At 34.9% G+C, this 57,671-nt stretch carries 49 protein-coding genes, 2 tRNA genes, 1 pseudogene and 1 riboswitch (2 of these 53 running past the window's edge); of the genes and pseudogenes, 6 read left to right on the forward strand and 46 right to left on the reverse strand.

Features of this window, described 5'->3' with window-relative positions:
- A protein-coding gene (locus F5ESL0225_RS06635; RefSeq protein ID WP_122048113.1) for a C69 family dipeptidase crosses the window boundary here: on the forward strand, positions 1-738 show its 3' portion. It extends 678 nt beyond the left edge of the window; 738 of the gene's 1,416 nt are visible here — the last part of the coding sequence; its start codon lies beyond the left edge, outside the window; the stop codon is at positions 736-738.
- A 186-nt stretch (positions 739-924) separates the two neighbouring features.
- Here the strand turns inward: F5ESL0225_RS06635 and tkt are convergent, their stop codons facing one another.
- The 9 genes and pseudogenes from tkt to F5ESL0225_RS06680 all read right to left on the reverse strand — a co-directional run bounded on the left by tkt (position 925) and on the right by F5ESL0225_RS06680 (position 12,103).
- Positions 925-2,910, reverse strand: coding sequence for a transketolase (gene tkt / locus F5ESL0225_RS06640; RefSeq protein WP_122048114.1), 1,986 nt, complete (start codon positions 2,908-2,910; stop codon positions 925-927).
- Positions 2,911-2,927: 17 nt separating this feature from the next.
- Positions 2,928-4,295 carry a PTS ascorbate transporter subunit IIC gene (locus F5ESL0225_RS06645; protein ID WP_122048115.1) on the reverse strand — a complete coding sequence of 456 codons (1,368 nt, stop codon included), beginning with the start codon at positions 4,293-4,295 and terminating at the stop codon, positions 2,928-2,930.
- Complete coding sequence (locus F5ESL0225_RS06650) at positions 4,295-4,600, reverse strand: PTS sugar transporter subunit IIB (RefSeq protein ID WP_090092419.1); 306 nt, start codon at positions 4,598-4,600, stop codon at positions 4,295-4,297. The genes F5ESL0225_RS06645 and F5ESL0225_RS06650 overlap by 1 nt, the downstream gene beginning before the upstream one ends.
- Positions 4,597-6,633: a BglG family transcription antiterminator gene (locus F5ESL0225_RS06655; protein ID WP_122048116.1), complete on the reverse strand. Its 2,037-nt coding sequence runs from the start codon at positions 6,631-6,633 to the stop codon at positions 4,597-4,599. Before F5ESL0225_RS06655 ends, F5ESL0225_RS06650 begins: the two co-directional genes overlap by 4 nt.
- Before the next feature lie 220 nt (positions 6,634-6,853).
- A pseudogene (locus F5ESL0225_RS06660) lies at positions 6,854-7,435 on the reverse strand (ROK family protein).
- Between the two features lie 528 nt (positions 7,436-7,963).
- On the reverse strand, positions 7,964-9,238 hold the full coding sequence (locus tag F5ESL0225_RS06665; RefSeq protein WP_122022179.1) for a UDP-N-acetylglucosamine 1-carboxyvinyltransferase: 1,275 nt from the start codon (positions 9,236-9,238) through the stop codon (positions 7,964-7,966).
- A gap of 110 nt (positions 9,239-9,348) precedes the next feature.
- Positions 9,349-10,968: a CTP synthase gene (locus F5ESL0225_RS06670; protein ID WP_122022180.1), complete on the reverse strand. Its 1,620-nt coding sequence runs from the start codon at positions 10,966-10,968 to the stop codon at positions 9,349-9,351.
- 127 nt (positions 10,969-11,095) lie between these two features.
- Positions 11,096-11,653 (reverse strand): DNA-directed RNA polymerase subunit delta, encoded by a 558-nt coding sequence (gene rpoE / locus F5ESL0225_RS06675; RefSeq protein ID WP_118907028.1) that lies wholly within the window; start codon positions 11,651-11,653, stop codon positions 11,096-11,098.
- 45 nt (positions 11,654-11,698) lie between these two features.
- Positions 11,699-12,103, reverse strand: a complete 405-nt coding sequence (locus F5ESL0225_RS06680) for a DUF1934 domain-containing protein (protein ID WP_122022181.1) — start codon at positions 12,101-12,103, stop codon at positions 11,699-11,701.
- 268 nt (positions 12,104-12,371) lie between these two features.
- Between F5ESL0225_RS06680 and F5ESL0225_RS06685 the strand changes: the two genes are divergently transcribed.
- Complete coding sequence (locus F5ESL0225_RS06685) at positions 12,372-13,730, forward strand: HD domain-containing protein (RefSeq protein ID WP_118897737.1); 1,359 nt, start codon at positions 12,372-12,374, stop codon at positions 13,728-13,730.
- 92 nt (positions 13,731-13,822) lie between these two features.
- Here the strand turns inward: F5ESL0225_RS06685 and F5ESL0225_RS06690 are convergent, their stop codons facing one another.
- The 19 genes from F5ESL0225_RS06690 to trpS form a co-directional block, all read right to left on the reverse strand.
- Positions 13,823-14,599 (reverse strand): ABC transporter permease, encoded by a 777-nt coding sequence (locus tag F5ESL0225_RS06690; protein WP_122022182.1) that lies wholly within the window; start codon positions 14,597-14,599, stop codon positions 13,823-13,825.
- 2 nt (positions 14,600-14,601) lie between these two features.
- Complete coding sequence (locus F5ESL0225_RS06695) at positions 14,602-15,372, reverse strand: ABC-2 family transporter protein (RefSeq protein WP_122048117.1); 771 nt, start codon at positions 15,370-15,372, stop codon at positions 14,602-14,604.
- On the reverse strand, positions 15,372-16,316 hold the full coding sequence (locus tag F5ESL0225_RS06700) for an ATP-binding cassette domain-containing protein (protein WP_122048118.1): 945 nt from the start codon (positions 16,314-16,316) through the stop codon (positions 15,372-15,374). Before F5ESL0225_RS06700 ends, F5ESL0225_RS06695 begins: the two co-directional genes overlap by 1 nt.
- Positions 16,317-16,618: 302 nt before the next feature.
- Positions 16,619-17,590: a ribose-phosphate diphosphokinase gene (locus tag F5ESL0225_RS06705; protein ID WP_090092432.1), complete on the reverse strand. Its 972-nt coding sequence runs from the start codon at positions 17,588-17,590 to the stop codon at positions 16,619-16,621.
- Between the two features lie 239 nt (positions 17,591-17,829).
- Positions 17,830-18,936 (reverse strand): DUF871 domain-containing protein, encoded by a 1,107-nt coding sequence (locus tag F5ESL0225_RS06710; RefSeq protein WP_122048119.1) that lies wholly within the window; start codon positions 18,934-18,936, stop codon positions 17,830-17,832.
- Positions 18,937-18,951: 15 nt separating this feature from the next.
- On the reverse strand, positions 18,952-20,310 hold the full coding sequence (locus F5ESL0225_RS06715) for a PTS sugar transporter subunit IIC (protein ID WP_090092436.1): 1,359 nt from the start codon (positions 20,308-20,310) through the stop codon (positions 18,952-18,954).
- Between the two features lie 303 nt (positions 20,311-20,613).
- Complete coding sequence (locus tag F5ESL0225_RS06720) at positions 20,614-22,251, reverse strand: SLAP domain-containing protein (RefSeq protein ID WP_122048120.1); 1,638 nt, start codon at positions 22,249-22,251, stop codon at positions 20,614-20,616.
- A gap of 141 nt (positions 22,252-22,392) precedes the next feature.
- Positions 22,393-23,742, reverse strand: coding sequence for an MFS transporter (locus tag F5ESL0225_RS06725; RefSeq protein WP_122048121.1), 1,350 nt, complete (start codon positions 23,740-23,742; stop codon positions 22,393-22,395).
- 103 nt (positions 23,743-23,845) lie between these two features.
- On the reverse strand, positions 23,846-25,231 hold the full coding sequence (glmU, locus tag F5ESL0225_RS06730) for a bifunctional UDP-N-acetylglucosamine diphosphorylase/glucosamine-1-phosphate N-acetyltransferase GlmU (protein ID WP_122048122.1): 1,386 nt from the start codon (positions 25,229-25,231) through the stop codon (positions 23,846-23,848).
- A 61-nt stretch (positions 25,232-25,292) separates the two neighbouring features.
- Complete coding sequence (gene purR / locus F5ESL0225_RS06735; RefSeq protein WP_122048123.1) at positions 25,293-26,123, reverse strand: pur operon repressor; 831 nt, start codon at positions 26,121-26,123, stop codon at positions 25,293-25,295.
- Between the two features lie 111 nt (positions 26,124-26,234).
- Positions 26,235-26,480, reverse strand: coding sequence for a Veg family protein (locus F5ESL0225_RS06740; protein ID WP_090092443.1), 246 nt, complete (start codon positions 26,478-26,480; stop codon positions 26,235-26,237).
- An 82-nt stretch (positions 26,481-26,562) separates the two neighbouring features.
- Complete coding sequence (rsmA, locus tag F5ESL0225_RS06745) at positions 26,563-27,450, reverse strand: 16S rRNA (adenine(1518)-N(6)/adenine(1519)-N(6))-dimethyltransferase RsmA (RefSeq protein ID WP_122048124.1); 888 nt, start codon at positions 27,448-27,450, stop codon at positions 26,563-26,565.
- Positions 27,443-28,009 carry a ribonuclease M5 gene (gene rnmV / locus F5ESL0225_RS06750; RefSeq protein WP_122048125.1) on the reverse strand — a complete coding sequence of 189 codons (567 nt, stop codon included), beginning with the start codon at positions 28,007-28,009 and terminating at the stop codon, positions 27,443-27,445. Before rnmV ends, rsmA begins: the two co-directional genes overlap by 8 nt.
- Positions 27,996-28,763 (reverse strand): TatD family hydrolase, encoded by a 768-nt coding sequence (locus F5ESL0225_RS06755; RefSeq protein ID WP_122048126.1) that lies wholly within the window; start codon positions 28,761-28,763, stop codon positions 27,996-27,998. Before F5ESL0225_RS06755 ends, rnmV begins: the two co-directional genes overlap by 14 nt.
- A complete protein-coding gene (metG, locus tag F5ESL0225_RS06760; RefSeq protein ID WP_122048127.1) occupies positions 28,763-30,736 on the reverse strand; it encodes a methionine--tRNA ligase in 1,974 nt (657 codons plus the stop codon). Before metG ends, F5ESL0225_RS06755 begins: the two co-directional genes overlap by 1 nt.
- A gap of 109 nt (positions 30,737-30,845) precedes the next feature.
- Positions 30,846-33,536 carry a magnesium-translocating P-type ATPase gene (mgtA, locus tag F5ESL0225_RS06765; protein ID WP_122048128.1) on the reverse strand — a complete coding sequence of 897 codons (2,691 nt, stop codon included), beginning with the start codon at positions 33,534-33,536 and terminating at the stop codon, positions 30,846-30,848.
- Between the two features lie 96 nt (positions 33,537-33,632).
- Positions 33,633-33,797, reverse strand: a riboswitch (M-box (ykoK) riboswitch).
- A gap of 55 nt (positions 33,798-33,852) precedes the next feature.
- Positions 33,853-34,455 carry a TPM domain-containing protein gene (locus F5ESL0225_RS06770; RefSeq protein WP_122024939.1) on the reverse strand — a complete coding sequence of 201 codons (603 nt, stop codon included), beginning with the start codon at positions 34,453-34,455 and terminating at the stop codon, positions 33,853-33,855.
- Complete coding sequence (locus F5ESL0225_RS06775; protein ID WP_122022195.1) at positions 34,442-34,921, reverse strand: deaminase; 480 nt, start codon at positions 34,919-34,921, stop codon at positions 34,442-34,444. Before F5ESL0225_RS06775 ends, F5ESL0225_RS06770 begins: the two co-directional genes overlap by 14 nt.
- Before the next feature lie 3 nt (positions 34,922-34,924).
- Complete coding sequence (trpS, locus tag F5ESL0225_RS06780; RefSeq protein ID WP_122022196.1) at positions 34,925-35,944, reverse strand: tryptophan--tRNA ligase; 1,020 nt, start codon at positions 35,942-35,944, stop codon at positions 34,925-34,927.
- 107 nt (positions 35,945-36,051) lie between these two features.
- Here trpS and F5ESL0225_RS06785 point away from each other — a divergent pair, with 107 nt between their 5' ends.
- Together F5ESL0225_RS06785 and F5ESL0225_RS06790 are read left to right on the forward strand one after the other, a co-directional pair.
- Complete coding sequence (locus tag F5ESL0225_RS06785; protein ID WP_122022197.1) at positions 36,052-36,648, forward strand: SOS response-associated peptidase family protein; 597 nt, start codon at positions 36,052-36,054, stop codon at positions 36,646-36,648.
- Between the two features lie 59 nt (positions 36,649-36,707).
- Positions 36,708-36,778: transfer RNA gene (locus tag F5ESL0225_RS06790), tRNA-Gly, on the forward strand.
- Positions 36,779-36,908: 130 nt separating this feature from the next.
- Here the strand turns inward: F5ESL0225_RS06790 and F5ESL0225_RS06795 are convergent.
- The gene (locus F5ESL0225_RS06795; protein WP_122022198.1) at positions 36,909-37,571 is read right to left on the reverse strand and encodes a CPBP family intramembrane glutamic endopeptidase; all 663 of its coding nucleotides are present in this window, start codon (positions 37,569-37,571) and stop codon (positions 36,909-36,911) included.
- A gap of 236 nt (positions 37,572-37,807) precedes the next feature.
- Complete coding sequence (gene greA, locus F5ESL0225_RS06800) at positions 37,808-38,269, reverse strand: transcription elongation factor GreA (protein WP_122022199.1); 462 nt, start codon at positions 38,267-38,269, stop codon at positions 37,808-37,810.
- 199 nt (positions 38,270-38,468) lie between these two features.
- On the opposite strand from greA, the gene F5ESL0225_RS06805 reads away from it, so the two are divergent.
- The gene (locus F5ESL0225_RS06805) at positions 38,469-38,891 is read left to right on the forward strand and encodes an Hsp20/alpha crystallin family protein (RefSeq protein WP_122022200.1); all 423 of its coding nucleotides are present in this window, start codon (positions 38,469-38,471) and stop codon (positions 38,889-38,891) included.
- 130 nt (positions 38,892-39,021) lie between these two features.
- Complete coding sequence (locus tag F5ESL0225_RS06810; RefSeq protein ID WP_122048129.1) at positions 39,022-40,338, forward strand: C1 family peptidase; 1,317 nt, start codon at positions 39,022-39,024, stop codon at positions 40,336-40,338.
- Between the two features lie 279 nt (positions 40,339-40,617).
- Here F5ESL0225_RS06810 and F5ESL0225_RS06815 read toward each other — a convergent pair whose 3' ends face one another.
- The 16 genes from F5ESL0225_RS06815 to F5ESL0225_RS06885 all read right to left on the reverse strand — a co-directional run.
- A complete protein-coding gene (locus F5ESL0225_RS06815; protein WP_122022202.1) occupies positions 40,618-41,556 on the reverse strand; it encodes a nucleoside hydrolase in 939 nt (312 codons plus the stop codon).
- A gap of 10 nt (positions 41,557-41,566) precedes the next feature.
- A complete protein-coding gene (locus F5ESL0225_RS06820; protein ID WP_122022203.1) occupies positions 41,567-42,523 on the reverse strand; it encodes an ABC transporter permease in 957 nt (318 codons plus the stop codon).
- Complete coding sequence (locus tag F5ESL0225_RS06825; protein WP_122022204.1) at positions 42,523-43,626, reverse strand: ABC transporter permease; 1,104 nt, start codon at positions 43,624-43,626, stop codon at positions 42,523-42,525. The genes F5ESL0225_RS06820 and F5ESL0225_RS06825 overlap by 1 nt, the downstream gene beginning before the upstream one ends.
- Positions 43,619-45,154 carry an ABC transporter ATP-binding protein gene (locus F5ESL0225_RS06830; protein WP_122048130.1) on the reverse strand — a complete coding sequence of 512 codons (1,536 nt, stop codon included), beginning with the start codon at positions 45,152-45,154 and terminating at the stop codon, positions 43,619-43,621. Before F5ESL0225_RS06830 ends, F5ESL0225_RS06825 begins: the two co-directional genes overlap by 8 nt.
- Positions 45,155-45,226: 72 nt before the next feature.
- Complete coding sequence (locus F5ESL0225_RS08525) at positions 45,227-45,349, reverse strand: hypothetical protein (protein ID WP_255409284.1); 123 nt, start codon at positions 45,347-45,349, stop codon at positions 45,227-45,229.
- 83 nt (positions 45,350-45,432) lie between these two features.
- On the reverse strand, positions 45,433-46,233 hold the full coding sequence (locus F5ESL0225_RS06835) for a BMP family protein (protein WP_158592406.1): 801 nt from the start codon (positions 46,231-46,233) through the stop codon (positions 45,433-45,435).
- A gap of 158 nt (positions 46,234-46,391) precedes the next feature.
- Positions 46,392-47,477, reverse strand: coding sequence for a BMP family protein (locus tag F5ESL0225_RS06840; RefSeq protein WP_122022207.1), 1,086 nt, complete (start codon positions 47,475-47,477; stop codon positions 46,392-46,394).
- Positions 47,478-47,713: 236 nt separating this feature from the next.
- The gene (locus F5ESL0225_RS06845) at positions 47,714-48,367 is read right to left on the reverse strand and encodes an HD domain-containing protein (protein ID WP_122022208.1); all 654 of its coding nucleotides are present in this window, start codon (positions 48,365-48,367) and stop codon (positions 47,714-47,716) included.
- Between the two features lie 22 nt (positions 48,368-48,389).
- A tRNA-Thr gene (locus F5ESL0225_RS06850) sits at positions 48,390-48,463 on the reverse strand.
- A 56-nt stretch (positions 48,464-48,519) separates the two neighbouring features.
- The gene (locus tag F5ESL0225_RS06855) at positions 48,520-48,858 is read right to left on the reverse strand and encodes a heavy metal-binding domain-containing protein (RefSeq protein WP_199688777.1); all 339 of its coding nucleotides are present in this window, start codon (positions 48,856-48,858) and stop codon (positions 48,520-48,522) included.
- Positions 48,859-48,958: 100 nt separating this feature from the next.
- Positions 48,959-49,354, reverse strand: coding sequence for an NUDIX domain-containing protein (locus F5ESL0225_RS06860; RefSeq protein WP_122022209.1), 396 nt, complete (start codon positions 49,352-49,354; stop codon positions 48,959-48,961).
- A 54-nt stretch (positions 49,355-49,408) separates the two neighbouring features.
- Positions 49,409-50,674 carry a tyrosine--tRNA ligase gene (gene tyrS, locus F5ESL0225_RS06865; RefSeq protein ID WP_122022210.1) on the reverse strand — a complete coding sequence of 422 codons (1,266 nt, stop codon included), beginning with the start codon at positions 50,672-50,674 and terminating at the stop codon, positions 49,409-49,411.
- Positions 50,675-50,944: 270 nt separating this feature from the next.
- Positions 50,945-53,917 carry an alkaline phosphatase family protein gene (locus F5ESL0225_RS06870; RefSeq protein ID WP_122022211.1) on the reverse strand — a complete coding sequence of 991 codons (2,973 nt, stop codon included), beginning with the start codon at positions 53,915-53,917 and terminating at the stop codon, positions 50,945-50,947.
- A 270-nt stretch (positions 53,918-54,187) separates the two neighbouring features.
- The gene (locus F5ESL0225_RS06875) at positions 54,188-55,297 is read right to left on the reverse strand and encodes an LCP family protein (RefSeq protein WP_122022212.1); all 1,110 of its coding nucleotides are present in this window, start codon (positions 55,295-55,297) and stop codon (positions 54,188-54,190) included.
- Positions 55,298-55,401: 104 nt separating this feature from the next.
- Entirely contained in the window at positions 55,402-55,968 is a 567-nt protein-coding gene (locus F5ESL0225_RS06880; protein WP_122022213.1) for an aldose epimerase, read from the reverse strand.
- A 471-nt stretch (positions 55,969-56,439) separates the two neighbouring features.
- Positions 56,440-57,671: the 3' portion of an MFS transporter gene (locus F5ESL0225_RS06885; protein WP_122022214.1), read on the reverse strand. Its footprint extends 199 nt past the window's final position; only the last 1,232 of its 1,431 coding nucleotides appear in the window; its start codon lies beyond the right edge, outside the window — the gene reads right to left on this strand; it ends in the stop codon at positions 56,440-56,442.

Below are 57,671 nucleotides of genomic sequence, written 5' to 3' on the forward strand. Positions count from 1 at the left end.
GGTTACAATATGCGCCATATCTTTGGTAGTTCAACTATTAAAGATGCTCATTATAATAATCCACGGGCTTGGTATGTCCATAATTATTTTGATCCAGAATTTGGTGGCAAGCCAAGCGATCAAGATCAACCATTCATTTGTCATGCTAACCGCAAGATTAGTATCGAGGACATTTGCTTTGTTGAAAGTTCACACTACCAAGATACCCCATTTGATCCATACGGCGATCAAGGTACGCCTGAACAAAAGAAAGCTTTTCGGCCAATTGCTTTGAACCGTAACTTTGAAACACATATTTTACAAGTTAGAAACGATGTACCAGAAGAAATCGCTGGTGTTCAATGGCTTTGCTTTGGTCCAAATACCTTTAACAGTTTTGTCCCATTCTACACCAACGTTAATGACACACCAGCTAGCTTCCAAACCGGTCCTAAGTTTGACTTGAACAAGATTTTCTGGCTAAACAAGCTAACTGCTCAACTTGGTGACACTAACTTTAAAGTTTACGGTGAATTAGAAAATGATTTTGAGCAAAAATCGTTAGCTGAGTGCCACTTCATTCAACATGAAACTGATAAAAAAGTCGCTGGACTTTCAGGTAAAGCAGTTGAAGATGCCCTAACAGAAGCTAATCAAAAGATGGCCGACCAAGTTTACAATAATACAATTGAGTTGCTCGGCAACATGGTTAACGAAGGACACAACTTAGCCACATTGAAGTTCGATTTATTAGATTAAACTTCTTAACGTCTACTAAATGTACGCCTTAAAAGCTGCTAACATTAAATAGTTGTTAGCAGCTTTTTAATTTTTCAGAATAAATATTTGATAATTCTTACGCAAAAAAGTGTTGAGATTTCTCCCAACACTTTTTTATTATTCACTTATATCATAATTTAAAACAAGAACTATTGCCTTATTTCATTACTGGCAAATAGCTAAGTATGTTTTGACAATATTATCAACCGTAAAGCCAGATTTCTTTATCAGTTCGTCACCATCACCACTTTCACCAAAGTGATTAATGCCAATAGCTGCTCCATCTAATCCTACAAATTGTCCCCAGTCATAAGTAGATGCCATTTCAATTGATACTCGGTGCTTAATTGATTTAGGTAGAACTTTTTCTTGGTATTCTGGACCCTGCTTTAAAAATAGTTCAAAACTTGGCATTGATACCACGCGGACATTTTTGCCACTTTGTGCCAATTCTTTTTGCGCTGCTAAAGCCAAACTTACCTCAGAACCAGTAGCCATTAAAATACCTTCCGGTTCACCATTTTCTGCTTCTGCCAGGATATAACCACCCTTTGAAACACCAGACTTAACGCTGTCTTGATAATTCAAGAGAGTTGGCAAATTCTGACGACCCAATATAAATGCTACTGGGTAATCTTTTTGATTAATAGCGTATTGCCAAGAATAAATCGTTTCCAAATAATCAGCTGGACGAAATACAATTAAGTTAGGGATTGCCCTTATTCCTGCTAATTGTTCGATTGGTTGATGAGTAGGACCATCGGGGCCTAAAGAAATAGAATCATGACCAAAAATAAAGATTGACGGAATCTGCATTAAGGCAGACATCCTGATTGCATTTTTCATATAGTCTGAAAAGATAAAGAATGTGTTAGCAAATACTCTAGAGCCACCGTATAAAGTGATGCCGTTAATTGCTGCACCTTCAGCAAACTCACGAATACCAAAGTACAAGTTGTTTTTATCGTATGAATTGGGTTGAAAACCTTCATCACCATCAAAGTAGGTTTTGTCAGAACTGCCTAAATCTGAAGAACCGCCCCAAATATTTAATTCTGACTTGCTAGTTTGCTGTAAAACTTGATGAATAGAATCTCTTGTTGAAAGAGCATCTGGTATTTCTAACTTATTTTCAGCAAAATTAAGTTTGATATTATTGTTAATATTCTTAATTAGTTGACCGCCAAGTTCAGGATTATTTTCAATGTAGTCTTGCAAGAGTTCTGACCATTTCTGGTGGGCTTTTTGACCTTCTGCTTTAACACCCTCAAATGCAGCATAAGCTTCTTGAGGAACCTCAAATGGACCATATTCATAGCCAAGTTGCTTTTTAGTGGCAACAACTTGTTCTGCATCCAAAACCGCTCCATGAGCTAAATGGCTATCTGCAAATGGAGACGCATAGCCTAAAACAGTGTTTACTTCAATTAAGGTCGGTCTTTTCTTTTCACCTTGAGCAATCTTAATTGCCGCATCAATATCATTTAGATTATTGCCATCAGCAACTTTAAGGTACTTCCAGCCGTATGCTTCAAATCTTTGTGCAACATTGTCATCGCATTCTTGTGCCATACTTGCATCCATGGTATTGCGGTTTGAATCATATAACACAATCAAATTATTCAGTTGCAGATGCCCAGCTAAACTAGCAGATTCATGGCTGATACCTTCCATTAAGTCCCCATCGCCAAGAATCACATAAACCTTATTATCAATAATTTGGTAATTAGGCTTGTTGTAGAGCGAACTAAGGTGTTTTTCTGCCATAGCCATACCGACAGCCATACCGAATCCTTGTCCTAACGGACCAGTAGCAACGTCAACACCCGAAGTAGTAATTTCTGGGTGACCAGGAGTTTTACTACCTAAAGTTCTAAATTTTTTCAAATCAGTGATTGAAATATCAAAACCAAGCAAATGTAAAGTAGCGTATAACATTGCTGACCCGTGACCTCCTGAAAGAACAAAACGGTCACGATTAAACCAGTGCGGATCAGTCACGTCAAATTTCATATTTTGATAGATAGTATATATTAACGGAGCAGCACTTAAAGTAATACCACTATGTCCTGAGTTGGCTTTGTGAATTTCATCAATACTTAGAGCTCTAATTGCATTCACTGCTAAGTTATCTTTTGCCGTATATTTCATTTTTAACTCCTTAAATTTTATTTGGTTAATCTAACTACGTTCTTTTGCTTCTTATCTAAGGTAATTGATACGATAAAGAAAATTACCAATGCAGCTACCAGTGCAGCAATGATTAATGAACGACCACCAAGTAAACCACTATAGCCAACATAGGAGCCTACAATACCAAAGTCAGCATCTGCATAACTAGCTGTACCTAAGCCCAAGTGTCCTAATACTGGGATTAAAATAATTGGTACAAAAGAAATCAATAAGCCGTGAATAAATGATCCAATGACACAACCACGACGACCACCAACTGTGTTACCAATAACACCAGCGGCCCCACCACACATGAAGTGAGCTACAACGCCGGGAATGACAATGGTTATGTGACATAAAACCATTAGTAATGTGGCAACCAAGCCGCCTACAAAACTGGAAAAAAAACCAATAATTACGGCATTAGGTGCAAATGTAAACAGGATTGGAATATCCAAGCCTGCTTTAGCATTAGGAACTAATTTAGTTGAAATACCTTTGAAGGCAGGGATTAATTCGTTTAAGATCATTCTTACTCCAGCTAGCATAATGTAAACACCAGCAGAAAATGAACCAGATTCAATTAAGGCATAGATTATGTAGTTAATTCCACCGCTTAATTTTTCAACATAAACGGGACCTGCAAATAACGCAATAATCAGATAAGCCGCTGCCATCGTAATTGTCACGGCAATCGTATTATCTCTTAAAAACGATACTTTCTTAGAAACATGGAGATCTTCTGTTGATTTGGATGGATCACCAACAAGCTTTGCAACTAATCCAGCTATTAAATACCCAAAGTCACCCGTATGCGCAATCGCAATTTCATCGCTCTTAGTAACCTTTTTAACAAAGGGCTGAACTAAAGCTGGCATAATCGTATCAAATAGACCTAAAAAAGTACCACCAACAATAATTGAAGGTATTTCTGTAAAGCCTGCTACTGCAAGCAGTACTGCCAACATACAAGACATATTGATCATGACATGTCCTGAAAGATAAATATATTTAAAGTGCGATACTCTGGCTAAAGTGATATTTACTATCATTGCAATCAGCAATATCATCGCAGTAGCACTACCGTATTTTGTTAATGCAGTAGCGGTAAAAGCTTCATTGTTAGGGACAACGCCTTGAACATGAAAAGCCTGCATAAACATTTTGCCAAAAGGTGTTAAGGCATCTGTAATTACTCCCGAACCACCAGTTAAGACTAGGAATCCGACAAAAGTTTTCAAACCACCTGAAATTACTTCTGTTGAATCCTTTTTCTGCAGAATTAAACCTAAGACTGCTACCAATCCAACTAAGATTGAAGGAGTTCTAGCAATACTTAAGAAGAAGTTTAAAATTTCATTCATCAGTTATCACCCTCACTTTTTTGATCAAAACTATTCAGATAAGCTTGAATTTTTTCCTTTAATTCCTCCTTATCAATGATGCTGCTTAATTCTGTCACGTTATCATTACCAACAACATTTGCTACAGCGTCATACATATCGCGTCCTACAAAAAAATGATCAGCCACACTTGGATTGAGTCCAGAAAGATCAATGTGAGTAGTTTCTACATCCGATCTTCCTATTTCTTTAAGTACATCTTGCATATTCATGTCTACCATGAAAGATGAGCCTACTCCTGTACTACAACATGCTCCTAATTTCATTTTTCACCTTTCTTAATCAAATCCTCTATTTCAATTGCATTTTTAGCATTCATTATTTTGCTTACATCTTCTTTGTTACCTAAAATTTTGGCTAACTCTGAAAGAGCCCTTAAATGTGATGTTGAATCTTGAGCTGCAAGCACAATAATCAATTTAATTTTGTGTTCTTTATCTACCAAATCAATGTCATGATCTAATAACAATAAAGACATTCCTAATCTATTAACCCCTTGACTAGGTCTTGCATGCGCCAAAGCAATTTCAGTACCAATATTAATATATGGGCCGTTATCTTTAACGTTGTTAATCATCGCAGTTATATAAGATTGCGTAATGTTGCCTGCTGTTAATAATGGTTGAGAGCATAATTCGATTGCCTGTTCCCAATTTAAGGTTTTATCATGACTAAATTTAATTTTGTCTTCTGTTAATACTTCACTTAGCAATGGTCCAATCCTTTTTTTCTTTTTCTCATGTTTCTTCTTATCTACTAATATTTGCTTAATTCCTTTTTCCAAAGCCTTGCCATGAATAACGTTCGTATTATCATAAATAGTTTCCATTATTGCTTTAAATTCAGTCTGAAGGTTCTCTGAATTAGTAATACCGTTAAGCTGGAAAAAATTATCAATATTCTCAAAATCTTTACTAGTTAAGACCGAATTTACCTTTAACCAAGGCAATTTTGTGCCAGTCAAAGAAATATTAGTAATAATTGCCCTTTCTTCAATTGGTCTATTTGTTAATTCGGATGGAGCTATTGGCAAACTAAAACTGACATTAGGGTATTGTTCTACCATCTGAGTCATAAGAAATCCAGCAGAGCCATTGCTACCTGAACTCACTAAAAGTACTTTTGAATCATTTTCATTTTTACGTGAGATTTCTGAAGCAAAATAAATCGAAACTAAACCAACTTCATAATTATTTAAACTGGCACCAATAAATCGTTCAAAAGGATGAATGCTCATTTTGGTATAAATATATATATCTGGATAATTTTCTTTGATTGAATCAAAATCACTATTTTGATATTGTTGCCGGTATTTAACACGAAAAAAAGTAGTCGCCAGATGAACAACTAAATCTTGATGCAGTTTACTTTCATCTTTAAACGCACAATCTGCTAAATTCTTGAAACTATTAATAATGACATAAACAATATTACTTATTTCTGTGTTAATACTATCTTTAGGAAGTTTGCGTTTTTGACCTCCTAAAAGAACAAAAGTCAAATAATTATTCTCAAAATCACTGCATCTATCCCCTAAGAGGATAGATAAAAATGAAGAAGAAAATTTATATTCAGGTGTTTCCTGCAACTTTGCACTAATCGTACACTTCTTACCTTTAAGTACAGCATTATTAAAAATTCTTTTTAAAATCAATGCATAAAAATTAGCGAAAATATAAATGAATTCATCAGAATATATGATGTTGTTAGCATTTTCAAATGAGCTTAACCATTGACTAATTAATACCTTTAATTCTTTTATTTCCCGCGTTTCGTAAATACCCGCTAATTCATGATCAGAATAAAGCCATGAAAAAAGGAACTGTCTAATTTTTATTTCTTGTCCCTGTAAAAAATGTCCCCAATAGTTCGAAACTATCGTTATTTCAAAACTTTTCATTTTCTGTTTAAGACTTTGAATGTCTTTTAAAATTGTTTGTTTACTGACACCACATCCCTGTGCTATTTTTTGAACACTGAATCTACTGTCAATCAGCAGATTAATAAAAACTATGTACTGCCTTTCTAAAGAACTGTATTTATTTGAACTTTCATTGGCTAAGTACTTCTGTATCTGTTGTTTGCTTTTTTCGCTCAAATAATAGCCTTGACCATAAACATTGCGTGTTCCTTCAATGTTCAGTGTCTTTAATTTCTTATTAAGTGAACTTAGATTTTTATAAACACTCCTTTCTGACACTTTAACTTTTTCAGACATATCACCAACCGTCATGAAATATTTAACTTTTACAAGGAGATCTATAATTTTAAGTTGACTCTGGTTAAACTGTACTTTCATTTACAATGCCTCCTTGTTATTTTTATTATGAATAAATCGCTTCCAAGAAAAAAGTTAACAAAGTTCAGTACAAAAACTGAACTCATAAAAAAGCATGAAGATTTTTATCTTCATGCAATTAATTAATTATCTTATTACTTTCTATTTATGCAAAGTCATTTTTAAAATACGCACGTAAAACTACTAAGTAGTATTTTCTAGATCTTTACGAAAAAACTATTTACTCTCTTAACAATCTTTTAGCTAAAGCAAAATTACCTACTATTGCAGGCCCATTATCAATTATTTCAAACATTGTGATGTATTGTTCTAAAGGAGGAAAGTGAACATAATCATTTAATAAAACCTTAAAGGTACACCACACTTTTACTAGAAATTTTTCGCTGGTAACTCCGCCCTATATCAGTACCAATTATGTAATAAACTATAGAATCAACGTCTTCATGTGCAAGTTGCGACATGACATATTCACCATAAATAGAGTCATTAACAACGGTAGTAAAAAACCGAAACTTTAATTGTCTCAGTTAAAAGCCAAATAAAGTCCGTATTATTCCAATCTTTTTTGGAAGTATCCATAACATAACCATAATTAGGTGTTGCTTTTCTGACTTCAATCGGTCCAAAAGATACAATTCCAATTGCATCGACAGCAAACTGCTTAAAATATTCGACAGTTTTTGGCAAAGTTTCTGCCAGCGTTGTCGTGAAAAAGTGGTTTGATCTTTTATTTGATAATTTTCGTTACCAACGGCAAAAACAAAAACTTGGTACCGCTAGTTTCGATTGATTCTAATAACATTAATTACTTTTTATTTCGTTTTTACTTCTGTTACTTTTTTATTAAATAAATGCTTACCTCACACTTATGAATTAAATAACCATTATTAAAAAAATAAAACTTGAAGCTAGCATACTTCAGGTTCCAATTTTTCTTTCAAACAAAATTATATTTACTTTTGGATAGTCGGATAAAGACCAATGAGAAGCTTAGTGCAATTTTCTTTTCTCGGCCAAATAGTTTATTTGCCAAAGCTTCAGTTCTGCCTAACAATTTTAAGGAGCAGCCTTAACGGTATCTGTTTTTGCAACAAATTGTTTACCAATATAGTTGAATCTACCGTACACTTAAGAGTACTGCTGGTATAAAAGTATTAGAAAAACTATGTAATTTAAATTTAATTCTTGTACATAGTTTTTTTTAATTAATAATAATTAAAGTATATTCCAAATTTATTACAAAAAAAATAATCTTAAAATAATAGTAATTTATAGAGGCAAAACAAAAGACTAACCTTAACGATTAGTCTTTTGTTAAATATTAAGTTGGCTATTTATCTGCCACATCTTGAATAGTGACATCAGCACCAAGTAATCTCAATTTTTCTTGTACTCGGTCGTAACCGCGCAAAATATTACCAGCATTATTAATAACTGTCTCACCATTAGCCATTAATCCAGCTAACATTAGACAAGCACCAGCGCGAATCTCGCCTGCTGAAACTGTTGCACCATGAAGTTCATCAGTAGGGTGAACTAAAATAACATTATCTTCCGCACTAATATTGGCACCCATTTTACGTAACTGTTCAATGTGACCTATCCTTTTAGGATATATGCGATCAATAATTACGCCTTCACCAGTTTTAGCAGAAAGAAGAAGCGGCGTGATCGGCTGCTGCAAATCAGTTGCAAAACCTGGGTAGGCATCGGTTTTAATCTGGGTCATTTTCAATTCTCCTGCCGGATAAATAAACAGTGAGTCTTCATCTGCATCAATGACGAGTCCCATTTCTTCAACCTTAGCAAGGTAAGAGTCTAAATGCTCTTCAATAATATTATGTATGCAAATACCATTACCAATACATCCTGCTAATGAAATATAAGTACCTGCTTCAATGCGATCAGGAATAATAGTATGGGGCGTTCTGGCTTTGAGGAGCTCAACCCCTTCAATTCTTATTGAATCAGTACCAGCACCCCGAATAATTGCACCCATATTATTTAAAAAAGTAGCTAAATCAATTATTTCTGGTTCTTTGGCAGCATTATTAATAATAGTTTGACCATGGGCCGTAACTGAGGCCATGATAATATTCATAGTTGCTCCAACCGATGGCATTTCCAGGTGAATTGGAGCACCTTCCAAGCCACCAGACGGAGCTGTGATTATTATTTGATCATTTTCATTTTTTACACACGCACCAAGTGCTTCAAAACCCTTAATATGTTGGTCAATTGGGCGGGGACCAATATCATCCCCGCCAGGGAAGCCCACAACAGCCTTACCAAAGCGTCCAAGAAGTGCACCCATAAAATAATACGACGCACGCAAACTCTTAATTTTACCACTTGGTAATGGACTCATCTTAATGTTTTCTGGGTTAATGTGCAAAGTTGTTTGGTGAAATTCACTTTCAACATCCATTTCACTCAGCAAATCCATTAAGTTGTCAACATCTGCAATCCTTGGAACGCCTTCCAAAGTAACTGGTGTACGCGACAAAATAGATGCCGGAATTAAGGCTACCGTTGAGTTCTTAGCACCACCAATCCAGACATCACCCTGTAGGGGCTTTCCACCATGAATTATCATTTGCTTCATTGGCGAAAAAATCCTTTTCTATTTCATTTAATCATAATAATGTTAAAGGAATTTACCAGAAAAAACAAGAGAAGACCTTTGTCTTCTCCATTAAAAATAAAAAAATTTTATTAAAGTTCTTTTTCTGGCAAACCACTGGCTGCACCAATAAATGCCTTATATAATCCTTCAGGTCTTTGGGGTCTACTCAAGAATTCAGGGTGATATTGTGCTGCAACAAAAAACTTATTTTTTGATAGTTCAATTACTTCAACCAAATGATTGTCAGGTGAAACACCAGCAAAGGTCATACCAGCAGCTTCAAATTCTGATCGATATTCATTATTAAATTCGAAACGGTGACGATGACGCTCTTGAATCACTTCTTGATTATCATAGGCCGCAGCAGTTTTAGTACCTGACTTTAATGCTGTTGGATAAAGACCTAAACGTAGAGTTCCCCCAATATTCTCTTCATCACGCTTATCAGCCATAATATCAATTACATTATGAGCAGCCTCTGGGTCTACTTCAGCCGTATTAGCATCTTGATAGCCTAAAACATTTCGAGCAAATTCTACTGTTGCCATCTGCATCCCAAGACAAACTCCCAAGAAAGGAATATCATTTTCACGAGCATATTTAATTGCAGTAATCATTCCCTCGAGCCCTCGTGTTCCAAACCCACCAGGAACAATTAACCCATCACTGCCTTCCATTAATTCGGCAATGTTAGTTGCAGTAATATCTTCTGCTTGGACTTTTTGAATTTCAATATTAGTATCATAGGCATATCCCGCATGCTTTAAGGCATCAGTCACTGAAATATATGCATCTTCTAATTCAACGTATTTACCAACTAAGGTAATTTTAGTTGTATGCTTTAAATTTTTAACCCGTTCATCAAGTCGAATCCATTCTGTCATATCAGCTTCAGGCTTAGGACTCTTGAGATTAAGAAAATCACAAACTTTTTGATCCATTCCTTGTTCTTTAAAGGCCAATGGCAAATCAAATAGTGATGGTGCATCAATTGATTCGATAATTCGGTCAACTGGAACATCAGTAAAAGTCGAAATCTTATCTTTGTGTTCTTGATTAATTGGCCTTTCTGCTCGTAAAACTAACATATTAGGTTGAATACCAATACTACGAAGTTCAGCAACTGAATGCTGGGTTGGTTTTGTTTTCATTTCTTGTGCGGCATGCAAATATGGTACTAAGGTACAATGGATATACATTACGTTCTCTTTACCAACTTCACGGCGCATCTGTCTAATCGCTTCCATAAAAGGTGTTGATTCAATATCTCCAACCGTTCCACCAATTTCAGAAATAACGACATCAGAATCAGTTGTTAGCCCTGCACGCATTATTTTTTGTTTAATCATATCAGTGATATGCGGAATAACCTGCACAGTAGCACCATGGTAATCACCACGGCGCTCTTTTTCTAGAACTTCTTTATAAATTTTCCCAGTAGTGACATTTGAATATTTACTGGTCCGCACATCAACCATGCGCTCATAGTGTCCTAAGTCCAAATCAGCTTCTGTTCCATCATCAGTTACAAAAACTTCCCCATGTTGATATGGATTCATAGTCCCTGGATCAATGTTGATGTAAGGATCAAACTTTTGCATTGTTACCTTTAAACCACGATTCTTTAACAACCGTCCTAGGCTTGAAGCAGTAATGCCCTTTCCCAACGAAGAAACCACACCGCCAGTAACGAAGATATATTTTGTCATTAGCCAAACTCCTTTTGCAAAAATAAAATTAACCCATAAAATAAAAAAAGCTCCCTAACGGGAGCATAAACGCACATAAGGTGCCCAAATAAAATACTATCTATTTTTATTGTTGAAGTCAAGAAAATTATTCGTCTTCTTCATCTTCATCCTCATCATCATTTAATTCTGATAATTGTCCCTCGATACCGTCTGGTAAATCTTCATCCTCATCATCAGCTGCATCAGTGAAATCATCGTCATCCGCAACAAAATCAGTTTCATCAGCAGGGGCAGCATCTAAATCTTCATCCTCAGGATCATCGTTATCATAATCAATGATGTCATCACTACCAGTAGCGCTAGCTAAGAAGGCATTAACCTTCTTATGATGCGTACGAGTATCTTCTTCATCCTCATCTTCAGGATGATTAACCTCTTCATCAACTGATTCATACGGAAACCACGAACGTAGTGCCCAAATATTTTCTCCCATAGAGATAAACTCACCATTAGTGTTCATGTCTGTATAAAATTGAGGCAAACGTTCTCTTATCTCTTCGTCACTCTCACCCAAAAACTTTTGCACAGCATTAACAATATCAGCAAAGGCCATTCTCTTATTGTTATCTTCCAAAATTGCGCGAGCAACTTCAATCATTGATAATTCGTTGCGATTTTTGTCTTTAAAGTCGTTTAATCCCACAATGCATTCCTCTCTTTTGTCAATCTTTTCCATTTTACTAGGCGTTTAAGTAAAAATCAATGTGACGGTATAATTACCTATTAAGTATAGACCACTAAAGAGGTTATATTCAATTCGAAGTTCTTGTGAACCATCAATTTTAGGGAAAAATTTAATTAAATTAGTCATACTTTTTAAATCCATTTGGTAACCTTGTGCTACATATCGACAATTTCGTTGTTCGTTTAAAACAAAATGTAACTGTGAATAATTAGCACTGTCCTGACTGCGCTTAATAATCACATCATTAGGCTTAATTAAAAGCTTAACCGGTACTTGACCATCTTCTAAGTATGAAACTCTAGTAACCTCTCCAATTTTAATCAATTCACCCACACTAGTTTTAGTAAATGTTTCACTTTCTTTTTCTTGAACAATTGTACTGGTAAAGTTAACTTTTACTCTAGTCATTGTTTAATTTAAATTCTCCCTTGCCAAACTGTTTATAGCCTTTAAAAATAGTTTATAATTAGCTACTCTAAACCACATTTTTAAAGCTTTTATTCTGCTTTATTATAAGTTAATTTCTTTTTTTTAGCTAGAAATTCTGCTAGGCTCACTTTACAGTTAATCAACGGAGCTGGGAATAGAATTCAATTAGCCTGCATTACTAGAAATTTGTTATAATTAAGATATATACGTTTTTTAACTACTTAGTTAACCAGATCTGAGGTCCCATATGCCTAAATTTCAAAATATTAAATTAACTAAAGAAATTGTGCTGCGTGATCCGGTTCACGAATACATTCATATTGAAGACCAAGTAATCCAAGACCTAGTTGCCACTAAAGAATTTCAGCGTATGCGTAGAATTAAACAGTTGGGGCCGATTGCTTATGTCTTTCCCGGTGCAACACACACTCGCTTTGAGCATAACGCCGGAGTTTACGAATTAACTAGACGAATTTGTAATATCTTTGCCCAAAAATATCCCACTCAACGTTCAGGTGACGGGCTTTGGGATGAAAATAATCGTTTATTAGTTGAATGTGCGGGGCTACTTCATGATATTGGTCATGGGCCCTATTCACACACTTTTGAACACCTTTTTGGCACTGATCATGAAAAAATTGGTCAAAAAATCATTACCGACCCGAACACTGAAGTTAATCAAGTATTACGCCAAGTTGCACCTAATTTCCCTGAACTAGTAGCCAGTGTAATTGCTAAAACTTATCCTAATCCCCAAGTAGTAAAATTGATTTCTAGTCAAGCGGATGCTGATCGAATGGATTATCTTAAACGTGACGCCTACTTTACCGGTGTCACTTATGGTGAATTTGATCTGTCTCGTATTTTACAAGAGATCAGACCATTTAGCGGTGGGATTTGTTTCAGCATGTCCGGCATGCATGCAGTAGAAGATTACATAGTCTCGCGTTACCAGATGTACCAACAAGTTTACTTTCACCGCGTCGGTCGTGCAATGGAAGTAATGCTCCAGCACTTACTAGAACGGGCAAAAATCATTTACCACAAAGGAGTTTTACCAGTAACGCCTGAACTAGCTAATTTTTTAGCAGATAGTTGGACACTGAACGACTATCTTAAACTAGATGATGGCGTTATGGAAACCAATTTTTTAATGTGGACCGATGCAAATGACCCAATTCTAGCTGATTTAGCAAATCTTTATTTATTTCGTAAACCGTTTGCCAGTATCCGGATTGACGTCGAAACCAAAAATCTCTTACCCAAGCTCAAGGACTTAATTAAACAAGCTGGCTTTGATCCCACCTATTACACGGACACCAACTCCGCTTTTGATGAGCCGTATGATGCTTACAAGCCTAGCGGTAAAAATGCTAATAGCCAAATTGAAATCATGCAAGACGATGGGCAATTGATTGAGTTATCCCAACTTAGCCCTCTTGTACGCGCTCTTAACGGAACTTTACAAGGTGATGAACGTTTCTTTTTTCCTAAAATTATGATGTCGAATAGTGATGAACCACAAATTTTCGATCCCCTTTACCAGCAATTTCAACGCTATATTAAAAATGGAACCTTACGTTATTTAAGAAAACCCCGAAAATAAAAAATAAGCTGAATTTAATTTGGACTTTAAATTACTTAATTCAGCTTATTTTAAATTTTAAGTAAACAGTTAGGCTTTCAAAATTTTACAACTTAGCTACCCGTACTCTGGTATTTACGTAAAAATAAGCGCCAGAGCTGATAAACTAAAACAAAATAAAGTAAACAAACTGACGGAATGATAACTAACCAGCCCCATTCGTGTTTATCTGCAATGCGTTCTTGTGGAATAGAAGCTACCCAGCCAATCGGTATAATAAAAGTCATTATCACTTTTAATAATCCTGAATAAATTGTCAAAGGGTACTTACTCATTTCAAAGAAGTCGAAAGTGGTTTCTGCCAAATCAGCCAAACCATTAGAAAATAGAGCGACGGTATTGCCTAAAACTGCCAGACTTAAGAAAATTAACGACGTGAATAGCGCAATAAAAATAAACATCACTGTAATATACCAAGGATTATTTAATTGGAAATCAACAATAATTAATAATAAAAGTGCAACCAATAAATCGCCCCATGAATCTTCATCAACCCGCTCATTAATTATTTGAAAGAGGGGATTGACGGGCTTAATTAAAATTGTATCAAGACTGCCTCTATGAATATAAGTAGCAATATTAAGAGTATTAATAAAAAAACAGCGAAATATAGCCCAGGATAAAGTGGCTAAAGCATAGGTTAATAGCAATTGTTCAAAACTGTATCCCTTAATTCGTGGCACAAGGTTAAAAATAAAACGTAGCGCCACAATATTTAATCCATTTTGGATTATCATTCCTAAAATTGCAAAGTAAAAGTCTAAATCATAAATGGCAAGTGATTTAAGGTTTACCTTTAAATAAGTCAATAATAATTTCAAATAGCGCATGGTTAACCTCCCTGAATAACAGTTTTAGTGCTGGACCACTTGAAGAGAACCTTGAATAGCAATATCAAAAATATGATATAACCAATTTGAATTACGACAATCTGTAAAAATAATTGCCAAGAAGGAGTTTGCGCTAGCATGCCGACCGCACTAAATGAATATTGAAAAGGCAAATAGGACGCTACCTGTTTTAATACTTGCGGATAAAAGTAAGCCGGAAAAACATTACCCGCCAAGATCAAAAGTAGGGCTTCCTTGAAAGTGGCAATCCCCCAGATACTATAGGTATAAAAAGTAAAAGTACCCAAAATTAATTCTAGCTCAAAATATAAAATGTAGGCTAAAACACCTGTAACTAGCACTAATAAAACTGCCAGTAAGTTGAATTGAAAATCCAACACCCAAAAGTAAAGGGCAAGATCAACTCCCCCCACGATTACTAACTTGGTGATAGAATAACCTAAACTTTCCCAAAATAATTGGGTGGCAATTGATACTGGTTTTAATAAATCAAGTGCAATATCGCCTGAGCGAATTTGATCATTAAGATCATAGCTTGACTTAGGAAACAAAATACTCAAAAGTTGCATTAAAATAAGATAACTTAGTGTTTGCTTAAATTCTATTAGTGGACGATTAACTAAAACAGCCTGCCATAAAAAATATTGCACCACAATTGAAATTAGTGAAGAAAAAAGATAAAAAAGCAAAATATATTTCGATGAAAAGCCTTTTTTTAGCCCAAGCTTGAGCAACATCATGCGATAACTCATTAGCGTTCACCTGCTTTACCGACATGGGCGAGAAGGTACTCTAATTTCCCACTTTTGACTTCAATATTATCAATTGGAATTTTAGCCGTAATTTTACTCAAAGTAGCCATAATTTCGTTATGACTAATCCCACTAAGTTGATAGTTGCCATTTTCAAGCAATTGCAACTGTGACCAATTTTTTTGTAAATCATTGTACCGGCTCTTTTTACTAGTAAATGTGATTGTAGCTGGTACATCAAGATTAGCTAGCTCTTGACTACTCTTATCTAAAACTAGGTATCCTTGATTGAGAATAATTGTACGTGAACAAACTTTTTCTACCTCATCCAAATCATGTGACGTAAAGATAATTGTTTTATTAGTTAGCGTCTTTAAAAAATGAACAATGCTATTCTTACTTAAAACATCTAAGCCAATTGTGGGTTCATCCAAAATAATTAAATCTGGATCATGAATTAAAGCTGCAATAAATTCAACTTTCATTCGTTGCCCCAGACTAAGGCTGCGCACTGGTTGAAAGAGAAAATCTTTCGCATCAAGCATCTGAGATAACTCCCTTACTCGCTGCTCAAAACTTGTTTGTGGTACTTGATAAAGTTCTTGATTTAAACGAAAAGTATCCATCGCCGGTAAATCCCAGCGTAATTGGCTTCTTTGCCCAAAGACCACCCCGATTTTCAGAGCATTTTTTTGACGATTATCTACTGGCACGCAACCAAAGGTTTCTACTTTACCGCTAGTTGGTTGCAAAATACCAAGAATCATTTTAATCAAAGTAGATTTACCCGACCCATTTAAGCCAACCAAGCCGACATGTTCACCTGCTTTAATTTGAAAGGAAACATCATGGACAGCTAGAATTTGCTGGTATTTTTTATGAAATAGTGTGGCTGATACTACTTTTTGGTATTCTTTATAAAGTTTTTTAGTTTCAACAATCATTTATTATTCTCCATTATTAATATTTTTCTTCATAAATTAAATAAACTCTGCTTTTAGATAGCAATTGAAAAAAAATATTAGCAATCTGTCATATTTTTATTGATGTAAACCTTAATTATTTTCGCTTTAATTAATATAAACATTTTAATTATATGCAGGCATGATTAAATTATCAATGTTAATTTTATTTTTTATTTAATGAATCAAAAATAAAAAAGTATCAAACTACTTAGTAGCCCGATACTTAAAGTGAGTAATATTTAAATAAACTTCACTAAATTACTAAAATGTTGCTTTTTAGTCTAGTGTTGATCTTCTTGATAACGCGTATTAAATAGTGGACTCAATGGCTCATTCTTTTGAATACATTTAATCGCATCACCCATCAATGGACCAACCGAAACTAATAAAGTTTTATCCAATTTCTTTTCTTCAGGTTGGTTAATTGAGTCAGTCAAAACCAAATTCTTAATTGGGGAATCATTTAACCTTTTAATAGCTGGACCTGATAAAACAGCATGAGTTGCACTTGCATAAACCTCTGTAGCACCAGCATCAATTAAAGCTTGGGCTGCCAATGTAATGGTTCCCGCAGTATCAATCATATCATCAATAATAATTGCCCGTTTACCTTTAACGTCACCGATAATATTCATTACTTCAGCAACATTAGCTCGTGGTCGCCGTTTATCTACAATCGCAATGGACGTGCCTAAAAACTCAGCTAATTTTCGTGCCCGCGTAACACCACCATGATCTGGAGAAACAACCACAGCATCTTTTTCCAAATGATTGCATAAAAAGTAATCCGCTAATAATGGTGCGCCCATTAAATTATCAACTGGAATATCGAAAAAGCCTTGAATTTGTGGTGCATGCAAATCTAATGATAAGACTCTAGTTGCACCAGCTTCTTGCAACATATCAGCAACAAGCTTAGCTGTAATTGGCTCACGTGGGCGAGTTTTACGATCTTGACGTGCATAACCATAATATGGGATTACAATATTAATTGTTTGCGCACTAGCCCGACGCACTGCATCAATCATAATTAATAATTCCATTAAGTTATCATTTACTGGAACGCTCAATGACTGAATCAAATAAACGTCTTTCCCACGAACTGATTCATCAATATTAATTTGAATTTCACCATCACTAAAGCGCTGAACACTTGACTTACTTAACGGTATTCCAACTCGCTCGGCAATCTTTTGGGCAAGCGGCACATTTGAATTCAGGGCAAACAACATCATGTTGTCTTTATAAGACATAATTTCCTCCGTCTAATCTTTGGTTAACAACTTATTATTTTAGCAAAAGTTGTCTGAAAAAGTTATTCCTATCTTATTATTCAACTTTACAAAGCGACATTCAAGCCTTTAAGACCAGATATTGTGTATTTTTTTATTTTTTATTTAAACTATTTACTATCAAAATAAAAACCTTAACTTTCAAGAGAAATTTAAGGTTTTTATTTGTTTTAGCCGTTACAAACACTGTAACAATTTATTTAGTTGTTTTTGGCATTTTTAAGAATAAAAGTGCTCCACGGTTCAATTGCATCCAATAAGTCAAGATCGTCTTCTCTTAAATGACCAACTAAGTTACGCCGACCATCATTTTCAAATGGAGTCAAAACTAGTTGCAACTCACCTTTATAACGTGGATATTTGTCATTCACAATTACCACATCACCATAATCAAAAACTTCTTTAACTTCAGTTTGCGCTGGAATCGCTTCGTTTGCATAAACTACTCGTGGTTTAGTATCCCGCAACAAATATGCTGAAGCATCACCACGATACAAATGAACATCTTTTAAGCAAATTGTTTGTTCAATTGGCAAAACATTATTTGTAAATTCTATACTCAAAGTAGGAAAAGGACTATTAAAAGCGGCAGCCGCTTGAGCCAACTCCTCTTCAGTAGCAAAAGCATTGCCAATAATGATATCATCAATCATTTTACTTAATCTTAAGTGAGTTACTTGACTAAAAATATTTCTGTCGCGATCATTTTCCATCGTTGGCAAACCTTCGTGGACTGGCCAAGGACCAAATTGAGCATGCTTAGATGAAATAAAAGCAGCAGTATGCAACCCATAGTCACGGTATTTTTGTGAATATTCGTAAAAAATCTCTTCACTTAGACCAGTATATTCTTGCGGATAGAAGTTATGACAACCAATTAAATTATCTTCTTCCGGGTCATAAGACATAATACTGTCTAAATAATTAGTACCCCGACTCATATTTAATTCAATTTTTAAGCCATAAGGATTATGCGTCATCGCCGCTTCTTCAATACCACTAAATCCCTCATCTAGCCGTAATCCCCAAACACCTAAATCTTGGAAAAAGCTAAGATCATTATAGTCAATTCTTAATTCTTTAAATAGTGCGGGATTTATATCAACAACTGTTTTGAAGCCTAATTGATTAGCATAATCAACGTCTTCTTTAAGACGGGCCAACAAATCCTCTCCACTATCACTTTTTAATTGTAAAAGTGATGTAAAAATACGCTGGTAGCCATATTTTTTGGCTAAATCAATATATTCCTTATCTTGTATAAAAGTACTTTGTTCAGGATAAAGTGAAATTCCTAATTGTTTCATTAAATATAACTCCTATTAAGCCTCAGCTTGTGTATTAACGTTGTTAGCAGCTTTAACAAATGGCACATAGATTAAGAAACCAATTACCATATTAACTAGTTGCAAAACGACTGCGCGCCAATCCAATGTACCTAAAAATGTATTCAAAAATGGTGGCATAGCCCACGGCATATTAGCTTTAACAGGTAATACCCACCCCATACTTAAAGCTGCATAAGATGTTGATACCATAACTATAGGTGCAATTACAAACGGGATAAAGTAAATCGGGTCTAGCACAATTGGCATTCCAAACATGACCGGTTCATTAATATTAAAGATTCCAGGAACAAGTGATACCTTTGCTACTGCTCGTTGATCTTCACGCGTTGAAAAGGCTAAAATTGCTAAAATCAGTAATAAGGTGGAGCCAGCGCCACCAATCCAAACATAAAAGTCAAAATCTGATCTAGTCCACATATAAGGTAGAGCTTGTCCTTTATTTGCAGCATTAATATTCGCAAATTGAGCAGTCATCCAAATACTTTCTGTGATTGGCATAAGTACGTTAGTACCGTGAATACCAAAGAACCACAAAACTTGTACAAGAATAGTTACAAGTAAAACACTTCCATATCCTTGACCTATATTTAATAGTGGATCTTGAATAGTTTGAGAAATAAAGTCAATTACTGTTGTATGGCTAAGACTAAAGAGATAATCAATTACGCCAACTACATACAATCCTGCTGTCGCTGGAATAATGCCAGTAAAGGCTTTTGCCACTGCTGGTGGCACACTATCAGGCATCTTAATAGTAATATTTTTTTTCATAAGCCAAATATAAATAGTTACCGAAATGGCCCCCATAATCATTACCGTAAAGAAACCAGCTGAACCAAAATACTTATTAAAATTAAAATAACCCCAAGCAGTTATGTTTTTACCGTCAACAGCGGCACCGGCACCTGTCAAAGTCTTAGCATCTCCATGGGTTAGGGTATTACTCAAAATTAAAGAAAAGTTTTGCGGTAAGCCCATGACAAATGTCCCTAAACTGACAAGACCACCAGCTATTGGTTCAACTTTGTACTGAACACACATTTGGTAGCCAAATGTAAATGCAAACAGTAAACCTAAAATAGCCATGGTACCAGTCCACACAAGAGAATCAATACTAATCAACCATTGCATTGAATTGACAAAACCAGTCCAACCAAAGCTAGTAGGCAAATCTCTAACAAGGGCATTGATTACAGTTGCTAAAGATCCAGCTAAGGTTAACGGCATTACTGCAATGAAGGCATCACGCAAGGCAATTAGCCAGCGTATTGAACCAATCTTAGCAGCGACTGGAACAACATGCTTATTTAACCAATTAATTAAAGCATTCATAATTTCCCTCCTACTATTTTTACTCCACGTATATTATAGCATAGTATTTGTATCCGCTTTACATTATATAAAAAAACAGATATTAATATTTATTATAAGGTATCTATTATATAGCAGGCAATGTTTCCTTAACTACATTTAATTAATCATTTAAGGCTTTATTAGCTTACACAATTTAAAGCACTAAATCTAACTATTTGTTAATTCAAGTATATTAGTTTTAACTTTAACCATTAAAAAAGCAGGTAAAAGTCATATTTGCCTTTTTACCTGCTTTTTGAGCTATATTTTTTATTATCTTAATTACTTAATAATAGTTGCGTAATCTTCAATATTTAATGTTTGTTCAAACCCATTAGCACTAGTAATCGTTAAAACAGTATTGTTATTACTAAATTTAACAGTATTCTTGTCAACACCGTTAGCAGTAGCTACTAATTGTACTATTTGATTTGCTTCATCCATGGTTAAGTTTTTCAAATCATTAACTACAATCTTCTTACCATTAAGCGCAGCCTTAGCCTTGCTAATTTTATTTACTTCATCTTTAACGCTAGCAACAGTTGCATTAGCATTGTTCACTTGATTACCGGAAATAATGGCTGCATCGTAAGCATCACGTAAAGCTTTACTTGATAATTTGTAGCTATCACTTGTTTTAATAGTCGTGGCTTCAGTTAACGCAGCTTGTAAAGTCTTCTTATCTGCATCAGTCGCCATAACAGTTTCTTCTTTTGCGGCTTCCGCTGTATTAACAGGGGTTAATTTATCGCCTGCAATGGTACTAATATCACTTTCTTTAAGGTACCCATTCTTATCACTTTGTAACTTATAGAATAATTCAGCCTTGTTTTCACTTTCAATCCAAATATAACGTAATTCATTTACACGGGCTGTATGACCTTTAGCAAAAGTTTTAGTTGATTGCATAACCCCTTTGCTATTATAAACGTTAGCATCCCGACCTAATGTGGCAATTGTCCCATTTTGTTTAGCATCAGGTTTAGCATTAGAAGGCGTTAATTGCTTACCAGTAATGATGCCAACATTATTTTTCTTAATCCAATTATCATCACCAGGATAATTTTTATCATTTACATGATAAAAGAGATTTTTACCAATGTACTGCAACTTATCAACTTGAATCTTTTGACCGCTCTTAACTACTTTGCTTTTTGAGCTACCCTTACCATCATAAAGATATGCATTATGACTTAGGGTAATTACCGTTGGGTCATTTTGATTGTCTGACGGTGTTTTGTCATCATCTTTTTCTGGCTTCTTATTAATTGGTTTTAATGCAGTACCAGTAGTTGACCCTACATTATTAGCCTTAATGAATTGATTCTTTTCACCACTAATCCGATAATAAAGTTTACCACCAATATAAACTAATTGATCAACTGCAATTACTTGACCCTTCTTGATTTTTTTCTTATTAGTTTTGCCTTTTTCATCATAAATATAGGCATTACTCTTTAATTTAGCTGTGGTAGATGACTGATCTGTTTTTTCACTTTTTTTAGGATTAACTTTCTTGCCGTCAACATAACCTACATTAGCAGCTTTGACATAAGCATTACCACCAAGGTCATAAAAATCAACATCATTAATTGTCTTTTTAGTATTGTAGTTTAAAGTAACACCCTTAGCTATTACAGTATACTTAGCACTACCCATGTAGCTCTTAAGCCGTTTGCCATTTTTATCATAAACATAAGCATTCCGACTTAATTTAATTGTGCCTCGCTTTGAAGTACTATTCTTTTTTGAACTGGTTTTCTTTGCAGTATCTTTTTTAGAAACAGACTTATTAGTTTTGGTATCAGTTTTATTAGTCTTAGCAGCTTGTACTAATGATGCTTGACTTGCACTCAAAATTGGACTAACGCCAAGAAGCGCAGCAGTTGATACCATCAATAACTTATGACTTAATTTCATTTATCTATTTACCTCACTAAAATTTAATTTACTAATTCTTATTATATACTAAAATGTAATTCTAATAAATCGACTTTAAAATAGCTTACTTTTTCTTAATACTCTACTTACTCTAGGAAACTCAAATTAATTATGTCCAATTTATAAATTAATTTGTGATTTTTTTTGCATTTTTGTTTCACTAACTGCTGTATAAAGTAAAAAAACAAGTGCTAGAATTGATGCACCATATAAGACAGTATTACTTGCTAGCCAACCAAATTTTGCAACTAAAATACCAATCAGTGCTGTAGCTAAAGATTCACCAAAAATATATTGGAAAAAGCCCATAAAGCCAGTAGATGCTCCCACAGCAAATTTAGGGACAACTTCATTAATCATTAATCCAACCAAAGTCAATGGTGCATAAATCAAATTGCCCATGATGATTAAAGCGGCAATAATTAAAGTATAATTATTATTAAAAAAATAAATCGTTAAACAAATTAATGTGCCAAGCACACAAAAAATTGAAACTAATGCTCGTCGACCCTTTAAAGCATCTGAAATAGCACCCATAATGATTACACCTGGAACAGATGCTAATTCAAAAATACCAATTAACCATTTTGCATTTGCAGGATCAAAGCCTTTATTTTGAACTAAATAAGCAGGAATCCAGCTTTGAATACCATACCTAACTAAATAAAGTGACATCGAAGTTAATGTTACAGCCCAAACTAGTTTATTTTTTAAAATATACTTAATAAAAATTTGGCCAACATTCAAGTCAGTTTGATCAGAAGTTGAAATTTGCCCATCGTTTAGAATAACTCGATCATCCGTATAAGTTGCAATATCTGGGAGTCCAACAACTTTTGGTCGATCTGCTCCTAAAACTAGGATTAATATACAAAGCACAAATGAAACAGCTGATGCCGTATAAAAGACAGCTGCAATTGAACCAGAAAATAAAAAAACAGCCAGTTGAACAATTGCTACACAAATAAAGGAGCCAGCATTATGGGCTGACGACCAAATCGAATACATTGTGCCTCGCATTCGTGGCCCCCACCAAAGTTGAATCATTTTTTGGCATGCAGCAGCCCCCATTCCCTGCGTTATTGCCATTATAAACATCAATGCCATCATGATGTATAAGTTGCGGGTCGACCCTAAAAAGATATTTATAAATGCTGATAATAATAAGCCAACCATTAGGTAGCGATTGGCATCACATTTATCAGCTAATACCCCCATAAATAGCTTAGCTACACCATAACCAATTCCAAAACAAGATAAAATCAACCCAACATTAGCAGTTGTAAAGTGATATGCTTTCATAATATCATTTTGTTCAGCTGTAAAAACTAGACGAATAATATAGTAACCGATATAACCTATGCAAGTAGCTAACAAGACACCTAATTGATGCCATCTGTATGTCTTGGCAATCTTTTCTGGTGGTATTTGCTCATCCTTATCTGGTTGTTTTAAAAGCCAACTAATCATTATCATTCCCCCTTTCATCACTTATGATAGCACTTTCTTATTAAGGACAACATTTATTTTTAGTAATTAAAAAAGCTCTAGTTTAAACTAGAGTTTTTAGAGATTACTGCCAATTTGGATCATTAGCTAAAGGAAGCCTGTGCCAATAATTAGGTTTATTTACTTGTTTACCGCGAGCGATTGCCATATCATATTGACTAACATCTTTAGTTATAGTTGAATCGGCGGCTATAAAAGCATGATCAGCCACATTTACTGGAGCAACTAATGTCGAGCCTGAACCAATAAAAGATCGATTACCAACGGTTGTATGATCCTTTTGCACACCATCATAGTTAGCAAAGATTGTCCCGCAACCTACATTGACATCTTTACCCAAAGTAGCATCACCCACATAAGTCAAATGACCAACTTTAGAATTTTGTCCAATTTCAGCATTTTTCACCTCAACAAAGTTACCGATATGGACGCCTGCTTCGATAATAGAATTGGTTCGTAGATGTGAGTTAGGACCTATATCACTATGATCGGCCATTTTTGCTCCTTCAATAGTTGACGAAGTAATAGTTACCTTATTGCTAATTTGAGAATCAATAATACGTGAACCAGCAGTAATTAAACAATTATTACCGATTATTGTCTTACCTTTAATTACGACATTACCCTCAATTACGGTGTCACTGCCGATTTTTACATCTGCATCAATATAGGCAGTATCTGGATCAACAAAAGTGACCCCTTCTCGCATATGCTGCTCATTAATTCTTTTTTGCATAATTTTAGTAGCTTGTGCTAAAGCTATGCGGTCGTTTACCCCTATGCTTTCACTAAAGTCATGCATTTTATAAGCACCAATACGCTGCTTATTATTACGTAGAATTTCTAATACATCAGTTAAATAGTATTCACCTTGTGCATTATCGTTAGTTACCTGCTTAAGGGCAGTAAAAAGTTGCTTATTATCAAAGCAAAATACACCTGTATTGATTTCTTTAATTTTCAATTCTTCAGGACTGCCATCTTTTTGTTCTACAATCCGTAAAACATTATCTTGTTCATCCCGAATAATTCGACCATAACCATATGGATTAGGCGCTTGTGCTGTTAAAACAGTGGCAGCATTACCTTTATTTTGATGGTAGTCAAACAACTTTTGTAAAGTCTTACTTGTAAAAAGTGGAGTATCACCTGTAATTACTAAGGTAGCACCGTCCTCTTGAGCTAACTGCTTTTCTGCTGTTAAAACTGCATCGCCCGTGCCTAACTGTTTTTTTTGTAAAACAAACTCAGATTTCCCAGCTAAAACAGTTTTTACTTTTTCTGCTCCATTACCAACTACTGTAACTATTTTATCTGGTTCTATTGCTTGAGCTGCTTCAACTACATGTTCGACCATTGATTTTCCACAAACTTGATGCAAAACTTTATATAGCTTTGACTTCATTCGTGTACCCTTACCGGCTGCAAGTACAACTACAAATTTTTTCATTAAATTCAGCCTCTTTTATATTCTTAAGTTATTACCATATTTTAACATATCATTTTATATGCTAAAAGCGGTTAAAGTTAGTATGTCCAAGTAGTGTACCGGGCTCAGCTACAATTATCTTTTGCTTATCATTTACATCTTTTATCCTAATTAAAGATAAGTGCCCCTCAATTACTTTTTCATCATCAAAGTCTGCTTCACATAAGACACAAATTCCAGCAATATTACTATTAAACTCTTTTACTAACTGTTTCATCCCCGTCAAGGTACCACCAGCCATCATAAAATCATCTACTAGTAAGACATTTGAATTTTCTCTTAAAGCTCTAGTGGGAAGTTCCATTTTGGAAACACGATCAAGTGAAGAAGAAATATAATTAACAGAGACAGTAGCTCCTTCAGTTACCTTAGACCGCTTGCGGGCTGTAATAAATGGTACATTCAAATACCGTGCAACTGCTTGGGCTAATGATATTCCTTTAGTCTCGATTGTCATTACCACATCAATCTTGGAATAAGCATAACGAGTAGCAATTATTTTCCCAATTTTATCTAAGTCTTGTGGATTACCTAAAATATCTGAAAGATAAACAAAACCACCGGCTAAAATTCGTTCTGAACTTTCAATTCTTTTAGCCAAGTCTTGTAAATATTGGGTAACGTTTTTTTTACCCCAAAACGGAATGTATCTTACTCCTCCAGCAGCTCCGGCAACTGTTTCTAAAATACCATCTTGATTATCAGCCAAAGTATGTTTTAAAATAGTTAAATCCTCAGAAATTGATGATTTAGCGGCTCCATAGCGCGTTGCAAAAAAAGGTAATGAAATCAAATTGTGTGGTCGCTCCATTAAATATTTCGTCATATCAACTAGTCTTTCTGAACGTTTCATAAATTATCCTCTCTAATGTTTACTTTTTCTACTATACTCTGAACCACAAAAAAAGGCACTAACATTTTAAAATGTTACTACCCAAAAAATTATTTTTACTTTTTACTGTAACTATTCCGTTACATCATCGAACTTTAAAGTGATGTTTTTGGTTAGCAAGTCGGTATAACTATATGAGACATGCTCAAAATTATTCTGATCTTGATCTAAGTCAACCACAAAAACTGCTGGAAATGTTTCCCGCAAAATTCCTCGTCTCTTAGTAACCTTCTTCCGACCTGCTCTTGCAACCACAGTTAATGAATCACCTAAATGTGAATCCAATTTTTGCTTAATGGTAATAATTGATGTTGGCACTGATAACAACTCCTTTGGGGGAATTTTACCATGTTATCATTATTTTTTCAATCATTTTTAAAGCTAAATCCAAATATTTTGGTTAATTCTTAATTTGTATGGCTCGGGCTAGGTCGACAAACTGGTCAATTGTCAATTGTTCTGGCCTAGTATGTAGGTCAACACCCAAGTTACTAATCAGTGCTTCCCGTTGGAAGGTATTAGGAATTAAAGTTTTTAAATTATTATTTAATGTTTTGCGTCTTTGGGCAAAACAACATTTGACTACCCAATTAAAATGTTTAATATTACCAACATCTGTTTTTTTAAGCAAAGGCTGCAAAACAACTACACTAGAATCAACCTTAGGTCTTGGAATGAAGGACTTGCTTTTTACCTGTAAGGCAAGGTTTACTTTCATTTGCGTTTGGACAGAGATTGTAAGTGGACCATATTCTTTAGTAGCTGGATGCGCACTAAGCCGCTCGGCTACTTCTTTTTGCATCATTAAAGTTAAACTGGAAAAATTTAACTTTGTATCATTTAAAAAGAAAATAATTGGCGTTGTAATATAATATGGCAAATTTGCCACTACTTTAACTGGTTGAGTTAAATCAAAAAAATCCGCCAAATCAGTAGCAAAATCCGCCTTTAAGATATCCTTAATCATAAGCTTAAAACGCTCTTTTATCGGGACACCATTGATTTTTGCAGGTAATTCATTTTGTAAAATTTCAGGCAAAGTTTCGTCGACTTCATAGGCAAAGACTTTTGCTCCTGCCAATAACAATTGTTCAGTTAATGAACCTATTCCTGGACCAATTTCAATTACTTGATCATTGGGCTTAATCTCTGCGGCTTGAACAATTCCTTCGAGAGCATCTAAGTCAACCAAAAAATTTTGGCCTAGATTTTTCTTAGCTCGTAAAAAATAACGATTAATAATGGCTTGGGTTCTTACACTTGAACCAATTGGCATATCACTATTCATTATTAACCTCCTCTACCACTTTCTCAAGTTGAGCACTAGTTACCCCAAAAGTTTGTAACCGTTTATAAAATTGTTGTGCATTCCCGTAACCTATTCGCAATTTAATTCCTACTTTTTCCCGTAATTTACGCGAATTTAAGTCACTAGCTAAACCTAATTTTCGATATATTGCTCTAGTCAAATCACTGCTTTGCATTTTACTTTCATGTAAATCACTCAAAGCTTTAGTCAACGTAGCCTTTGAGGCATGCTCAACTCCTAACGAATTTCTTTTTTTACGTGGTCGACCTTCTTGACGAGTGATAAATGCTTGCTTCGCGTTTGGCACTACTTCAGTAACCAATCGTCTAATCCGTTCTCCATTTAAATCAGGATCAGTTAAAACAATTATATCGCGCTTTTTAGCTAATTCTTTTAATTCTACTAAAACAGCATCTGGCACATCGGAACCGTTTGTTTCAATTGTTTCAATTCCCGGGAAAAATTGTTTTAACCTAATTGTGTCATCTTTTCCTTCAACAACAACTACTGCATTAAAATGTTTTTTAGTCAAGCCCATAAATCCTCATTGTATTAGCATAAGTTGCTTGAGCAACCTCTTGTATTGGTATACCTTTCAATTCAGCAACAGCTTGAGCAACATAATAAACGTTACCCGGCTCATTTTGCTTGCCTCTATAGGGCTTAGGTGTCAAAAATGGTGCATCCGTTTCAATCAGTAACCGATCTAATGGGGTATTTTTGACAGATTCGTGCACCTGCGTCGCTTTAGTAAAAGATGCCACACCTGAATAGGAGAAGTTAACATTTAAAGCTAAAAACTTTGCTAACCATTTAACGCTGCCATTAAAACTATGTAAGACTGCACCGTATTCTAGATTACTGTGCCGGAGAATTTCGTAACAATCCGCAAAAGCGTCACGCGTATGGATATCAACTGGCATTTTTAATTCATGGGCAACTTCAATTTGTCGAGCAAATACCTCTTTTTGCTTTTCTCGAGGCGTTTCGTCCCAATAATAGTCGAGCCCAATCTCTCCCATCGCTACCACACCAGGAGTTTGCAACTGCTCAATTAATAAGTCTTCAGCTTTTTGATTATAAGCTTTAGCAATATCAGGACAATAGCCAACCATTGCGTAAACTTGATCAAAACGTTGGCTTAAGGCAATTGCTTGTTGGTTAAAAGTAGGGTCTTGCCCAGCACAAATTACTTTGGTTACCCCTAATTTATGTGCACGTTCAAGGTAAAACTCTTCTTTTCCTTGAAAGGGTGTGTCTTGTAAATGGGTGTGATTATCAATTAATTCCATTAACCTAATTCTGCCCCAATTTCATGCTCATCACCAACAATAGCTAATTTTACTTGTCCTGCTTTTTCGCTAGATAAGAGCATGCCTTGACTAAGTTTTCCTAGCATCTTACGTGGTTTTAAATTAGTTACTGCCAGTACTTTTTTACCTACTAATTCACTTGCTTCTGGATAATATTTCCTAATTCCACTTAAAATTTGGCGTTTGCTTCCTGCACCAAAATCTAATTGGAATTGTAATAACTTATTAGAGCCCTTAACTGGCTCAACTGCTAAAATTTGCCCAACTTGAATTTTAATTTTAGCAAAATCATCAATTGTAATTTCTTTGCTTTGCTCCTTTTCACTGCGGGATTGCTTCTTGGGCTTAGCTTTTGCCATTTCATCTTTAATATATTTAATTTCTTCTTCTGGCTTTAGACGTGGATAAATTGGCTGTGCTTTCGCAACAACTTTAATATTCCAATTGTAGCCACCAAATGCAAGTTGCTTTTGCGCAGAATTATTCCAATCAAGTCCTAGTTGCTTGTATATTTCACCTGCAGTCCGCGTCATAATCGGTGCAATTAATAATGCAATAATACGTAAACTTTCTGCTAAATTAGCCATTACCCGCGCTAAATCATTCTTTTTATCTTCTTTATTTAAAATCCAAGGCGCTGTCTCATCAATGTATTTATTAGCACGACTGACTAATTGCCATATGTCATCAATTGCTTGCGTAAAGTGAAGCGTGTCCATTTCCTGTTGATAACTATTAATCATTTTATGCGCAGTTTCAGCTAAACTTTTGCCTAATTCATCTTGTTCACTAACTGGCTTAACAAGACCCTTTTGATACTGATTAATCATTGAAACGGTACGATTTAATAAGTTTCCTAAATCATTGGCTAAATCATAGTTAACTCGTTCAACAAAGTCTTCCGGTGTAAAAATACCATCAGAACCAAATGGTAATGCTCGCATTAAGTAATAACGTAAAGCGTCTACACCATAACGGCTGGTAATTGACTCCGGATAAACAGCATTACCCTTTGATTTAGACATCTTACCATCCTTCATTAATACCCAACCATGACCAATAATATGTTTAGGTAGCGGTAAATCAAGAGCCATTAACATAATTGGCCAATAAATTGTATGAAAACGAACGATTTCCTTACCGACCAAGTGAACATCAGCTGGCCAATATTTTTTAAACAAAGAATCATCAGTAGAGCCATAACCCAAGGCGGTAATATAGTTTGATAAAGCATCAATCCAGACATAAACAACATGCTTAGGATCACTTGGTACAGGAATACCCCAAGAAACTGTGGTTCTAGTAACCGACAAATCCTCTAACCCCGGCTTAATAAAGTTATTGACCATTTCCTTTTCGCGCGAATTAGGCAGAATAAATGCAGGATGATCTTGATAGTAGCGGTAAAGTCGCTCAGCATACTTGCTCATTTTGAAAAAATATGATGGTTCCTTAACTAGTTGAACCTCATGACCAGATGGTGCCTTGCCACCAACTACCTTGCCCGCAGTATCACGATAAACTTCAGTCAATTGTGACTCAGTAAAGTATTCCTCATCTTCAACTGAATACCAGCCAGTATATTCACCAAGGTAAATGTCACCTTGCTTTAACAAACGTTCAAATATTTTTTGAACGCCCTTAACATGTTGCTCATCAGTGGTGCGAATAAACTTATCATAAGAAATATCCAGGCTTTTCCATAATTTTTTGTAATCTGCTGCCATACTATCAACAAACTCTTGTGGTTGAACCCCTTGCTTTTCAGCTTTTTGTTCAATCTTTAGCCCGTGTTCATCAGTTCCAGTTAAAAAGAAAGTATCATAACCCTGACTACGCTTGTATCGTGCCATAACATCAGCAGCAATAGTAGTGTAGGCATTACCAATGGTCAGGCGGCCAGATGGATAATAGATTGGGGTCGTAATGTAAAAAGTTTTTTTATCAGCCATTTTCATTTTTCTCCTTAAGATTCGTATAATTCATTATATTATATAATATTACACCAACAAAAAAGAGAATTCCTCCTGGAATTCCCTTTTTAACCTTTAGCCATATTTTCTAAATTAGAAATTTTTCATCTTTTAAGTAAAAATGCTTTACCAAAGTCGTCAGTAAGATATAAAGGATTAAAATTCCTAAAATAATCCACATAAAGCTTAATGGCATCCTGCCAAAACCAAGCTTACCTGCTAAAGAGGAAAATGGAATCAATGTTCCGATAATCCCAGCACCGAAAGTAGACAAGACAACGGTTGTTGTAGCATGCTGCTTAATAAACGGCAAGCGCCGGTCACGCAAGGCATGAATAACCATTTCTTGTGTCCACAGTGATTCAATAAACCACCCTGTATGGAATAAGGCTATAAAAACTATTTTTTGACTAGGGCTAATTGCATTAAAGTTACCACCAACTAAATACGGACAAATTATAAAGTATAATAAGCCAAAAGTTAGAATATCAAAAACTGAAGAAGTTGGACCAAAGTAAAACATAAATTTTGGTAATTTCTTAGTCGACCAAATTCGTGGCTCTTTGAGATAATCATCAGACATTTCATCAAATGGTAATGATAAGCAGCTAGTTCCATATAATAAATCTAAAACCAATAGTTGCAAGGGCAGCATTGGTAAAAATGGTAAAAATGAGGACGCAACTAGAATCGATAAGATATTACCAAAGTTTGAAGATAGGGTAATCTTAATGTATTTAGTAGTATTACCAAAGACTTTACGTCCAATTCTAACACCTGTTTCTAAGACATTCATATCCTTATGTAGCAAAATGATATCGGCTGATTCTTTCGCAATATCTACAGCTGTATCTACTGAAATCGACACATCCGCCGCTTTCATTGCTGGTGCATCATTAATGCCGTCACCCATGTAGCCTACTGTATGACCATTTTGTTTCAACAAGTTGATAATCTTAGTTTTGTCTTCTGGTGATAACTTCACAAAAATATTACATTCTTCTACCATCTTTGCCAATTCATCCGGTTTTTTCCCTTCTAAATCAGCCCCAGAGTAAACTGTATCTACATTTAAGCCTACTTGTAGACCAATTGTTCGCGTAACTGCTTCATTATCGCCAGTTAAAATTTTAACTGTAATACCGTCTTCTTTAAGCTTTGCCAAAGCTGCTTTGGCACTTTCCTTTGGGGGATCAAGGAAGGCTAAGAAGCCACATAATATCAAGTCTTCTTCATCTTTAACAGAAAATTCTCCCACAGGAGCTGGATTACGCTTATAACCCAACATGATGACCCGCAATCCATCGCTATTCATTTCGTTAACTTTTTCCATTACTTTTTGTTTACGTTCTGGCGTTAACGGTAAAATTTGCCCATCGACTTCAATTTTAGTGGCAACAGCCATCATCTCTTCAGAGGCACCTTTAGTTACTAGCAAGTGTTCGCCATGTTCAAGATCAGCATTTTCAACGACTACACTCATTCTTCTTCTAGAAAAATCAAACGGAATTTCATCAATCTTATTATAATCACGTTGAATTTCATTAATATCTAATTCATCACCAGCTGCCTCAATGATTGCTTTATCAATCAAATTTTTCATTCCAGTCTGGTAATATGAGTTAAGATAACCTAATTCTAAAATATGGGGATTTTCATGTAAATTTAGATCATAGTGCCGTTCTAAAACTACTTTATCTTGAGTCAAAGTTCCTGTTTTATCAGTACACAAAATATCGGCTGAGCCAAAATTTTGAATCGAATTCATCTTTTTAACAATTGTGCCCTTTTTGGACATTTCAATTGAACCTTTGACTAAATTAGTTGTCACAATTACAGGCAGCATTTCTGGCGTCAACCCAACTGCAGTTGCAATTGAAAAAATTAAGGCATTAACCCAATCTCCCTTAGTTAAACCATTAATAATAAAAACCAATGGGGCAATAATAACCGTCATAATTATTAATAGCTTAGACACATTTTTAATTCCCACATCAAATGCAGTGTTTTTTACATCTTGATTTGAAATATCATGTGCCAGCTTGCCGAACATTGTCCGCTCACCTGTAGCAAATACAACACCAAGTCCAGATCCAGAAACAATCGTTGTCCCTTCATAAAGAATATTTGGGTAATCTAAATAATCACGATCTGCACCAATTTTAGGTTTCTTGGTTGCAATCTTTTCAACTGGATTCGATTCTCCGTTTAATGAACTCGATGAGCAAAATAAATCTTTACTCGTTAAAAGACGCATATCAGCTGGAACCATATCACCAGCTGCAAGCCGAATTACATCGCCAACTACCACTTCACTAGTATCAATTTCTTGATCCTTACCGTCTCTAATAATGTCAGTTGTAATTGAAACCATCTTTAAGAGTGAATCAACAGCATTTGATGATCTGATATTCTGAATGAAATTAGTTATCCCTGAAATAAAGACCATCGTTAACATAATTATTACCGTTGTTAAATCTTTTTCACCGGCTGGAACAAAAATATAATCGGTACATAATGATAAAAATGCTAAAACAATTAATACTAAACTAAAAGGAGTAATAAAAGCTTCTGTCAAAAAATGCAATTTAGAATTATGTTTGTTAGACGTAATTGTATTTGCACCATATTCTTCTCTATTGCGAACAGCTTGTTCACTTGTTAACCCATCACTGCTAGTATGTAGTCGTGCTAGTGTCTCAGTTCTACTTTCCTTAGCAATACTTTTAACCAGCTCTAAATCTTGGTTAGTAGCTGATTCATTGGCTTTTTTTAACATTATTCTCACTCCTTCTTTTCCAAAATTCAAACAAACTAAAAGGGAGCCCCAATCTGCTTTATCCGCTAGGCGCTCCCTCCTTTTAAACAAGGTATTATCAAGTACTCGTCGTTCAGTTTTAACACTACGTGACGTAAGCCTTAAGCTAGCTATCTGGTTAGCGCCTTAAATCGACGATAACTATTTGACTCATTGGCATCTCTGGATGTTTCTGAGCGATAGCATATGTTCACGTAGGAGTCTCACCTAACAGTTTATTTGTTTTATTTAATTAGCAAGTCGATAGTAACACACACGCTTAAGGTGGTCAATCCTTTTACTTATTTTTTATATGTAAATTACTTTTGAAAAAATACGCTAGACCAGCAATTACAATAACTAAAGCCATAGCAATCGGCAAAGCCAATCGATGCGGATGAATGACTTGCGCCCGTTCCTTACTAGTTAAATCATATTTATCAAGGGCATATTGGTAGCGTTGATCAATGGTCGTTGCACAAGCGCGAAAAACAAATCTCAAGCCCTTGTTAAATTCTTTTTTGTCCTTGCTAAGTAATGCGGCAGACTGTGATCGAATAATATTTCCCCGCACATCTGCTGTAAAAGCACCATGCAAATCCTTACTAGAATAAATTTGGACATTCCGCTTTTCTTTTTTGACCCCTACAACGATAAAGACAGTTTTTTTAGCCTTAGCTAAACGATGCGGCGTCAAATCATTTATTCGTTGAACCGTTTGCACCACAATCTGAGGTTGCTCACTAGTTTGTAAATACCGACCATTTTTAGCAACAATTAAATGGCTAGTTTCTTTATCTAACAGGTGACATTCATCCTTAATATTAGGATTAGAAAATGCGGTCATCGTTAAAAATAGACTAACTAATACAACTATAGAACTTAATTTAGTTTTCAACATCTTCAAGCTTATGTGCCAGCTGTTCAACATAGTTGCGATTAATTTTAATTTGCTCATAAGGAACCTCACAATCTTTAAAAAGCGCTATTGCCAAGGGATTATCATGATAATCAAAGTAATAATTTATCTTTTTAATACCCGCTTGAACTAAAGCCTTAGCACAATTATAACAAGGAAAATGTGTAACATAAATTTCCGTATGATCTGTTGAAACACCGTTGCGCGCACACTGAATCAATGAATTCATTTCTGAATGAATTGTTCGCACACAATGATTAGCAACAATTTGATGCCCAATATCATCGCAATGTGGCTCATTGGTAACTGACCCATTATAACCAGTTCCAATAATTCTATTATCTTTTACCAAAACACTGCCTACTAAGGCACGATCACAAGTAGAACGCTGCGCAATTACTAAAGCTTGCATCATAAAGTATTGTTTCCAAGGAATCCGATCACGCATTTTTTACCTCTTAAAGTAGTTTAAGCCAATTGCATCACGTACTTCAGACAATGTTTGATTTGCGACAATATTAGCTTGTTTAGAGCCTGCTTCGAGCATCTCATAAACCTCATCAATCTTTTCTTCATATTGGAGCCGACGTTCACGGATTGGTGCTAATTCCTGCTCTAATACTTTGTTTAAATATCGTTTTATTTTGACATCGCCTAATCCACCCTTTTGATAATCTTCCTTCAATTCTGCCACTTTGGCTGTATCAGAATCAAAAATATCAAGATAAGTAAAGACGATATTACCCTCAATCTTACCAGGGTCTTGTACATGAACATGCCCAGGATCAGTATACATCGACATAACTTTCTTTTGGACAGTTGCTGCATCATCTGAAAGATAAATTGCATTGCCCAAAGATTTTGACATCTTAGCATTTCCATCAAGCCCAGGCAATCTTCCCTGTCCTTTAATCGAAAAGTAACCCTTTGGTTCCACCAAAATATCACAATTATATATACGGTTAAAAGTTCGAACAATTTCTCTTGTCTGTTCCAACATTGGTTTTTGGTCGTCACCTACTGGTATAGTTGTGGCCTTAAAAGCCGTAATATCAGCAGCTTGTGAAACAGGATAATTCAAAAAACCTACTGGAATTGAATCATTAAACCCTTTTTGCTTAATTTCTGCCTTAACAGTAGGGTTTCGTTCCAAGCGACTAACTGTAACCAAGTCCATGTAATAGGCTGTTAATTCAAATAAGGCGGGAATTTGTGATTGAACAAAAATGGTTGATTTATCTGGGTTTATACCGACAGCCAAATAATCAAGCGCAACTTGAATTAAACTATTACGAACCTTTTCTGGATTACGTGCATTATCCGTAAGTGCTTGAGTATCGGCAATCATAATATATGGCTGATATTCACCAGAATCTTGTAATTTAACTCGATTTCTTAATGAACCAATATAATGTCCAACGTGTAATTTACCAGTTGGACGATCACCCGTAAGTAGTATTTTATTTTTCATTAGTATCCTCCTTGCCTAAAGTTGAAAAAAATTTTAAAATCTTTTTAATGCAGTAATTACAACTAATTCTACCAAAAATCAAGCCATGATAAAATACAGAGGATCAAATGTGTCATCAATTCCAAATACCAAGCTTAGCTGAAATCAAAAAATACTTAATTACCGATTTAAAATTACCATTAATAGAACCAGATTCGAATCTACCGCAAAATTCTAATATTTTTCCCAAAAACAAGGCCCCTGTACTCTTATATCAAAATAATCAGTTACTTTTAATTCCTAAAACTTGGGGCTATCCCAAGCCAATGAAACAAAATCAAGTTATTTTCAATGCTCGGATAGAGCGTTTCTTCAATCAACGTCCATCTATGTGGGATTCATCTTTTGCACGTAGACGATGCATCATTGTTACAAACTGCTTTTTTGAAACAGCACAGGAAACTTATATTACTAAATACGGTAAACAAGCACATGAACAATATAGTTTTCATAATTCTAACGAGCCCCTGACTTTAATTGCTGGTATTTACCAAAACGATTATTTTTCAATGGTTACTACCACCGCTAATCAAATAATGCAACCAATCCATGATCGGATGCCATTAGTTATTGAGCCAGATGAACTACGCCAGTGGTTATTTCAAAATTTTTCCGCACTAATTACGCGTGACGTAAATCTAGTTGCCACCAAAATGGTCCATTAACCATAAATTTTACCGAAAGTTGGTTTTTCTAAAAAACTATGGTAAAATATAGAAGAAATGCGGGTATAGTTTAATGGTAGAATGTTAGCTTCCCAAGCTGAAGATGCGGGTTCGATTCACGCTATCCGCTTAATACTATATAAAAAACGTAGGTCAATCCTAAGGGTTTAACCTACGTTTTTTATGTAATTTAATTCTTATAATTGGCCCCAAAACAGACCAAGCAATTTAGTTATCTTAAAATACATTGGTTCATAAATTTACGTCATAATTAAAAGTAAAACACCATTTAAAACAGATAAATAAATCGGCATCCATAAAGTTTGTGTATACAAATAAGACCAAGCAAAAATAGCGCCAAAAAAGAAATTAACTAATAATAATGTTGCTGAATTTTGCCAATTAAGCAAACTAAATAAAATTCCAGATGTAATAATCCCCCAAATAGCGGTAGGTACATTATCACGCCTAAAAGCATAGTTAAACAAAAAGCCAGTAATTAAAAACTCTTGTAATATCGGTAAAACTATTCCTAACGCAATCACAAAGAACCAATAATTTGCCACCCCTTCATGGTGCAAATATGTTGTTTGCAGACCGTACAACTGCAAGTGATTATACGATTGCAGCCAAGAAATACTGATTCTGAATACAGTAATTAGCAGGGTCATGCCAATAATAAGCGCAAAATTACTAATCCATGAACCGGCTAATCCCGGAGCAAAAAAGCGTTGCTCGCGATTAAAGCGATAAATAAAAAATAACAGAACCATTAAGGAAATTGTTGCAAATAAGATAAAATTCCAAACATGAATTGGCAGATTTTCAATAACTAGCTTGATTACGCCAGCTGTCATTAAATAGCCAATAAAATAAACAATATAGCGTATTAGGTTACCTTCTCTTGATGCTGGTGTATTCACAAAACTACCTCTATCTAACTAATTGTATACTCTCCAAAATCCATATTATAGCAAAAAAAAGTAATTTTATGAAATGACCATTAACTTTTCTTAAATAGCCAGCTTTTTCGACCATCCATTTCGATAAGATTTCTAATCCCTTCCTAGAAACTTAATATCTAAATTCAGATATGACACAACTAATTCCTAATAGGACACTATATTACTAACATTAAGTACGACTAAATAGGGTGTCTTTAATCGATTGCTTTAATTGTTACTTGATAGTTTCCCGCAGGAGCTATTACCTCTACAGTCGTATTTACAGTTTTTTTCATAATTGCTTGTCCCAATGGTGAATCAAAGGCAAGCTTACCCTTAGTGACATCGGCTTCCATCCGACCAACAATTTGGTATGTCTCAGTTTCTTTTTCTTGACCAATCTCAAGTGTGACTATTTTGCCTAAATCAACTTTACCATCAGTAGTTTTTTTAATAATTTCAGCATAATTCAACTGCTTATTTAAATAACGTAATCTACTTTGCAAATGTCCTAACTCGCGCTTAGCTTCAGTATATTCGGTATTTTCTGATAAATCACCTAATGCTCGAGCTGCCTGCAAAATTTTAATTCGTCTTGGACGCTCTTTTTTTAAACGAGCAATTTCCATCTCAATTTTTCGATAGCCTTCTGGGGTCATCTTCTGATAATAAGTCAAAACTTCTTCTCCTCATTTTTAATAATCCACAAGCTATAATCCTTATAATAAAAGGATAGCTATCACATAATTAGCACTAAAAAAATAAGAGTGCTAATTATTTTTATTTTTAAGAGCTGAATACTATAATAATAATTGTACAGAGGAATTGAAAGTCTTCTGTAATAAATTAATTTAATTTTGAAAGGAAGTTTTTACTATGACAAATGAAATGATAAATCGTCACAATGACTTTTTCGATGCAATGAATGATTGGTTTGATCTTCCGAGAAAATTTTTTGATGAGACTGAAATAACAAAATTAATGCAGTCTGATGTAGCTGAAAATGATCATGATTATGTAATTAATATTGATATGCCAGGTATGAATAAAGATGATATTAGCTTAAACTACAATAATGGTATTTTAAGTGTTGCTGGGTCGAGGAAAGCATTTAAGGATGTTTCCCACAATAGTAGTATTATTCACCGTGAAAGAAGTATTGGTCACATTTCTAGAAGCTTTAGATTGCCAAATGTCGCTGCTAATGAAATTAGTGCCAAATATGAAAATGGTGTTTTAACCGTCGTCTTACCAAAGCAAAGTACAGATAAAAATGATAATTCAATAAAAATTGACTAACTTAAATAACACAATTCTGACAAAACTATCAACCCTATAATTCCTAAAAACGAGTTCACTTATTGAACTCGTTTTTCTTTTAGATTAAAATATGAAGTGATTTAAAATTAAATTAAAAGGAGATTCACCTATGGGATACAAACTTACCTTACAAGAATTAGAAAAATTTTCAGCTGATTTTAATAAAAGCCCGCAAAATCAGGTTGTTGCTAGAGCTGCACAAAAAAGTGGTGTCTTGGCTGCTGCTTATAATGATCGGGTGCAAAATGAACTAACCCGCGTTTTTTCAACAGAATTAGCTACTGATAATGTAACCAATCAACGTCAATCTGGTCGCTGCTGGGAATTTGCGACGCTAAATATTTTACGTCATAATTTTGGGCAAAAGTATCATTGTAAAAACTTTACTTTTTCCCAAAGTTATAACTTTTTCTGGGACAAAATTGAACGAACTAATAATTTCTATAACTATATTATTGCAACAGCTAGTGAGCCACTCAATTCTCGTATTGTTAAAACCCATCTAAATAATGCTGGTGAAGATGGCGGGCATTTTCAAATGGCAACAGCCTTAATTGAAAAGTATGGTGTTGTACCTTCATATGCGATGCCAGAAAGCTTTAATGCAAATAATACAGCGGGCTTTGGCAAAGCCTTAGGCGATAAGCTTAAAAAAGACGCACTGGTTCTCCGCAAATTAAAACAAGCAGGAGAAGATGAAAAAATCAAACTCGTTCGTGAACAATTCCTAAGTGAGGTTTATCGAATGACAGCTATTGCTGTAGGAGAGCCACCTAAGAAGTTTGATTTAGAATATCGTGATGATGACAAAAATTATCACTTAGACAAAGAATTAACCCCACTAGAATTTCTACATAAATATATGGGCGATGTTGACTTTAACGATTATGTACTTCTAGCTAACGCTCCCGACCATGAATACAATAAACTTTATAGTTTGCCTGATGCCAATAACATTGATGGCACTTGTCACATTCAATGGCTCAATGTTCCCATTGAATACTTAGAACGTGCTAGTGTTAACCAGTTAAAGGATGGCGAAGCTGTTTGGTTTGGCAATGATGTTGGTGAGCAAAGTGATCGGCAAAAAGGCTATTTAGACAGCAACTTATATCAATTAAGTGACCTATTTGGGGTTGATTTAAAAATGTCAAAAGCTGATCGCTTGCGAACTGGTGCCGGCTACTTTAGTCACGCCATGGCTCTTGTTGGCGTCGACGAAGATCAGGGTCACATTCGCCAGTGGAAAGTAGAAAATTCCTGGGGTGAAAAAAATGGTGACAAGGGCTTTTTTGTAATGAACAATGAATGGTTTAAAGAATACGTTTATGAAGTTGCTGTTCATAAGAAGTATCTAACTTCTGAACAAATCACCTTAGCCGAAGGCTCTGCAACTGAATTACCAGCTTGGGATTCATTGGCTTAAGCCGGCGAGGATTCTAGTACAGATTGCTTCTAAAAAATTAGCCAGTTTTATAAATAAAAAGACTAACTCAGTATTTTATTGAGTTAGTCTTTTTGGTTGACTCCTAACTACTTGCTTACATTTTGCTTTTTCATCCTTGTATCTAGGTAGACTACTCTTCTAATTAACTATCTTCTCATTTTTGTACTAAATGATATAAATCGCTATAAGTAAGTATATATACTCACTTTATTTATAATAAGCAAAAAAACAGCTCTAAACTGGAACTGTTTTATAGTTTTACTTAGTCTGCATCATTAATTCATCAAACTTTTTAAAAAAGAAGTCCTTATCAGCTTTGGTTACTAAAGTAATCTCCCGCCCGTTTTCATCATCTTCCAAGCGACCCGCGGCATCACCCACGGTACGTACTTTAACTGTTCGCTTTTCCGAAGCTATAACCACTTCTGGATATAAAGCATTAATTGTCGTCAATACATCCCAAAAATAAAGTTGGGCACTTTGAATTGGAGGATTTACTAATAAGCTATATGCTTGACCTACTAAATCAACTACCGGATATTTTCTCAAACTTGCCCAGTGCATCTTAAGTCGATTGGTTAGTGGTAGTTCTTCACTACTCTCTAGTCCGATGACTTGCATTGGAATCTCAGATTGAAAGACTCGATCAACCGCAAATGGATCCCAAAAAGCATTCCATTCTTGTGTTCCATCAGCATTTACTTGTACCACATTTCCATGACCATCAAGTGAACCACCCATCCAAAATAAACGATCAATTTTTGTTTCAATTTTGGGATCAACTTCTAAAGCACGAGCTAAGTCAGTTAAAGGACCTGTCATAACTAAAGTAACTGGCTTAGCTGCCTTTCTTAGTTTATCAATCATATCTAAATGCGCTGGCTCAGCCGCTTCACCAGTTGTTATTTTTCCAGACTCATTTAGTAATGGTAGTGAATTAAAGGAATAAGATGCCGTACGCCACGCTTCTGGAAACTGGTTAACTGCCCGCGAATTCGACTTAGCAATCGCTAGCTTATCACCACGCAAATTAAATTGATCCGTCATTTTTCGACAAACTTCTACTGATGGCTCAAGATAACCATCGGCGTCAATTGCACTAACACCAAGTAGCTTAATCTCTGGTGCTTGTAATAGCAACAAATATGACACTAAGTCGTCAATATTGCCATCATGATTAAAATAAATTTCTTTCATTTTTATCTTCCTATTTTGACTTAATATAATTTTGGCCATCAGCTGCTGGAGCAACTGACTTACCAAAGAATAACACTAAAATTACAATTGTAATTACATAAGGAGCAATTTGCATATAAACAGACGGAATATGATTAAAAAATGGTAACTGATTGCCTATAATACTAATACTTTGGGCGAAACCAAAAAATAGCGAAGCAAGCATTGCTCCTAAAGGATTCCACTTACCAAAAATCATAGCTGCCAAAGCCATAAAACCTTGACCGACAATCGTCGAAATTGAAAAATTACCCGAAATTGCTTGGGCAAATACTGCACCGCCAATACCACCAAGAAAGCCTGAAATTAATACACCAGCATAGCGCATACCATAAACATTAACTCCCAGCGTATCAGCTGCTTGGGGATTTTCACCGCAAGAGCGTAATCGTAAACCAAAACGAGTTTTATATAAAATCCACCACAAAAAAACCGCTACAAAAATTGCAACCCAAGCTGGAGCAAATGTATTTTCAAAAAGAATTGGTCCAATAAGCGGTATTTTAGCTAATCCAGGAAAGCTAAAATACCCAAAGCTTTGTGTAATATTTTCTGTTTGCCCTTTATCATAAATTGCTTTAATCAAGAACACGGCTAATGGTGGTGCCATCAGATTGAGTACAGTACCACTAATGACATGGTCGGCATGAAAATTAATCGTTGCAACAGCATGCAAAAGTGAGAACAGCAAACCGACTACTCCTCCTACAATTAACCCCAACCATGGGGTCAATTTGCCGAAAGAAGTAGCAAAAGTTAAATTAAAAACCACTGCCGAAAAAGCTCCCATGGTCATGATTCCCTCAAGTCCAATGTTAGTGATTCCTGAATTTTCACTATACACTCCACCAAGAGCAGTAAAAATTAAGGGAGTTGAATATACAATGGTTGATGACACTAGCAAAGATAAAATTGCAACTAAATTCATTATTGCTCTCCTTCAGTAATATGTGAGACTTTTTCTATATCTGGGGTTGAGCCTTTATCCTTAAATAACAAGCCAATTACATATTGAATGGCAACAAAGAAGATAATTGCAGCAATCACAATTGAAACTATTTCATAGGGGATACCGGCAATTGTCTGCATACCTAGACCACCAATTTTTAAAATAGAAAACAATAACGCAGCAAGCAATATACCAACTGCAGTACCACCACCAAGTAAGGCAACTGACAAGCCATCCCAGCCAATATCTAGGCTAGTTGTTTGCGTGAAGTAATTCTGATAAGTCCCCAGTCCCTGTACTACACCACCTAAGCCAGCAAAACCTCCGGATAACAACATCGAAAGGATAATATTCTTTTTAGTCGACATTCCAGCATAGCGACTGGCAAAAGGATTAGTTCCAACTGACCGAATTTCAAAACCAATCGTTGTCTTCTTCATCAAATACCAATAAAGAAAAACAGCAATTATTGCTAGAAAAATGCCAGCATTAATTCTGGAATCACCAAACATTGAACTTAACCAATTAATTTTCAAACTACCATTAGCTGAAATTGTTTTTGTTGTGTCAGTATCAATCCGCAAACGACTTGGCATAATTTGTTGCATCAAATACTGCGAAGAATAAAGCACAATGTAGTTAAACATGATGGTGGTAATAACTTCATTAGTTCCAAATTGTGCCCGTAACCAACCGGCAATACCAGCCACAATTGCTCCAGCTATTACACCCGCAACGATTGCTAGTGGAAGTAGCACAAACTTAGGCATATTAGGATTAGCTAACACAAGCCAAATCGAGGTTAGCCACCCTGCCTGTGCCTGACCTGGTAAACCAATATTAAAAAAACCAGCATTTGAAGCAATTGCGAAGCCAATCGCTGTGAAAATTAATGGTGTCGCTTCACGAATAGTTTCACCAAGCCCATTCATATTCCCCAGTGCACTCATAAACATTGATGAATATGCTTGTAGCGGGTTATAACTCCAAACCAGCATAATAACTGCACCAACTAAAAAGCCCGCCAAAATTGAGATAATTAGTACTAAATTCTGTTTAGTCTTGGAAGTTACTTTAAGCAAAAGTTGTACCTTCTTTCTTAACTCCAGTCATTAATAAACCTAATTCCTTATCACTAGTATCATCTGGTTTAACTTCACCAGAAATATTACCATCATGTAAAACAATTATCCGATCCGATAGTTGCATAATTTCATCTAGTTCATACGAAATTAATAAAATTGCTTTCCCTTTAGCTCGCTGAGCTAGCAGTTGGTGATGAATATATTCAATTGCACCAACATCCAGCCCTCTTGTCGGTTGAAAAGCAATAATCAAATTACTATCTCGGCTCAATTCTCTAGCAATAATCACTTTTTGTTGATTTCCACCAGATAGATCACTCACTGGTGACTCAACTCCTGTAGTCCGAATGTCAAATTGGCTAACTAATTTTTGAGCATGCTGCTTTATCAAATCATGATTAAGTACATGATGGTGAGAATAAGGTTTTTTATAATATGACTGGATAGCTAAATTATCAGCAATTGAAAAGGGTAAGATTAAGCCAAACTTTTGACGATCAGCAGGAATACATGAAACACCTTTTTCGATAATTTTACGGACTTCTTGATTAGTTGTTTCTTGGTCATCGATTAGAACATGACCCGAATCAATATGTGTTAAGCCGGTTAAAGCTTGTACTAACTCATCTTGACCATTACCATCAATACCTGCAACACCTAAAATTTCTCCCGCTCGTAAATTAAAAGATAATCCTTTTAAAGCAGGAATATTTTGCTTATTTTTAACATTTAAATTAGCAACTTTTAAAATTGTTTTACCAATTATGGCAGGAGCTTTATCTAATTGCATATTAACATGTCGTCCCACCATTAATTCAGCTAAGCGATTATTACTTACATCAGCAACTTTAAAATTACCAACACTTTTACCCGCACGAATAACACTTACTCGATCGGCTACTTGCTTAATTTCTTCCAACTTATGAGTAATTAAAATTATTGATTTACCTTCGTTAGCCAACCCATGTAATATTTGAATAAATTCAGTAATTTCTTGGGGTGTCAATACAGCTGTCGGCTCATCAAAAATCATAATATCTGCACCGCGATATAAAATTTTAAGAATTTCAACACGTTGCTGTTGGGCCACTGTAATTTCACTAACTTTTTTTAAAGGATCAACATTTAGATTATAACGTTGCGACAACTCTTTAATTTCCTGTTGTGCCTTCTTAAAATCTAACCTTAGCCCTTTAGTAACTTCATGCCCTAAAATAATATTTTCCAATACAGTAAAAGAATCCATTAACATAAAGTGCTGATGTACCATACCAATTCCTAATTTTTTAGCAATTGTCGGATTTTTAATGGTGACTTTTTCCCCACGAACAACTATTTCACCAGCAGATGGCGTAAGAAGCCCCGATAAAATACTCATCAAAGTAGACTTCCCAGCACCATTCTCCCCAAGGAGTGCTAAAATTTCACCTTTTTGCAAAGTAAGATTGATATCGTTATTAGCTTTAAAGCCATTAAAGTCTTTGACAATGTGGCGCATTTCAATTACGTTAGTCGTGTTTTTCATTTAGCCCTATTTCCTTTTATAAAAAACTCTTTGTATCCACAAAGAGTTTTTATTTTACCTAATTACTTTTTATTATTTCACCTTAACTCGACCAGATACAATTTGTGCCTTGGCTTTTTGCACGGCAGCCCAAGCCTTAGGTGACATACTTCCCTTAGTCACGGATACACCATTATCCTTTAAAGAATATACCAAATGTTTACCACCGGGGAACTTATCTTTTGCCGCTTGATTTGCAATTGACTTAGTTGCAACATCTAATCTTTTTAAAACAGAAGTTAGAGTAAAGTTACCTTTTGCCCATCCTTTGACTTGTAATTTCCTAGTTTTGCTTGATCAACATCAACGCCAACAACCCAGACTCTATGGCTAGCCAATCTCATTTGATTGTATGCTTTGGTCTCCTGAAAAACGCCATTTCCAGCTGAGCCAGCGGCATGAAAAATCACATCATATTTATTAGCATATAGCGATTGCGCCATTGATTTTGCCTTATCAGTTGCAGTGAAGTTACCGATGTATTGCTCGGTAACTTCAATTTTTTTATTTAGCGCCTTAGCTGTATCAGTAACACCTTGTTTAAAACCACTTGCAAAAGATTCAATTGTTACAGCCTTAGCTCCACCAATAAAAGCAACTTTATTCGTTTTAGTTGTATAGGCCGCCGCCACTCCAGCTAGATAAGCCACTTCATTACTTTTAAAAGTTACGGATGTAACATTTTTTTGCTTGGTAATTATGTCATCAATGATAACAAAATTTTTCTTAGCAGCTGCCTTAACAGCATCTTTCAACATATAACCAATAAATTGTATCATAACCTGACTTAGCTGCTTGATCAAAATTTGGAGTAAAGTCAGTGGCACTATTAGATTCGAAATATTGATATCCGGACCCTTTTTGTAAATTATGCTCTTTACCGTAAGCTTTGAAGCCTGCCATGCGGCTTCATTAAAGGATTGATCGCTAATTCCGTTACTATCTGTAATCAGAGCAATACTATCTTTTTTACTCTGCCCAGTTGAACCTTGTTTTTTGCCTGTACAAGCAGTAAAAAGTAAGATAGCAAAAGTTGCCACAACCCCTAGTGATAATAATTTCGTAATTTTTTCCCCATGTTTATTATATCCTCCAAAAACACGAACTTTATAACTTTTATTTTATTATAAAATACGTTTAAGTTCAATATTTATCGTTTTTCAGCAGATATAAAAACAATTATCAATCAAAATACGAACTATTTATTTGGATGAATTGGTACCTTGATTTTATTTTTAATAATTTGTTCCCTTGCTGTACGTGAATATTCCCAAGCTTTACTATTGATTTGCCCACGTTCAATCGATACACCATTAGTATTTAAGCCATAAACTAGCTGCTTGCCGCTAGGGAACTTACCGTTATATGCGCGATTAGCAATATCATGAGTTGCAACATTTACTCCTGTAATTACAGAAGTTAAAACACAATTACTTTTCTTTCCGTCTTTATCTTTATAATTGCCAAGGTATGACTGGTCAACATCTACACCAATCGTCCAAACTTTTTTATTGGCAGGACGATTTTGGTTGATTGATTTAGCTTCTTGAAAAAGACCATTACCGGCCATCCCAGAAGCATGAAAAATAATATCAGCCTTTTTGGCATACATTGATTGTGCAATAGCTTTTTCTTTGTCAGCACTAGTAAAGTCACCAACATATTGATTTAATAATGTGATTTTTTTATTTAATTTTTTAGCTTGATCATGAACACCCTTGGTGAATCCGGCATCAAATAGATCAATAATATCGCCATGTGTGCCACCAATAAAACCAATCGTATTAGTTTTAGTTTGCGTTGCTGCAACTACTCCTGCTAAATATGCTGCCTGTTCACTTCTAAAATTAGCCGAGGCCACATTTTTTTGTCCCTTAATTACTTCATCAATGATAACAAAATTCTTTTTAGGATACTTTTTAGCTGCTGCACTAACCGCATCTTTCAAACTATAGCCAATGCCAAAGATTGTTTGGTAGCCCGACTTAGCTGCTTGATCTAGATTTGGTTCAAAATCAGCTGAACCGCTTGATTGAAAATATTGATAACCATTGCGACCTTGCTTTAAGCCATGCTCTTTGCCATAAGCTTTAAATCCGCGCCAAGCAGACTGGCTAAAAGAATTATCATTAACACCCGTTTGATCAGTAATTAATGCAATTGAATTTTTTGCACTTCCACTAGAATTACCATTCCCACCCTGTTTTTTACCTGAACAAGCAGTCAATGCAAGTCCAGTAAATAATGCGATGGTAGTAAAAGAAATAATTTTTTTGATTTTCATTTTATGACCTCCTTGATATTCCAATTAATAAAATATCAACATTTAGTGGCTATGTCAAAGTTACTATACAATATAAAGTGTTGATGTAGCAATGTTCTTGCTTTGGCATAAAACGTGTCATAGGTTGCCGATTAGGGTTTTTGTATGCAACAACTAAATTTTTTTATTTTTATTTTACGGTAAACAAAAACTGAGATTCTTATTTAAAATCTCAGTTTACTTACTAAAAATATTTATTAAACATTCCATTCAGCCATAAATTGATCGACAAACTTATGCATAAATTCAGTGCGTTTATGCGCTTCTTTTTTGCCACCAAGAGTATTCATTGTCTCTTCAAGCTGAAATAATTTTTCGTAAAAATGATTAATTGTTGTCTCAGTATGCTTACGATATTGGTCATGACTAATTAGCTTTTCTGGCTTGATATTAGGATTATAAATATCAATGCCATGCAATCCACCATAGGTAAAAGCACGTGCAATTCCCATAGCACCCAGACTTTCGAGTCGATCTGCATCTTGAACATATCTACCAGACAATGGTAACTGATAATGATGTTCAATATTTTTAGAAAATGACATATGTTGCATTGTAAACAAAATATCTTGAATTTCTAATTCCGTAAACTTAACCTGCTTCAACACAACCTTTATTTGCTGGAGTACAGTTGCTGGATTACTACAAATTTTTTCATCAATTGTATCATGTAAATAGCCTGTTGCTTGAATAATAGCTATTTTTCGGCTAGCCAGGTCAGCAGTCGGGTTATCTTGCAAATAAAGTTGCCGTGCCAAATGAGCTACACGTTGACCATGATAAAAATCATGACCTGTTTTTTCATTTTTCAATTTTTCTTTAACAAAACAGATTACTTTAGTTATATCCATAAAATCAACTCCTTTATCACTAAGCCGCTTCCCAGATTTGAACTGTGGGACCTCCTCCTTACCACGGTGGTGCTCTACCTGCTGAGCTAAAGCGGCATATTTATTGTAACAAAAAAGTATTCACATAGAACGAGAATACTTTTTTATCTTAATTATTCATTATGTGCTATATATTTTACTGCTGTGCCATAGGCGACAACTGATTGCATGTCATTACCGATTGATCCTGAATCATAGCGCATCATTACCACCGCATCTGCTCCCAATTCTTGTGCTGATTCACGTAATCTGACCATTGCCTGTTCACGTGACTCTTCCAGCATTTTGGTATAACTACGAATTTCTCCACCAACCATTGACTTTAGTCCTGCACCAAAATCTTTCAAAAAATTTTTGGATTGAGTTGTTACTCCAAAAACTTCACCAATGATTTCATATTCTTTACCAGGTATCTTCTCTGTTGTTGTAACTAGAATTGCTTGGTTATTCATACTTATCTCCTAAGATTATATTTAATAATATAAAGCTATATCACTAAATATGATTATGAATAAATAACTATAATTTGTCAATTACAGAGCTATTATAATTTTAATCATCGCCTGTTGCTAGTCTTGCTGCTATTTGTGGTGGCATTAAATTAATCTTAGCTATATCTTTAAGCTTAACCCATTCTGGATGATAGATGTTAGTACTACTTGACCGCTTTCTTTCTTCACCTTGGATTAATGGGGCCCTAATTAATTTGGTTGTCGCTTTAAAAAAAATTTGTTTTTCGTCTTGGTCTAATTGATATAGCAGAGTTAAATCTCGAGCCGCTAACTTAATCCCTAGCTCTTCTTTAAACTCCCGAAGGGCCGTTTCACTGGCAGTTTCTCCCTTGTGTGCTCGACCACCTGGTACTACCCAATAATCACGCTTATTAATGCGGTGAATTAATAAAACAGCTTTTATCGTTGGACAATAAAGGATAACCCGTGCTCGCATTTTTTTCCTTTCTATAAATAAAATGCCTGCTAATAACAGCCATTTCACTTAATTTTAACCCTTAATTTTGACTAACGTATACTTTTTCTTTCCTTTACGAACGATTACATATTTACCGCTAAATGCTTGACTTGGATCTACGTTGAAATCAAGTGACTGCTTTTTTTCACCATTAATATAAATTGCTCCATTTTGAACATCTTCGCGGGCTTGACGCTTAGAAGATTCAATTTGAGTCTCAACTAAAAATTCAATAATATTTTTGCTTTCAGAAGTTGCTGTAGCCATCGGAGCATGCTTAAGCCCTTGCTCAATTTGCTTAACCGTTAAGTTTTTAATCTCACCAGAAAAGAGGGCAGTAGTAATCGTTTCTGCTTCCGTTAATCCTGCTTCACCATGAACAAATTCTGTTACTTCTTTAGCTAATACTTTTTGGGCTGTTCTCTTCCAAGGCGCCTTTGCTACTTGTACCTCTAGTTCTTCAATTTCTTCATGGCTTAAAAATGTAAAGTATTTCAAATATTTAACTACATCACGGTCATCTTGATTAAGCCAAAATTGATAAAATTCATACGGACTGGTCTTTTCTGGATCAAGCCAAACAGCACCACCTGCTGATTTACCAAATTTAGTCCCATCGGCTTTCAGCATTAACGGTATAGTCAAGCCAAATGCAGGTTGCTCTGAACCGGACAATTTATGAATTAAATCGATGCCCGCTGTGATGTTACCCCACTGATCACTTCCGCCAATTTGCATCTGCACATTATGATCTTTATTCAGGCGATAAAAGTCAATTGCTTGAAGTATTTGGTATGAAAACTCCGTAAAGGAAATACCATTTTCCAAACGGCTAGCGACTACATCTTTACTCAGCATATTATTCACCTGAAAATGTTTTCCATAATCACGTAAGAAATCGATTAAACTTATTTGATCTAACCATTCTGAATTATTTACAATTTCAAAATTAGCAGTACCAAACAATTTTTCCATCTGCTTAGTTAAAGCTACTTCATTTTGATGAAGCTTCGCTGGGCTTAATAGTACCCGTTCTGATTTACGTCCAGACGGATCACCAATTGAACCTGTTCCTCCTCCAATTACAATTACTGGATGGTAACCAGCCAGTTGAAACCTCTTAAGAATCATGAACGGAATTAAATGTCCAATGTGGAGCGAATCACCTGTTGGATCTGTACCACAATATAATGCAAAATCATCGTGATCTTGCAAATATTTAGTTAAGCCGGATTCATCCGTTTGTTGATTAATTGCCCCGCGCCATCTTAAATCTTCTAAAATGTCAAAGTTTGCCATCTTTTTCCTCCAAAAAAAAATCCCTAGATTCTAAAATAGAATCTAGGGACGACTAAATTACTTTTCTTAGCCGTGGTACCACCCACGTTTACGCTCAATATAGCGCCTTAACTGAAGTCGATATTGGAACTACCCAAATCTGTATTTTGCAACCTTCAACCTGCCTAGCTCACACCAAATGCTAGTTCTCTGAACCCTGAATCAAAGTGCTACTTAAATATTATAACGTGATCATACTAATTTTTTTTTAATATGTCAACAAAATTATTTTTACTTGTAAAAGCCCTTGATCTTTAATCCATAAGCTTTTCCAGCTGTCATATCATACTGAATTGTCTCATAATCAGCAAGTAATTCTTGTTGTTTTTTAGTCAAATACTTGGGATCAATTACTTGTCCCTTTCGACCAATTAATTCAAATCCTTTGTCCCCTTTAAAATTAATGGTAATTGCTGGCAATTTTTTATGAACTTCTGTTAACAACGCTTGATAAGGAGTAACTTTTGAATCGGTCTGCTCTAGCATCATAGCAATAAAGTCACTCGAGCTAACAAAATTATTGGCCTTACGCGGTAATCTTAGCTTTGCACCATGAGCACGCGCATATTTGTTTGAGTAAATGAAGTAACGCGTTGAATGCATCTCTACTGGATATTTAGCAGTGTAACTTTGTGAAATAATACTTGGATAATGATCTCCATAAAAGACTAGTGTAATTGGTTTTTTGATTTTATCAATTTCACCAATAAACTGTTTTACAGCCTTATCCGTATATTGCGTTCCTTTAACATATGTTGCCATTTGCTCACGAACAGCCGGTGTATTAAATAGTTCGCCAGAAATTTTGCCAATGTATTCATTATTAGGATACCAATTATTATACGGCATATGGTTTTGAATCGATATCAAATTGATAAATTGTCCACCACTACGTGAATTAATCTGGTGTAAGCCATTGGCATAGGTAGTAAAGTCTGAATTATAACCACTCTTACCTAATTTCTTTTGACCAATAACTTTATATTTAGACCCAGTATAGACGAATTTATCAAACTTAAACCGGTGGTAATCCTCTCTTCTTGAATAATACGTACCGATAAATGGGTGGACCGCAGATTTATAATCAAAATTCATACCGATGGTTGGATAAAAATCAAAATTAGGTACGATTTGGACATATGGGGTCAAAGTTGATTTAAACATTCCCATGTTTAAACCGGTTAATGTTTCCCATTCCATATTCGCTGTACCACCACCATAGCCAGCACTAAGCATCGTACCATATGAAGAACGAGACTTCATTGATTCAATAAACTTAACTGGATTTGAAACAGAGTGGTCAAATCTAATAGTTGGGAAAGTATTAGGATCCACAAAACTTTCACTTAAGTTAAAAACAATTGTCTGCTTATGTAAATCATTCTTACGCGTTTTATTAATTCTATCTGCAACCTTAGCATATTTATTACTTAAAGTCTTAATTGATGAGGCTGAATAATTATCCGGTTGATCCATAATTTGTAAATCAATATAATTTAGAAAATTTAATACCGGACCATTGACTTGAATATCACGTTCAGGGTTGCGGAATGTTTGCTTATTATCAAAACCTCGATTAACGTGGTAGATTGCACCACCATCATGATTAAAACGAAGTGGGGTCATAAACAGTAATAAACTAACTAAGGCCCAAATACCGCGGCGTTTCCAGGAGCCTCTTTTCTTAATCGGAAACTTAATTTCTAAAAATACATCAAGTAAGATCACAAGTAAAATTGCAAGTAAAATTACAATTACAGTTGTTTTACCAACCATTGGAAGCAAAGTTTTCCAATTTACAATTTCACTTATTTCAGTTGGGTAGATTGGTTCACCACGCAATAATAATTTAATCTTATTCGCTACTGCCCAGCCAATTGCAATTAAACTAACTAATGTATTTGAGGTCCAATACCGTGTAGTTACAAAATAAAATACTGAAAATAGGGCATCAAGTAAAATAGTAGTTAAAACAATAGCGAAGAATCTCGTCCCCAATAAGTAAACAATGGCATTAATTGTCTTAGCGGTACTGATTTGAATTCTGAGATTATCTGATTCAATTAAAAATGAGCCAAAACTCAGAAGATAAAACCAAGCCCAGGTCAATAAGTTAACTCGATTAGAGATAATAAACTTAATAAAAACAGACCACAGTTTTTCACAAATTTTTGCTAAATTAGATTCATGATCAAGATAAGTAATTACTCGCTTAAAGGGGTTAAACTGAAACAAATAGTGCTCAAGAATTAGATCCCATATACCAATAATTACTAAGATGGCAATAATCACCAATAACTTATTAATAGTTGAAGAACCAGTAAACCGAAAAGAACCCATAAATTTTGCCGAAATTGGTGCATCCATGAGTATAATTAATGGGACAAATAAACGCATTTGCTTAGTATTAAAGGTCAGAATAACTTTCTTAAATAGTAAGAAAATCGCCACTACCATTAAAAACATAAATGGTGATGAGGGATTGTTCAGGAATTCACGATTCCAATCACCGCCGCCATTACCAGCGACAATTTGTGACCAATAGACTGCATCAAAGCCAGGTACACCTATCAAAACAACAACCAGTGATATTAACCCACCAGTAACTATTAAACTTAATGCTTTACCATTAATTGGCACCTGGGCTAAAAACATACCCCAAGCAAAAAAGAGAATTAAGTATAAACCATAAATTGAATATTGAAATGTAAGATTACCTGCACTAAGAGCAAAGCCAAAAATAGTAAGCAAGCTTAAGATGAGCCAGTTCTGCTTGCTTGTTAATTTATGTAACAAATCGTACAAATGTGACTGAACTAATAAACTGAAAAACAATCCCGCAAACAAAACTGAAGTACTTGCAATAATCGGAAATAACATGCCCCATATGCGCCACATATTAAAATGACCAGGTAACTTGCAGAAAAAGAGGACATAATAAATGATAAGCGTTGCACTAGCCATTAGCCAATACTTAAAACTTTCACTTACACTCAATTTTTTTCTACTATATACTGCTCCAAAAATCATTGGCACTATTATCAGAGTCATATTATGTAACATATCAGGCATAAAACGGATGAATGAATAGTGTGTTCTAGTAGCAATTCCCTTCAAGTTGAACATTTGGATCAACATGAAAAGAGCTGCAACCAGTAAGCAAATAATCTGTGCAACTGTTAAAGACTTTTTATTTTTATTCATATTTCTAGTATATATCCCTCACTAAAAATGATGTTATTAACCAGTATCTATACTTTTTACAACTATTTATAATCGTTTATGTATAAACATGGCCTTTGTAACTTGCAAATCAACTAGCAAAGCAGTACTTGCTAAACTTAGCTGTAGCTACTGCTGCTCGATTATAATAAACTCAGGTACTTATCCCCAACACTCGGAGTTTATGCCTTAAAATTACTAATATTAAACCTATACATACGCAAGAAAGTGTTAATGATGCTATAAATATCATTAATTATCACCTTCTTCCTGTATTTGATCCTGATAATCTTGAAATATAGTATAAACTTGATTTTCAGGATCATTAAAGTCAAAGCCGCGCTCTTTATTACGTTTGTTCTGATAAGTCTCATTATTATCAATCAATTTAGCCTTTAAACCCAATTCCTGGCGCAAACAATCCGAAACTCGCTGTAATTCCTCAGTTGATTGGACTTGATAAGAAGCATCGTGAATTGTGGCATTATGACCATGAAGATAATCATTTTGCGCCTTCTTAGTCGAACTGCGATAGTTAAGTGCAATTTGCTGCAGAGCATCAAAAGGAAGATTTGTTTTAACATTACCTGAAACTGAAGTTAACACTGAATCAAGCTTTGTCAAAGTACTAGGTGAAACTGTTTTTTCTATAAGTGTCGTAATTACTTGTCGTTGGCGTTTCTGGCGACCATAATCTCCTTCTGGGTCATCATACCTCATTCGCGAATATGCTAAAGCACCACCGCCACCCATATGGGTTAACTGTCCCTTCTTAAAAACATATCCACCATACTCAAAGCTAAGCAGTGGCTTCAATTTGATGCCACCAACATAACGTATTAAGCGCATGATTCCTTTCATATTAACTAAAGCATAATATTTAATTGGCACATTAATTAGCTTAGAAACACTAGCCATTGCCATTTTGGCGCCACCAATCGAATAGGCAGCATTAATTTTTTCTACCTGAAAGTTTGGTGTACCAATCATCTGTGCCATTGTATCTCGTGGTACAGACATTAAAGTATATTGCTTCTTTTTTGGATTAACTACTGCAACAATAATAGTATCAGTATTACCCACCTCATCAGTTCGATCCAAAGCTCCGGTATCCGTACCCATCAATAAAATTGCAAATCGATTCTTCCCATTAAATTCTCCATGCTTAATTTGCACATGGGCACTATTATCATAAGTACTATCAACAGCCTTTTTAGTTCGAAAATAGAGATAGGCCGAATACGCTACAATTACAAAAACAATGATGCTAAGGAGTAAAATTAAGGCATATCGCCTTTTTTTGTAATCCTTTGCATGTCTTTCAACCCGACTTTTGCGTGGATGATTATGATTGTGATTCATATTTCTTTACTTACCCAATTTAATTATATAATGGATATATTATAGCAAAAAAAACAAGCCGTTGTCGGCTTGACTCTGATATCTTATTAAAAACATTAAATTGTTTACGTTAATAACAATGATAGACCAAATTCTTCACCATGATCTTTTTCTAATTCTGCTTGTTTCATGGCAGCAACAATTTGATTGTTTTTTACTGCTAAGGCAAGACTAGACGAGATACACTGTAATTTAACAGCATTCTTGCTTAAAATAACTTCATTTACCTTTTCTACTTTTGCCCAACCAGCAGGTATATCAACTGCTAAAGACAAAGAAAATGGCATAGTTTTATGGGAATTGTTTTTCAAGTAATATTTAATATCAACCCGATTGCCTTCAACAGTATAAGTTAAAATTACCTCAAAATGATAAGGAAATTTCTTATAACTTGAATTGTCATCAATCAAAGCCAGACTTATCCTTGAATCACCTTTATCAACAATTGTCCAAGGTAGAAGTTCTGCTAAATTTTCATTTTGATTTTCGCCAGTAAAATCAACTATCAGGTTCCTTTGCAGATCATCATCTTTAAAATAATCGATTTGATCATTTTGAGATATAAGATTAACTAACCTTGCCCTTTTTTCATCGATTGCAATACGCAAAATCGAACTTTCAATTATTTGCATAGCTTACTCCAAACTTTCTTCTCATACAAAAAAATATCACTTAACTAGGCTTGATGTCAATCATGGAAAACGAGTACCCTAGCTTTACTATGGCAAAATAATAATGATACAATAATAAAAAATTATTAGCAAAGAAAATATTTTATATAAATAGTATAAAATATTAGCAAAATCAGTTCTGATATATTATAATAACATTGTTCCCGAGAATTATAAAAATCAGTTTTTGGAACAAGTTAATAAAAAGAGCACCCCTATAATAGGGGTGTTTTTTTGCTTATAATTTCCCAAACAATCACTAATAAGTTTACCATTTTATAGTTACTATTGCTGTTTGAAAAATACAAATAATTAATCAAAACACAAGATAATATTTCAAATAAAAACACCACAATTAATCTCTATTATCTCAAAACATGAGATAAATTAACATCAAATTGTAGTGCTTTAAATAAATATAATATTTTTAATTTAATCTTTTCTAAACAAACGCCAACCGCTTAAAATTACAGTTACTAAACAGATAATCATCGAAATAATGAAAACAACATGCATGCCATAAATAAAAATTTCGGGTTGTTTCGGTAAATAGGCCGTTACTCGTGCGCCCTTAGCATGACTCATTGCTGCAAAAAGAACAGTAGTTGCACTCGATATTCCAATTACCATCCCCAAATTTCGTGAAAGTGAATTAATACTGCCGGCAATTCCTAAATCTTTTTGCTCAACTGAACTCATTACTAATGAATTATTAGGTGAAGTAAAAATACCACTTCCTAGTCCCATAATTGCAATGCTACCAACAAATAACCAAATCGAGGAATTAAGATTACATAGTGAGTAACAAATTTGACTAACTAATAAAAGAACTAGACCAATGAAAGTTAACAATTTTGGATTCATTTTATCAGAAAGTGCACCAGCAACTGGAGCCGCAAAAAATTGAACTATTGGTAAAATCATCAAAATATAGCCTGTTTGACTTGGCGCTAAATGACGCGCATTCTCCAAATAAAATGGAGTAACTACATTAAAAAAGAAGTTAGTAATAAAAACTAAAAGTGCACATAATAAACTTACTGAAAAATCAGGATTTTTAAACAACTTAAATTGTAATAATGGATTTTCAGCGTGGTTTTCAATTGAAACAAACCATATAAAGCTAATAACACCAACTAATAGCATTGCTAAAACTGGTAAAGACGTAAAGCCAAATTGTTGTCCTAAGAAAATGCCCCCAAACAACGTAATCATTCCCAAGGCAAAGCTAAATGACCCCATTTTATCAAGGCTTGAAGTAGTGAAGGTAATATCCTTAGGAAGGTAAATTGCACCTATTAGTGCAGCAACAACCCCAACCGGAACATTCAGCCAAAAAATATATGACCATGATAGCTTACTTAAAATAAGTCCGCCTAAGCCTGGACCCGCAATTGATCCTAGAGCAACAAAAGATCCTATTGTTCCTAGTGCTTTGCCGCGTTCCGTTGCAGGAAAGATCTCCGTAATAATACCATTATTAGTGGCCATAGTCATTGCAGCCCCGATTGCTTGGAGAGCTCTTGCTACAAGTAAGAATAATAGACTTACTTTAATTCCTGACAGCAAAGATCCAGCAATAAAAAAAATTGCTCCAAAACGAAAAATTTTAATTTTTCCGTGAAGATCACTTAACTTACCGAAAAACAAAATAAAACTACAAA

Source organism: Lactobacillus sp. ESL0225, from assembly GCF_003692905.1.
GTDB lineage: Bacteria > Bacillota > Bacilli > Lactobacillales > Lactobacillaceae > Lactobacillus > Lactobacillus bombicola.

Excerpts from the sequence above, each read along its gene's own strand:
- F5ESL0225_RS06755 (WP_122048126.1), bottom strand. The coding sequence starts at position 28,763 with ATGGAATTAATTGATAATCACACCCATTTACAAGACACACCCTTTCAA.
- purR (WP_122048123.1), bottom strand. The coding sequence starts at position 26,123 with ATGAAACGTTCAGAAAGACTAGTTGATATGACGAAATATTTAATGGAG.
- F5ESL0225_RS06860 (WP_122022209.1), bottom strand. The coding sequence starts at position 49,354 with ATGCGAGCACGGGTTATCCTTTATTGTCCAACGATAAAAGCTGTTTTA.
- F5ESL0225_RS06685 (WP_118897737.1), top strand. The coding sequence starts at position 12,372 with ATGCCTAAATTTCAAAATATTAAATTAACTAAAGAAATTGTGCTGCGT.
- F5ESL0225_RS06665 (WP_122022179.1), bottom strand. The coding sequence starts at position 9,238 with ATGAAGCAAATGATAATTCATGGTGGAAAGCCCCTACAGGGTGATGTC.
- F5ESL0225_RS06785 (WP_122022197.1), top strand. The coding sequence starts at position 36,052 with ATGTGTCATCAATTCCAAATACCAAGCTTAGCTGAAATCAAAAAATAC.
- F5ESL0225_RS06855 (WP_199688777.1), bottom strand. The coding sequence starts at position 48,858 with ATGAATAACCAAGCAATTCTAGTTACAACAACAGAGAAGATACCTGGT.
- F5ESL0225_RS06775 (WP_122022195.1), bottom strand. The coding sequence starts at position 34,921 with ATGCGTGATCGGATTCCTTGGAAACAATACTTTATGATGCAAGCTTTA.
- F5ESL0225_RS06880 (WP_122022213.1), bottom strand. The coding sequence starts at position 55,968 with ATGCAAATAATTGAAAGTTCGATTTTGCGTATTGCAATCGATGAAAAA.
- F5ESL0225_RS06710 (WP_122048119.1), bottom strand. The coding sequence starts at position 18,936 with ATGAAACAATTAGGAATTTCACTTTATCCTGAACAAAGTACTTTTATA.
- mgtA (WP_122048128.1), bottom strand. The coding sequence starts at position 33,536 with ATGTTAAAAAAAGCCAATGAATCAGCTACTAACCAAGATTTAGAGCTG.
- F5ESL0225_RS06670 (WP_122022180.1), bottom strand. The coding sequence starts at position 10,968 with ATGACAAAATATATCTTCGTTACTGGCGGTGTGGTTTCTTCGTTGGGA.
- metG (WP_122048127.1), bottom strand. The coding sequence starts at position 30,736 with ATGGCTGATAAAAAAACTTTTTACATTACGACCCCAATCTATTATCCA.
- trpS (WP_122022196.1), bottom strand. The coding sequence starts at position 35,944 with ATGAAAAATAAAATACTACTTACGGGTGATCGTCCAACTGGTAAATTA.
- F5ESL0225_RS06690 (WP_122022182.1), bottom strand. The coding sequence starts at position 14,599 with ATGCGCTATTTGAAATTATTATTGACTTATTTAAAGGTAAACCTTAAA.
- F5ESL0225_RS06840 (WP_122022207.1), bottom strand. The coding sequence starts at position 47,477 with ATGAAAATCAAAAAAATTATTTCTTTTACTACCATCGCATTATTTACT.
- F5ESL0225_RS06680 (WP_122022181.1), bottom strand. The coding sequence starts at position 12,103 with ATGACTAGAGTAAAAGTTAACTTTACCAGTACAATTGTTCAAGAAAAA.
- F5ESL0225_RS06770 (WP_122024939.1), bottom strand. The coding sequence starts at position 34,455 with ATGTTGAAAACTAAATTAAGTTCTATAGTTGTATTAGTTAGTCTATTT.
- F5ESL0225_RS06725 (WP_122048121.1), bottom strand. The coding sequence starts at position 23,742 with ATGATTAGTTGGCTTTTAAAACAACCAGATAAGGATGAGCAAATACCA.
- F5ESL0225_RS06815 (WP_122022202.1), bottom strand. The coding sequence starts at position 41,556 with ATGAAAGAAATTTATTTTAATCATGATGGCAATATTGACGACTTAGTG.
- F5ESL0225_RS06720 (WP_122048120.1), bottom strand. The coding sequence starts at position 22,251 with ATGAAATTAAGTCATAAGTTATTGATGGTATCAACTGCTGCGCTTCTT.
- F5ESL0225_RS06805 (WP_122022200.1), top strand. The coding sequence starts at position 38,469 with ATGACAAATGAAATGATAAATCGTCACAATGACTTTTTCGATGCAATG.
- glmU (WP_122048122.1), bottom strand. The coding sequence starts at position 25,231 with ATGAAAAAATTTGTAGTTGTACTTGCAGCCGGTAAGGGTACACGAATG.
- F5ESL0225_RS06820 (WP_122022203.1), bottom strand. The coding sequence starts at position 42,523 with ATGAATTTAGTTGCAATTTTATCTTTGCTAGTGTCATCAACCATTGTA.
- F5ESL0225_RS06695 (WP_122048117.1), bottom strand. The coding sequence starts at position 15,372 with ATGAGTTATCGCATGATGTTGCTCAAGCTTGGGCTAAAAAAAGGCTTT.
- F5ESL0225_RS06810 (WP_122048129.1), top strand. The coding sequence starts at position 39,022 with ATGGGATACAAACTTACCTTACAAGAATTAGAAAAATTTTCAGCTGAT.
- F5ESL0225_RS06705 (WP_090092432.1), bottom strand. The coding sequence starts at position 17,590 with ATGTCTTATAAAGACAACATGATGTTGTTTGCCCTGAATTCAAATGTG.
- rsmA (WP_122048124.1), bottom strand. The coding sequence starts at position 27,450 with ATGAATAGTGATATGCCAATTGGTTCAAGTGTAAGAACCCAAGCCATT.
- tyrS (WP_122022210.1), bottom strand. The coding sequence starts at position 50,674 with ATGGCAAACTTTGACATTTTAGAAGATTTAAGATGGCGCGGGGCAATT.
- F5ESL0225_RS06830 (WP_122048130.1), bottom strand. The coding sequence starts at position 45,154 with ATGAAAAACACGACTAACGTAATTGAAATGCGCCACATTGTCAAAGAC.
- F5ESL0225_RS06715 (WP_090092436.1), bottom strand. The coding sequence starts at position 20,310 with ATGAATGCTTTAATTAATTGGTTAAATAAGCATGTTGTTCCAGTCGCT.
- F5ESL0225_RS06845 (WP_122022208.1), bottom strand. The coding sequence starts at position 48,367 with ATGGATATAACTAAAGTAATCTGTTTTGTTAAAGAAAAATTGAAAAAT.
- F5ESL0225_RS06875 (WP_122022212.1), bottom strand. The coding sequence starts at position 55,297 with ATGAATCACAATCATAATCATCCACGCAAAAGTCGGGTTGAAAGACAT.
- F5ESL0225_RS06870 (WP_122022211.1), bottom strand. The coding sequence starts at position 53,917 with ATGAATAAAAATAAAAAGTCTTTAACAGTTGCACAGATTATTTGCTTA.
- F5ESL0225_RS06645 (WP_122048115.1), bottom strand. The coding sequence starts at position 4,295 with ATGAATGAAATTTTAAACTTCTTCTTAAGTATTGCTAGAACTCCTTCA.
- F5ESL0225_RS06655 (WP_122048116.1), bottom strand. The coding sequence starts at position 6,633 with ATGAAAGTACAGTTTAACCAGAGTCAACTTAAAATTATAGATCTCCTT.
- rnmV (WP_122048125.1), bottom strand. The coding sequence starts at position 28,009 with ATGGGCTTGACTAAAAAACATTTTAATGCAGTAGTTGTTGTTGAAGGA.
- tkt (WP_122048114.1), bottom strand. The coding sequence starts at position 2,910 with ATGAAATATACGGCAAAAGATAACTTAGCAGTGAATGCAATTAGAGCT.
- F5ESL0225_RS06700 (WP_122048118.1), bottom strand. The coding sequence starts at position 16,316 with ATGATTGTTGAAACTAAAAAACTTTATAAAGAATACCAAAAAGTAGTA.
- F5ESL0225_RS06650 (WP_090092419.1), bottom strand. The coding sequence starts at position 4,600 with ATGAAATTAGGAGCATGTTGTAGTACAGGAGTAGGCTCATCTTTCATG.